Genomic DNA, 48,567 nt, shown 5'->3' on the forward strand with positions numbered 1-48,567 from the left:
ACTACCTCTATCGCAAGATCGATCGCTATCGCCGGACCTACCAGTCCGTCACGAGCCATATCGATGGCGACTCGCGGCCGGAACTGACCGAGTTCGAGCCGCCCCAGCGCTGACCGCGACTCGGTGGCGACATCCCTGGAAAGGCCGATTTCAGGACTCAGCAGACGGCTGCGAGCCCCTCACGGACGCGCTGGCGGGTCGGGCAGCAAGAACTGCTCGAGGAGTGCCAGCGACGACTGGATATTGCGGACGAATAGACGGCCCAGTTACTCGAAGCGGGCCTCGAGCAGCCGTTCGACGTACTTCGCGAGCACGTCGACCTCGAGGTGGACCGGGTCGCCGGGTGCTTTCTCCGAGAGCGTTGTCAGTTCGTAGGTCGTCGGGATGATCGCGACCGTTACCCGGCCGTTCTCGGTATCGAGGTCGGCGACGGTCAGACTGATTCCATCGAGCGTGATCGACCCCTTCTCGACGACGTAGCGGTCGTACCCCTCGGGGAGGTCGAACTCGAAAAACCAGTCCTCGTCGATGGATTCGATGGTCGAAACCGTCGCGACCGCGTCGACGTGGCCCTGGACGACGTGGCCGTCGAACCGGCCGTCGGCCGGCATCGCCCGCTCGAGGTTGACCGCGTCGCCCTCGTCTAACTCGCCCAGATAGGTCCGCTCGACGGTCTCGGTCGCCAGGAAGACCTCGAACCACTCGCCCTCGACGTCGTCCTCGACCGTGAGACACGCGCCGCTGACGCTGATGCTCTGGCCGTGCTCGAGGCCCGTCGCGACCTCGTCGGCCCCGATCCGGAGCCGGAGGCCGTCGTCCGTTCGCTCTCGAGCGACGATTTCGCCGGTCTCCTCGACGATCCCCGTGAACATACGCGCAACTGGCGGGCGACGGGAGAAAGCCGTTCCGGGTCGGGCCGGCATCCTACGTCGACTCGAACGAATCGTCGTACGGGACGGTGCGAACCCCGGAAAACTCGAACCGCGCACCGCCGAACTCGCTCTCGGTCACGTCGACCGACCAGCCGTGAGCCTGCGCGATCTCGCGGACGATGTTCAGCCCCAGTCCCGTACCGTCCTCGCCCGTCGTCCACCCCGGTTCGAGCACCCGGTCGCGCTTGCCCGGCGGGATGCCGGGGCCGTCGTCGGCGACCGAAAACCCGTCGGCCGAGAGCGCGAGCGAGACGGTGACGTCCGCGCCGCCGTGTTCGACCGCGTTCCGAAAGAGGTTCTCGAACAGGTTGCGGATCCGACTCGAGTCGGCGTAAAAGAGCCCGGCGGACTCGACGCGAATCGTCGCATCCGCGGTCGCTACGTGCTCCCAGCAGTCGTCGGCGATCGAGCCGAACTGGATCGACTCGACGTCGTCGACCTCGTACCCGCTGCGGACCATCGTTAACACGTCGTCGATGATCCCGGCCATCCGATCGAGGACGGCCTCGATCTCGTCGGCGTGGCAGTCGCCGTCGTCCGCTCGGTCGACCTCGAGTAGTGCCTGGGCGACGTTGAGGGGGTTCCGGAGGTCGTGAGCCACGACGCTCGCAAACTCGTCCAACCGTTCGTTCTGTCGCTCGAGGGTCCGCTCGTAGGCCAGTCGATTGAGCGCGATTTCGGCGTTGACCGACAACACCGACGCGAGTTCCTCGTCCGACCGATCGAACGCCCCGACCGCGGGATCGACGATGCTGATCACACCGTGATCGCCCATCGGGTGGTACATCGCCGAGCACGCCTCCCCGCGGTCGTAGCCGTCCTCGAGGTCACGGACATCATCATACCGGAGCGAGGTGCCGTTATCGTAGGCGTGACTGACCGGCGACGGGCTCTCGGTCGGGTACGCCGGCCGTTCACCCATCTCCGTCTCGGCCCCATCAGTCACGGCGACCGGCCGCAGTCGATCGTCCTCGACGAGTCGGACGACGTTGTACTCGTATCCGAGGATCGTCCGCGCGGCGTCGGCGACGAGGGCGGCGATTTCCTCGCGACCGTCCGCGGCGACTAACTCCCGCGTCGCCGCGTGGAGCGCTCGGAGCTGTCGCTCGTACTCCTTTCGGTCGGTTACGTCGCGGAAAACGCCAGCGACCAATCGGCGGTCGTACAGGTCGAAGACGTGGGCGTTGATCTCGACCGGGATCCGCTCGCCGGCGCTGGTCTCGACGTGAATGTCCGACCCGTCCGGAAACTCGTGGAGAATCGGCTGGTCGGAACGGGGACTGGCGATGTACTCCTCGAAGAGGGCCCGATAGCGGTCGGCCTCCTCGGACGGATGGAGGGCGGTCTGTGGCCGGCCCACGAATTCGGCCGGGTCGTCGCCCAGCAGCTCCGCGACCCGTTCGTTCGCCTCGACAATCTCACCCGTCGCCGCGTCCGCGACGACGACCGCGTCCGGGACCGCCTGGAGAATCGTCTGGTACTTCGCACGGAGCGTCTCTCGGTCGCGGACGTCTCGAACGACGACCATGTATTCGCGTCGACCGTCGCTCTCGATCGGGCTCAGACTGATATCGATCGGGATCTTGGATCCGTCCTTCCGTCGGCCCGAGAGATCGAGACCCGCGCCCATCGGTCGGGTTTCGGGGTCGGCGATGTACGCGTCGCGCTTGGCAACGTGTTCCTCCCGGACGGACTCCGGAACGAGGATCTCGATCGGTTCGCCGACGAGTTCGGACGGCTCGTAGCCGAATAAGTCGGTGACGCGCGCGTTCGCGTAGGTGATCCGCCCGCCGTGATCGACGAGGATGATCGCGTCGGGCGAGGCTTCACAGATCGCTTCGTATCGCTGTCGCGGGTGCTGTTGCATGGAGTCTGTCCGTCGGTATCGAGCCGATATGGATACCTGAATCCCGATCGATTTCAATGTTTTAGTAAATAACCTGTAACGTTCACTGCAAACGAAATCGCCGACCGAGGTGGCGACCGCAACGGTCGGTAACGGGCCGACATCGTCGCTGCGTTTTTGACGGTCGGCGCGCTACCCCACTCCAATGGCCGGTATCATCGATACGATCAAACTCGCGGGCACGCTCGTCTTCGCCATTCCCGCCGCGCTCGCCGGGCTCGACTTCCTGCTCATTCGCGACGACACGGGAATCGGCCTGACCCTCATCGGCCTCGCGATCGGGCTCGTAGTCATCCAGCACTGGCTGACGATGCCCACCGACATTCCCGAACTCGTGGCCAACCGGGTCGTCGGCACGGTCGCGAAAGAGCCCGAATCCGATTCGAACGACGACCGGTGACTGGGGTTGGCGATCGTCACTCCTCACCGACCGCTCGAGCAGAACGCCGCAACTGCTCGACCGAACTGGAACGGGGCTACTCGAGACGACACGGGCACAATCCATTCCCGGCTCGAGCCGAAATAGAACGATATGGGTACCGAGTGCACGTACTGCAACAGCGATATCGAACGACACGATCCCGTATACGTGAACGAAGGCGAGAACGAGAGCACCAACCAGACCGGGCAGTTCTGTAACTACGCCTGTCTGGACAGGCACATCGAGGAGGAGAGCCTGATGTCCGGTGACGCCTGTGAATGGTCACCGGAATCCTGAGCCGAGGTCCCTACCGGTACTCGAACACTAGTCTGAGAACCATCGCCGTGTGACTCACTCGAGCAACGCGGTCGGCTCGAGCGACTGCGACGGGGCCGCGAGCCAATCAGGTCGCTTGCCCTCGGCATTCACGGCCAGCACGTCGGCGATCCGAAGCCAGTTGTCGTCGTCGACGCGTGCGGCCACGTCGAGTCGCGCGACGGTCCCGGCATCCAGCGAGTCGCCCCCGTCGATCGGCCGCTCGCGAGCCTCCAGCCCGACGCCCGAAACCCGCGTCTCGATCGCGTCGCCGTCGCCGAACCCGAACGAGCGCACCTCCGCCTCGAGGTCGGCTTCGACGGCGGTGACGGACTCCGGACCGGCGGTCAGCATCGACCGCGCCGAGCGAAACGATTGAGTGACGCCGACGTGAGCCCGCCGCTCTCGGCCGCCGTCGCCGTCGACGACCAGCGTCCGAACTAGCCCGCCGTAGTAGCCGGCCGGCCCGCGCGGTGCGGTCTCGAGGACGATCGGCTCGCCGGGCCGGAGCGACTCCGCGTCGGTTCCAGCGCTCGAGTCTGGATTGACCGCGGTGGTCCCAACCGGAAACGCGCCCGCACCGACGATGGCCTCGTCGATGGCAATCCGCAATCGAGCGGGCGTCAAACACTCGGGCTCGGACCCTGCATCGGCGTTCGCAGCGGTCGCGAGTCGACCGTCGACCACCGTCGCGTCGGCCAGCACCGACGCCGCTCGTCGAATCCCGGCGCTCGCCGCCCGCTGGGCGCGCGAAATCCGTTCGCGCTCGCCGTCCGTTTTCGTTGTTCGCGCCCGCTCGAGCGCGTCGGCCGACGCCAGTTCGAACCCCTCTCCCTCGAGGTAGAGCGCGGCGTCGTGTGGAACTCGCGGCGGCGCGAGAACCGCGCCCTCGAGCCCGCGCTCGGCGAGCGTCGCGGCGAGGCGATTCGCGGGATGACCGCCGGCCCCGTCGGCCGCCGAGTGGACGAGCCACTCGCGCTCGACGCCGTCATATGCGACTGCGGTGACGCCGCCCGCTGGCGTCGGACAGATGTACTGAATCCCCGGATCGCGGTCGGCCCCGACGTGAACGAACGCGGTCGCGTCGCGCTGCTCGAGCGTGTCGGAGAGAACGGTTGTCGCGTGGTCACGTCGCTCACGGGCGAGGTCGATGGTCGCGCTCGAGGCGGCGGGGTCGGATGGTCGGTCGCGCTCGAGGCTGCGTTCGTTCCCACCGGTCACGGCGCTTCGGCTTCGGCCTCGAGTTCGTCGGCGTCCGGTTCGTCCATCGGCTCCTGGGCCAGTTCGATCAGTTCCTCGAGGGTCGAATCGGTCAGCCGGTTCTTGAGCAGGACGTCGATCGGCAGCGTGGGCGCGCCGTCGACGAGGTTCTCAAGGAGGACGAGCCGCTCGCGGGCTCGAGACATGCCGACGTAGAAGACGCGGCGTTCGTTGTCGGTCAGAACGGGAACGGGCGAGGAGGTCTTGGTGAACTCCTCGCAGCCGGGGATATCGGTGGGATCGTCGACCGTGGCGACCATCTGTTCGACGACCTTCTCGGTGAGGTCGGTGCCGACGAAGACGTGGTCGGCTTCGCGACCCTTCGCGGAGTGGATCGTGCCGACGCGGACGCGGTCGGTGTCCATCCCCTGGTACTCGCCGATCGCGAAGTAGGATCGGACGCTCTTCTTCTGGAAGTTCGTGACCTTTCGGAGCATGTCCGAGGCGGAGGCCGGGTCGGGCATGAAGGGTGCGTGGTCTTCGATGACCCCGGCGGGGATCATGAGTTCCTCCAGGTCCTCGATGCCGGCTTCTTCCTGACGCTCATCGATTTCGTCGAAGAGGGCGTCGCGTTCGTTGGTACCGAAGGCCGAATCCTGCAGCATGTCCGCGAGTCGACGGGCCTGCAGGCCGGTGACGTCCTCGCCAGCGTCGAGCGCCTCGACCGCGTAGACGTACTCCGTGAGTCGGTCGGTCCACATCCGTTGGTCGGTCAGCGACGTGAAGGGGACGCCCTCGGTGATGAACTCGTCGATGAACTGGAACATCTGGTAGCGCGCCCGGAACAGCACCATGATGGTGCCGTCGCCCTCGACGAGCGCCCGGCGGACCATCCGGACCACGTCGAGCATCGACGCATTCGTTTTCGCCTCGACGGCGCCTCCTTCCGTCCGCGGCTTGAGGTCCTTGTCCTGACGCTGATCGATGTGGCGGATCTCCTTGTTGACTGCGTTGAGGACGTTCGACGGCAGTCGGTAGGAGTTCGGCAGGATGACGTCCTCGTCGACCTCCTCCTCGAGGAGGAGTGCGGGGTCTGCTCCCTGCCAGGAGTAGACGACCTGGTCGTCGTCGCCGGCGATCAGGACCTGCTTCATGTGGGGTTTCCACTCCTGATAGACGTCGTACTGCAGCGTGGTGATGTCCTGGAACTCGTCGATCACCAGGTAGTCGACGCTAGGCAGCAGCGAGCGTTGCTCGACTCGCTCGAGCATGTCCGCGAAGCCGATTTTCCCTTCGTCGCCCTTGTAGCTGCGCCAGGCGCGGATCGCTTCGGGAATGTCGATCCGGTCGTCGTCGCTGGGCCAGGTCGGGGTGTACTTGTTGCCCTCCTGGGCGTTGTCGTCGATCTCGGGCGGGAGTCGAACCTCCTCGTCGTCCCACTGAAAGGGGACGTCGTACCAGTCCGAGACCTCGCGGCTGGTCCGCTGGAGCCACTGGCTCGTCGCGATGATCTTGTTCCCGATCGTCGTCGACCGGGCGGTCCGGCGGCCGGCGCCCGAGTACTCGTCTTCGTAATCGATACCGTACTGGTCGCAGAAGTCCTCTTTGTCGGATTCGCCGATGACGTCGGCTCGAGAGAGATCGAGCAGTTCGTAGGCCTTTGCGTGCATCGTACAGACGTTGCCCTGCAGGGCGCGCGGGCTCTCGTCGAGGCGGTCGGCGAGGCGTTCTCGAATCTCTTGGGCCGCCGCTCGCGTATATGAGACGACGAGAATGTCCCGGAAGGTGACGCCATCCTGCTCGAGGATATCTTCGACGCGGTCGAGGAGGGCGGTCGTCTTCCCGCTTCCCGGACCACCGAACAGGCGGGTAACCGTCGTGTCCGTCGGAGTCATTGTAGCCAAACAAGAGCGCGACACCTATAAGTGACGTGGGTTTTCTTCGACAGAAACGAGCGGTTATGGATCGCGCGGCGAGCGGGCGTCTCGGACGTTGGCACCGTCGCGGATCTTGTCCTGACAGTCCGGACAGACGCGCGGATCGTCGACGCCTCGCGGGGTGAACACCCGGGCGTATCGTTCGGTGACGAACGCACCGCAGTTCTGGCATTCCGGCATAGTTCTTCTCACTACGGTTTAGCTATCAACAGGTTATAATTGTGTCGGAAGTAGTATTATAAAAACATTCGAATGGCGTGGTCAAAGATCGTCGCGGTTCGTTCGACGCGTCACCGACCGAGACGAGTTGCGACGATACCGTACGCGGTCCCGTCGGGACGCGATGAATCGAAGACCATGTACGACGGTGGTGATCCCCGACAGCGCCGGCCCTTACGTCGCAGGTTCCCACCCGCAGACGGTACAGGAACTGGCGGACGTATCGTGGAGACCGCCACACTCCGGACACTGCTTTTTGTTATAATCGTGGTCCCACCCTACTTGTTCGACCGAGTGACCGCGATCGGACAGGAATTGATCGATGACGTCGTCACCGGCATCACTGGGTGAGGTTGCCATAGGTGTGTGAATGTGCACCACACTATTAAATCGTTGGGTCGGTGAAGATCCTGCCACCTCCGCGATACCACGGGTCGTCGCAGCGACGACGGAAATAGGAGCCACCAGACGACGGGGTTAGCCGCCCCAAACGACGGAGTGAGCCACCCGCCAGCGCCGGCGAATGAGACGGTCTACCGTACCGATGTCCCGGCAGAATCGTAGGGCGATCGCGGTTGCTCTGAAACTGACTGACAACAGTCCGTCCGGGAGCATTCGACCCGCGTCCTTTTCTCGCTCTCGGCCGAACGGTACCGTATGAGCGACCTGCGCCTCGACGCGACCCAGCTCGATCGCTACTCGAGACACGTTATCATGGACGAGATCGGTCCCGAGGGCCAACAGCGGCTGCTCGAGGGGAGCGTCCTGATCGTCGGTGCCGGCGGACTTGGCTCGCCGGCTATCCAGTATCTCGCAGCGGCCGGCGTCGGTCGGCTGGGAATCGTCGATGACGACGTCGTCGAGCGCTCGAACCTGCAACGACAGATCGTCCACGGCGACGCCGATGTCGGTCGGCCGAAGGTCGAGAGCGCCGCCGACTATGTCGACCAACTGAACCCCGATATCGACGTCGAGACTCACGAAACCCGCGTTACCGCGGCAACCGTCGGATCCCTGGTCGCCGAGTACGACATCGTCCTCGACGCCAGCGACAACTTCGCGACCCGCTACCTGCTCAACGACCACTGCGTCCTCACCGAGACGCCGCTGTTTCACGGCGCGATCTACCGGTTCGAAGGGCAGATAACGTCGTTCACTAACGACCGCAGCGGTGACGGCCGCGGCGATGCGGACGGAGACGAGACATCGCCGCCGTGTTACCGCTGTATCTTCCCCGAAGCGCCCGAACCCGGGACCGTTCCGGACTGCGCCACCACGGGCGTCCTCGGCGTCCTCCCCGGCACCGTCGGCTGCATCCAGGCGACCGAGGTCGTCAAATACCTGCTCGAGAAGGGCGACCTACTCGAGGGCCGCCTCCTGCTGTACGACGCGATGGACATGACTTTCGAGGAGGTCCCGGTTCAGCCGAACCCGGCGTGTCCGGTCTGTGGGGACGACCCCGAAATCGAATCGGTCTCGGACGTGGCCTACGAGGGCACCTGCGAGATTTCGGCCGACTGATACGGACTGCTGTCAGTCAGTTCCGCCGCGACCACAGGACGGTTCGCGGTCGCGCCGGGACATCGGTACAGCAGACCGTATGAGCGGAGCGAGACCGGATTGGAGTGAGGGGATCGAAAGCAAGCGGTGACCGAAGGGAACCGTGAGCAGAGCGACGACGACCGGTTCACCCGCCCGAACGCCGCCGCGGTGACGACAGTGACGGCGTGCCGACGTGCCGGCGTCTGCCGTTCAAATAGACGACTGCCGAGAGCCAGAGCGCGACGACGAAGGTATCCCGAATCCGAGCGGCCACCGGACTCGAGCGTGACCGCAGACCACGTTCAACGACTCGCAGCGAAGCGACCGACGCTCGAGCGGGCGACGGCCGTCAGCTCCAGCGCGCCGGCGAGTGCGAGACAGGAGATGAACGCGGTTGTCCCCAGTTTGCCGCCCGCGCCGGCGAGGGCCGGTGCGACCGCGAGGTAGACGAGTCCACAGACGACGCCCGCACCCGCGACCTGTCCCGTGGTTTCCAACCGTTCGGCGCTCGACATTCCGACGAACGAGGCACAGAAGGCGACTGCGGCCAGCGTCGGCCCCAGTTCCGGAAGGATCCGTGGGAACCCGACGCCGGCGACGACCCCGACCGCAGCGGAAGCGACCACCGAACTCATCCCGCCGCGAGTGCGCAGCGAGACGGTCGCGACCGCAGCGACGACGGCGACGGCACCGATCGCGGGGGCGAGTCCCCACTCGAGCGAGCTCCCAGCGGCGTAGTCGACGTCCGTCAAGAACACCGCCGAGAGACAGCCGAAGAGCGCGAGCGTGCCGTATTTGCCGCCGAAGCCGCCGAACGATTCGGCCGTCGCGACGAACGCGAGTCCGGCGAGGAGACCCGCCAGCGCGACACCCTCGAGCGAGGGAAACACCGCCGGCGAGGCCATCCCGACGAACGACCCGCAGTAGGCCGCGCCGTCGATCCGCGGGAGCCCGAGGCCGACGATCAGCCCGACGAGCGCGGACGCGAGAACCGGACCGAGATCGGCGTGGACGCTCAGTCCGTAGGTGAGCACCGCCGCGGCCGGGACCGCGAGCGCGTCGAAGATGTCCGTGTGATCGAATCCGGTCGCATCGAACTCCCAGCCAGCCGTATCGAGCGTCCAGAGACGGTGGCGCTCCATCGCGGCGACGACGGTTCCCGCGAGAACGACCCCGAACTGGACGCTCAGCAGTCCGGTCGGCGGGTCGGTCGGCGCACGAACGGCACCGAAGAGCAACGCGGCGGGGGTTACGACTAGCGCGAGATATCCAGCGATCTGAGCCGGCCTGTACACACTCCGACTCGGCCGAGGGGAACCGAGAATATTTCGATTCGAAACCAGACGGCGTGTCAAGCTGCAGTGGTGACCACCTCAGCTCCGCAACAGGCCGCCGTCGATCGGGATCTCGGTCCCGTTGACGAAGCTCGCGTGCGGACTCGAGAGGAAGGCCACGACGTCCCCGAGCTCTCTGGGCTCACCGAGGCGGTCCATCGGAATGTCGCTCGCCAGTTCGGTCAGCCCCGCCTCGTAGTCGTCGTAGGTGCCGCGCTCGATGCCGGACTCGACGAGTTCCTCGATCCGGGCCGTCTCGATCGTCCCCGGCAGGACCGCGTTGGCTCGAATTTCGGGCGCGAACTCCCGTGAAATCGTCTTGACGAGGCCGATCACGCCCCGTCGGACCGAGTTCGAGAGCAGGAGGCCGTCCGCGACCTCTCGAACTGTTCGCGAGGTGATGCACGTGATCGTCCCGTACTCGGACTCGAGCAGGTGCTCGTGGCTCTCCTCGATCGTCCAGACGACGCTCATCACCAGCAGGTCGTAGGCCTGATACCAGTCCTGTTCGTCGGTCTCGAGGAAGGTCGTACTCGGCGGGCCCCCCGAAGAGGTAACGAGGTGATCGAGCCCCCCGAACGCGTCCACCGTCTCGCGGACGAGTCGGGAGACATCGTCGGGATCCGTGAGGTCGGCCCGGACGGCGAGCACGTCGCCCGTCCCCGTCGCGTCGAGTTCCTCGCGGGCGTCCTCAAGTCGGTCCGCATCCCGGCCACAGATCGCGACGTTCGCGCCCTCCTCGGCGAGCGCCTGTGCGCTCGCGAAGCCGAGGCCGCTCGAGGCGGCGGTTACCAGCGCCGAATTGCCGTCGAGTTCGAAGTCCATACCCATGGCGACGACCGGGGCGTACAAATCTCTCGGGGAGCCGGCAGGCGACCGATGCGCCGCCGTCGGTGTCGATAGCCGGCCGATCGATACCTACGAGAGGTGGGCGGTGACGTCGGTCGAGGAGACCATCCCGACGTAGTCGTCGTCGACGACCGGGAGGTGCTTGATACCGTACGTGGTCATCATCGCGGCGATTTCCTCCATGTAGAGGTCCGGGGCGGCAGTCTCAACATCGGTCGTCATCACGTCGGCGACCTGCAACTCCGTGATATTCCGGCCGTCAGCGACGGCATCGAGAACGTCTGTACTGCTGATAATCGCTCGCGGCGAGTTCCCCACGACCAGTGCGCTGATGTCCTTCTCGCGCATCCGTTGTGCCGCTTCCATTACCGTTGCGTCCTTCGAGATCGTCTCCAGGGGCGTTGACATCACGTCTTCGACGGTGACTCTGTCGTCAGCACTCATATCCGTACGCACGGACACGGGAGGTATGACGTTTTCCGTCGAGTCAACAAATCGCGACTCGACGAACAGTATCCGACCCGGTGAAGGGTTCCGAGGGACCGAGGAGGTGAACAGGAGATAGAAGACGGTGGAGCCCCTCGAGGACGACACAGTTGAAGCGATATCCATCCATCCCGCGCGTCGAGAATGCGCCCCGCGAACTCTTCGATGACGGGCATCTCTGGCTCCTCGAGAAAGTCGACGGGGCGTTTTTTCGGTTTCAGTTACAGCGGTCGGGGCTCGTCCGCTTCGGCGATCGAGATCGGTGGTATTCGGCTCCGGACGCGATTCCGGACCCGTATCACCACGCCGTCCGCCACGTTCGGGAGCGTCTCGACCGGGACGCGCTTCGACGCGCCGTCGACGACATCGAGTCGATCGTCTTCTTCGGCGAGGCGATGCACCGGCATGCGATCGAGTACGAGTGGGACCGCACCCCGTCGGTCCTCGGGTTCGATATCTGGTCGGACGAGAACGGCGCGTTTTACCCGCCCGATACGACCGAACGGATCTTCGAGCGGGTCGGACTCCGGCCCGTAAACGCCTTCGAGCGTGAGCGGCACACGCGAGATTTCGATCCCGAATCGTACACCGTCCCGCAGTCGAACTGGTACGACGGACCCGCTGAAGGCGTTATCATTCGGAACAAACGGGGACAGCGAGCGAACCTACTCCATCCCGCGCACCGAGACGGCGAGGAAACGACTCCAGTCGACGCGTCCGCTCCGGAGCTGGCCGCGACGTACGCGACGCGACAACGGATGGAGAAAATCGCGAGGCGACTCGAGGACCGCCAACAACCCGTGACCGTCGAGGCCGTCCACGAGCGCGTCCTCGAGGACATCGTTCGCGAAGCGCACAACCGGCTCTATCGCGGGAGCGGAACCGTCGAGATGGACCAGTTTCGATCGGAGGTCGGACGGGTAGTCCGACAGTTTCTCGAAAAGCGCTACGAGTAGTCGCGCAGTTTGTACCGACGAGAGACGGTTCATACGGTCTGTTGTACCGATGTACCGGCGCAACCGCAGGACGGGTCGCGGTTGTTCTGGAAATGACTGACAGCAGTCCGTATCACTCGTGATGGCGAACGCGGACCATTCCCTCCGAGGTTACCCCAACGATCAGCGGCGTCGATATCTGCCGGCCGGAGACGGCCGACCCCGCGGCGTCGCCGACGACTTTCATCAGATCCGGCGCGGTGTGGTCGACCTTGACGCCGGCCTCGTCGCAGGCGTCGTACACCATCTGGGGCACGTCGTAGAGGTCGGTGCCGGCGGGGACGCGAACGCGAACCGGCGCGCGAAGCGCCTCCGCGAAGGCGACGGTTTCGCGGGCCTTCGAAACGTTTTCCCGGGCGCTGGACTCGATCGAGGAGACGTTCGCCCGCGAGGTCCCCAGCGCCTCGGCGATGTCGGCCTGCGAGACGCCGCGTTCGCGCAACGCGAGCACCTGTGCCTGCCGGTAGGTCAGGACGCTGGTCTCGGGATCGAACCCGATCTCCTCGAGGAGTTCCCCGACGTCGTCGATCACGGCGACTTCCCTCCCCTGAATCCGCAGGCTCGCGTGTGCATAGTACTATACTCTAGCTTTCGGCGGGATCAAAGCTTCCCCGGTCTCGACACTGGGCTGGCACGGTTTCGACACTGGGCTGGCACGGTTTCGGTGCTGGACCGCCACCGTCTCCGTCTGCGGTCGAGAACGATCTGTGCTCGAGAGATGACGGAGCGAACCGCGACGCCGGTCGTTAGTCGGCCGATTGGCCGGGTGCGGTGTACTCGTTTTCGGTCCCCGTCTCGGGCCCGGAGCGACGCGCCTGCCGGAACAGCGAGCGGACGAATCGACCGACGTTCGCGGGGCCGTCGTGCGGTCCCGACGAGCGGTAGGAAACGATCAGCGACCACATCGCTGCGACGCCGAGCGAACCGAGCGCAGAGAAGCGCATTCCCATCGTCGCGTACGTGACGGCGTAGACCGCCCCGATCGTCATCGACGGCACGCTCGAGGCGAGCGGGATGTTCGCGGTCACGTCCCGCACCGTCGGTGCGAGGAAGACGATCGAGAGGACGCTGCCGGCCAGGAAGATCAGGTCTTGCCACATCATACACATTCCTAACTCGGTTATGAGTAAATACTTCCCGGTATTGGATCGAGCTCGTCGTGTCGGCCGAACCGTATATATTGGTCGGGAGACAGACGGCGAGCATGAACGTTTCCGCGGCCGCCGAGACGTGTCAGGACGTCCTTTCGGAGATCCAGACCGCAGTCATCGGCGACCAGCAGCGCTTCGAGACGATTCTCACAGCTATCGTCGGCGGGGGTCACGTCCTCCTCGAGGACGTGCCCGGGACCGGGAAGACCCTAACGGCGCGGACCCTCGCGACGGCGCTCGACCTCGAGTTCAAGCGGATTCAATTCACGCCCGATCTGCTGCCGGCCGACATCACCGGCACCCACGTCTACGACGAGCAAGCCGGCGAGTTCGAGTTCGAGGAGGGACCGATCTTCGCGAACGTGGTGCTGGCCGACGAGATCAACCGCGCGCCGCCCAAGACCCAGGCCGCCCTGCTGGAAGCGATGGGCGAGAAACAGGTCTCGATCGGCGGTGAGACGCGCGAGCTTCCGGACCCGTTCTTCGTCATCGCGACGCAAAATCCCGTCGAGCAGGAGGGGACCTTCCCGCTGCCGGAGGCACAGGTCGACCGCTTCATGGTCAAGACGACGATCGGGTACCCCGACCGCGACGGCGAACTCGAACTCCTCGAGCGACGGGCGAACCGGGAGACCCGGACGCCCGACGTCGGCAGCGTCGTCGACCGCGATGCGGTACTCGATCTGCAGACCGTTCCCGAATCGATCGGCGTCGACCCCGAGATTCGAGAGTACCTCGTCGACGTCTGTCGGGCGACCCGCGAGGACGAGCGCGTCGAGGTCGGTATCTCACCGCGCGGCCTCCAGCGACTGTTCGAGGCGAGTCGCGCTCGAGCGACGATCGCAAGCCGCGATTACGTCGCTCCGGAGGATGTCCACGCGGTCGTCCACCCCGTACTGGACCACCGCATCGTCCTGACGACGGAGGCGGACGTCCGCGATGTCGATCCCCGCTCGATCGTCGAGGGCGCGCTGAACAGCGTTCCGGTTCCCTCGATGGGTGACTGAGCGGCACCGGCGACACTCTTCGCGACCGCCGCATCTACTGCTCGTGGCCCTCGAGTGTTCGATACGAGGGGGCTACGTCTCACTCCAGACCAGCCTACCACATGCGGTGGCGCGCGCTGGGCCGCGGTGAATGTCAATGAACCGCGGCACGAAATCGTGCGAGGTCTTCGCGAGCTTTGTGAGTGGCGGCTTGGAAGACGCTCGCGTCTTCCAGTGGATGAGCGAGAGAACGAAGTGACCGAGCGAATCGGTTGGGGAGGGCGTGGCGATTCCCTGTTGCCACGATAGCAGGACACTTCGTCACACAAACTCCCATCAGAACCTAACGTCCCATTCATAGATCGAGCTAATGCTTACACGGAACGAATCGACCGAAAACGGCGACGGCTCAGTACTCGAGGGGCCAGCGCTCCGCCTCGAGTTCCGCGAGCTCGTCGGAAACGCCGTCTGCGAGCCGGTACTCGCGCTCCTCGCGGACGACGGTTCCCTCGCGCTCTAAGTGCTCGAGGTGGGCGTAGGACTCGCCGGGGCCGTGGAGGATGTGGATGCTGTCGAGTTCGCCGAATAGCTCCGCGCTGACGGTCCACGTGTCGCACGGTCCCGTTCGATCCAGCGCGTCGAGCACCCGCCAGGAGCGCTCCTCGTGGTGGTCGATGATGTACTGCGCCCGCCCGGTGGGGTCGGCGATCGGATCGCGGTGGCCCGGCCACGCGCGGTCGTAGTCCGCGTCGACCATTCCCCGCAGCGCGCGGAGGTACTTCTCGAGCGGCCGGTCGACGCGGACGTCCGCACCGCCGACGTTCGGCGTATATACCGGCAGGAGCGTATCGCCGGAGAAGACCACCCGCTGGCCGTCGATCTCCGCCTCGAACATGCTGAGGCCGGCCGCGTGGCCGGGAGTGTGAACGACCTCGAGTTCGGTCCCGTCGACGGCGAACGTCTCGCCGTCCTCGAAGGGGATGACTGTCGGTGTCTCGACGGTCGCCTCGTCGTGGACCATCCGCTCGAGGAGGACCTCCTGCTTGGCCTCGGGCATCCCCCACTCCTCGAAGTAGCGCTTCTGGCGGTCGTACATCGCGTCCCAGGCGTCGTCGTCGCCCTCGATGAGCGCCGCGTCGGCGGCGTGTGCGTACACTTCGGCACCGCTTTCGGCCTGAATCTCGCCGGCCAGTCCGCAGTGGTCGTGGTGCCAGTGCGTGAGAAAGATCCGGTCGACATCGGCGAGTTCGAGTCCCCGATCGGCGAACGCCGCCTCGAGTTGCTCCCGAGTCGTCGGCATCCAGTCGCCGGTATCGATCAGCACTGTTTCGGCTCCGTTCGCGAAGAGATAGGCGTTGTTGTCACCCTCGAACGCCGAGTTCGACAGCGAGATGCGTTCCATGCACCCACATCTCACGCGGACCGAGAAAACGTTGTCTGAAGCGGAACGGTATGAGTCGATGATCGGTCACCGGGACTGGTAAGGCACAGTCCCTAGCCGCGAAGCGCCCACGTCACGAGGACGACCGCAAACAGCCCCGTCCCGACGGCGACGGCCGCGAGGGCCGGATCGGTGATCGACACGTCGGTCACGCCCCACCGAGAGAGGGCAACGGTCCCGCCGGCGACGACGCCGCCCGACAGCACCGTCCCGCCGACGTGGACGAGTTCCGCCCGCATCGTCGCCGCGTCGCGGCCGAGTTCCGTCCGGATTGCGTCAGCGTACTCGCCGATGTCCCAGAGGACGAACGCCGCCGCAGCCGTCCAGATCGCCGGCTCGAGCCGGCCGACGGCCGCGAGGCCGATCGCCAGCGCGAACACCGAACCCGCGGCGAGCGCGGCGGCGATCCCCCGCCGGGGAAGCACGCGGACCACTCGCAACATCGTCACGGTCCACAGCAGCGAGGAGAGCGAGCCCAGCGCGAGGATCAACACGATCGCCACCAGCACGAAGGCGGGAACCGAGGTGAGGAATTCGAGCACCGACGGCGGTGCCACCCCGCCGAGGCCCGTCGTCAGCGTCGTCCGAATCTCGGCCTCGAGCGCCGAGCCGGCAAGTGCCCGTGCGAGCACGAGCGCGACGAGCGCGCCGCCGACGATCGGCGCAAGCAGTCGGGCGATCACGACGGCGGGGCCGCGACCGGCCGCGCGGCGGGCCCGCTCAAGGACGAGGAGCGCGACCGCGATTCCCGCAAGAGCGAGCAGCCCCGCTCGGAGGTCGCCGGTCGTGACGAGCGTCGCGACGGCGTCGCCGACCGGTGCCGGTAACTCCGTCCGCAGGTCGGCCGGCGTCACCGTCGGTCCCTCGAGTCGATCGACGGCGAGCGGTGCGCCGACAGCGGCGATCACCAGCGCGATCGCCCCCCGAATCGAGAGCGAACAGCTCCGACGAACGGCGTCGACGGCCGTTGCGAGCGCGTCGCGGCGATCCGGCGGGACGAACCGCTCGAGCGGTATCGCAGCGAGCGCACGACTCGAGAGGAACGCGGCGACGAGCACCAGACCGGCGAACGACACCACCGTCCATGGCTCCGGCGAGGTGACGAGAGCGGCCCAGAGCTGGCCGACCGTGTCCGTCACGGCCGCCGCGGCGCGAGCGCGGAGGTCGGCCCGCGGAACGATCGGCACGGCGGCGACGGCGGCGACCCCGATCGCGGCGAGGGTCGTTCCCGTCGAACCACGCCGAACGCCGCCGCGTCCGAACCGCTGCCACGAGACCAGCCCCGCGGCGAACGCGGCGACGACGAGCGACCAGACCGCCGCGCCGGCGATCAGTCCCACGCTCGACGAGGTCAGCGCGAGCGCACCGGCGAGAAGGGCCGGCGACGAGACCAGGACAGCGGTCGGAACCGCGAGGATCCCGCCGATTCCGCGGACGAGCGGTCGCCGGCTCGCCAGCAGTGCGGTCGTCACCGCCGCCGCCAGTCCGGCACCGACCGCGAGCGCCGCCAGCTCGAGACCGACCAGCGTCGCCCCGACCGCGATGCAGATGATCAACGTACAACAGAGCATCGCCACGTCGCTCGCCGTCGGTCGGCGCAGTGCCCGTCGAAGCCCGCGGATTCCCGACTCGAGGCTCTCTCTCCCGGTCTCGAGAGCAATCGCGCGCCTCGATTGCGGTCCCGTCGCCGTTCCCGCTGATCCCACCGCGTTCGAGTCGCGCGCGTCCGGACCGCCCCGACCGTCCCGACCGGCCGAGCCGATGATCGCGTCGCCAGTCACGGCGATCTCCCTCCGGTTCGGCCGGAGCCGGCACGAAACGCCCGCGCCAGATCGACCGACAGCGGGTCCTCGAGCTGCCAGTCGACGACGGTCGCCCCGAGCCCGCGGAGCGCGTCGACCCGGTTGGCCCGCTGCAGGCCGGCGACCTGCATGCCGGTCGTCACCGTCGACGTCACGCCGGTCGTCACGTCGGGCGAGACGACCGTCACCGCCCGCCCGCGAGTCCGCAGCGTCTCGACGAGATCGACCGCCCCCTTCTCTGACAGCGGCGTACAGAAGACGACCTGCGCGCGCTTGGGCAGCCGCCGCTCGAGATCGACCGCGAGCGAACTCTCGTCGGATCGGGAGTCCGCCACTCCCTCACCACCATCGGAACGCTGTTCCCACGAGGATCGGGAGTCTTCCACTCCCTCACCGCCGTCTGCGATCGGCTGATCGGTCACCGATCCCGGGGGCGAGGCCGCCCCCGATGGCGACTGGGTCGCCGCGTCCTCAAGCACGTCTTCGACGCGGCTTCGGGTGTCGGAACCACCGCCGGGCTCGATCCACGTGTCGCCGGAGAGGGTCACCAGACCGGTTCGGTTGCCGTCCTCGAGCGAGGCGACGACGCCCCGGGAGGCGGCGTAGAGCGTCAGGTCGTACGAATCCGGCCCGCCACCGGGAGCGTCGCGGTGCACCGACGCGCGGTCGTCGATCACGAATACGATCGTCACCGCCCGCTCCTCGCGGTATTCGACGGTCGCGAGATCCCCCGTCCGGGCGAAGCGGTGCCAGTCGATCCGGTTCATCGGATCGCCGCGGCGGTACTCCCGGGTCGAGAAGAACTCGACGCCGCTCCCGCCGTCGTCGGTCGGCGTCTGGCCGACGTACTGGATCGTCCGATCCTGGAACGGGAACGAGTCGAGTAGCGTCTCGCAGGTGAACCCGGTCTCGCCGGCGGGTTCGAACTCGTCGGTCGTCACCGCCGTCGCCGACAGCGACCGACAGCGGATCGTCGCCGTCCCGAACTCGTACTCCCCGCGCGGCGGTGTGAGTTCGTACTCGTGGGTGACGGTCTCACCGGGCCGAACGGCCGTCGCAAACGCGGGCGAGCCGGTCGTTACCGGCACGTCCACGGGCGGGTGATCGACGACGCGAACGTCCGACGCGACCCGGTCGCTCTCGTTGGTCACCGACAGCGTCACCGTCACCGACCGACCCGGTCGCACGCGGGCGTCCTCAAGCGCCCGCTCGAGGCGCAGGCCAGTATCAGAACCGCCACCAACCTCGGTGTCCGCTTGGGCATCGCCAGTAGCGTCGGCGTCGGCATCCGTTTCGATATCGTCGGTCGCGTCAGTAGCCGTGGTCGCTTCAGTAGCGGCGGTTGCGTCAGTATCGCCATTCACTTCGCCCTCGCCACCGTCGAGATCCGGGACCGAACTCACCTCCCCGACGAGGGCGAACCCGAGCGCTACGACGCCGAGGAAGAGCAGGGACGGGAGCCCGAGCACGACCGCGAGCAGGGCAGCTACCAGCGTGACGACGAGCGCGCCGTGCCAGCGAGCCTGGCGGATCGCGTCGGTCACGCTGTGCCCTCCGTGTCGGTCATCTCCGTCCGCTCGGTCGCCGACGTCGCTGCCGGTGGCGCGACCGACGGCGTCGACTGCACCCGATCGATCTCATCGATCGCGTGCTCGAGGCTCCGGACGACCGGATCGGCCGCGCTCACGAGATCGAACAGCCACAACCACAGCGGCGTCGACGGACCGTCTGGGCCCCCAAGGAAGGCGGCCGCGCGGGGGTCGTCGGTCCACGAACCGGCCTCGATCGCGGCCATCGCGTCGTCCTCGGTCAACCCCGCCCGATTCGCGTAGGCGGTCGCAGCGATGGGGCGCAGCGACTCGACGAGCCGTCGACGCGCATCCTCCCGCGTCGACCGCGACTCGTCGTCGTAGGCCGTGGCCAACTCGAGCCATCGATCGAACGATTCGCCGACGATCCGCTGTCGCGTAGCCCGATCGTCGAACCGAGACGGATCGAGACCCGACCCGGCCGTCGGTTCGACCAGCGGCGACGTCGCCGATGACCGGAGTCGGCCGGCGATCCCCAGCGTCGGTGCGAACACCACGAGCACGAGCGCCATCGCCAGCACGACGAGCGCGGGATCGAGCGCCGAGAGCACCGCCTCGAGTTCGGGCACCCGCTCGAGCAACAGCGCCGGTTGAACGATCACCGTGGCACCGACGGCGAGCAACGCCGCCGCGAGACCCGTAACGATCGCGAGCCCGGTCGTCGACGGCGATCTACTCATCGGGATCACCCGACGAGTCACTCCCACCACCATCGGTTTCGTCGGCTGATTCGAGCGCGTCGCGGAGCCGATCGTGTGCGGTCGCGGTCCGCTCGAGGTAGGCGTTCGGATCGCGGTCGCCGTACTCCACGTCGCGGAACGAGTCGGTGATCGTCTCGACCGGTTTATCGGGTGCCCCGGCGTCGGTCGCGCTCCGGGCGACGTCTCCGGGGGTCGCGGTTGCGACGCGGGTTCGATACATCGGCGACGCGTCGATCACGCTCTCGAACGCCCGCCGGATGCGTTCGCGAGCGCCGATCTGTGCGTCGACGGTCGCGTCGGTATCGGTCGCCTCTTTAGCACCGCCGAACAGCGACGTCGACACCGACGAGCCGACCTCCCGGGCGCGCGTCCGCGCCGAGCGGATCGCGTCCGCAATCGTCGCGAGAACGAGCCCCGGCAGATCCGCGATCGAGCGCAGGCCACGCAATGCGGCCAGCGCCCGCTCGAGGGCCTGTGAACAGGCGACGACGCCCGCCAGCGCGAGCGAAACGAGTCGCCCCGGGATCGAGAGCAGCGTGCCGATCGGATCCTCGCGCGTGTAGAACACGTAGCCGACGATCAGCGCGGCGATCGCCACGACGCCGGCCGTCACTGCGCGGTCGGAGACGGAGTCCGTCAGCGACGAGTCGTCGCCATCGGCTTCACCGCTGTCCGAGTCGTCGGAACCACTCCCGTCGTCCGCTTCGCTCTCGTCAGCACCGGCGTCGGACCCGTCCTCGCCTTGCGCGGCGGACGCCTGTCCGTCGGCCCCGCCCGCTTCTTGCTCGCTGGTCGATTGATCGCCGTCCGTCTCCCCGCTGCTCGAGCCCGTTTCACCGCCTCCGTCGGTCGAATCCGTCCCGCTCGAGTCGTCAGTCGAGTCGGTTCCATCGGAGCCGTCAGTCGAGCCAGTCCCATCGGAGCCGTCAGTCGATCCAGCCCCGTCGGTCCCATCCGTCGAGCCGGCCCCATCGGAGCCGTCATTCGATCCCGTCTCGGCGGAGCCATCGGTCGAACCGGTTCCATCAGAACCGTCAGTTGAGCCGCCCCCATCAGAGCCGTCAGTCGCTCCCGTCTCACCGGAACTATCAGTCGAGCCGGTTTCACCCGAACCGTCCGTCGACCCCGTCTCGCCAGAGCCATCGGTCGAACCGGTTTCACCCGAACCGTCCGTCGAATCCGTCTCGCCGGATGTTCCGTCCGACTGCATCCCGGCGTCATCGCTCCCCTCGAGCTCGTCCATCGAGGCGCCGTCGGCATCGGGACGAGGCTGGGTCCCCGCGGAGCCATCCAGCAGATTGCTGAGTACACCGCCGAGGAGCGGACTGTCCGCGAGACTGGTCATGAAACCGGAATCCAGTCCCGACGTTCCGCTCGAGCCGGACGCAGCGCTGCCGGCAGCGGCCACCGATGAAGCGGTCGTTTCACCGGACGCCTGCCCATCGGTCGCACCATCGAAAATGCCACTCGCCGGCGAGTCCGACGCGAGGGTGGGCAACGCCCCTGCTGCGAGAACCAGTCCCCCGATCGCACAGACGAGCGCGATGACCGAGAGTAACTGACGGCCACTGCGAGATCCACTCCCCATCGATTACCGTACAGTAAACAGAATCGATATTTACATCTTGTTGCCATCGGACCGAGAATCACCCGAACGGGCGTCCGGACTCCGTGAGAATCCACCGCGTCGACTGTCCACTCGAGGCGGGTGTTAGGAGCCCCAGAAGTTATCGCGGCTGCCGAGTCGCTCGCGCTGCGGGCCGCCATCATCGTCGTTCACACCGGTTTCGTCGTCGATGGCTGCATCATCTTCCGTCTCCGCGCTCTCGTCTCCGTCCGCGTCCGCGTCCGCCGCTTCGGCTTCGTCGTCGTCGGGATCCATCGGCAGGATCTCTAGCTCCTCCGCTCGTGCATGATTGCTGTGTACCCGCGTAATCTCGACTCGAGCGCGGGCTTCCGGTAAGATACCGTCGACCATGACGATGAATCCGTCCTCGGTTCGGCCGACACCGGCGCCGCTTTCGTGCATGTCGACGACGTCGATGACGACTTCCTCGCCCGACTTGACCGGCTGGGTCTTGAGATCGTCGATCGGCTGATTGTATTGGTTGCACCACTCCTTGCCACCCCGGTCACCGTAGTGTTGACATCCCATTCCCGAGATCCGTTCGGAGAATTCTGGGCAGTCATCGGCGAGTGGACAGTCTGCCATGAGCGGCACTACCAGCGGTGGCGTTAAACCGTTTCCGTCTTCCGGATCGCGAACGAGAGCGGGCGAAACACTGGTAGCCATCCGTTGGAGAATCGACTGCAGACATAACGAATAATGAATGAAAATTGAAGGATGGTAACTGAACGCCTTCTGGGTGACGGGCGGTTTCGAAAAGGTTTACGGTATGGACGTTGCAGTGATGGATGATGAAAATTCTCGTTACGGTCAAAGAGGTAGCGACCGTCGAAGACGAGTTCGAAATCGAGGGAACGGAAATCGCCGACCAGTACCTCGGTGCCGATCTCAATGAGTGGGACGACTACGCGATCGAAGAGGCCGTCCAGCTCCAGGAAGACGGTATCGCCGACGAAGTCGTCACCGTCACCATCGGTCCGGAAGAGTGCGAACAGACCATCCGACAGGCGCTCGCAAAGGGTGCCGACCGCGCTGTCCGCGTCTGGGACGACTCCCTCGAGGGCGTCGACCTGCTCGACGTCAACGCCAAGACGGAGATCCTCAGCGCCGTCATCGAAGCGGAAGATCCCGACCTCGTCCTCTCGGGCGTCCAGGCCGGCGACGACAGCTTCGCCGCGACCGGCGTTTCCGTCGCCGAGAACCTCGGCTTCCAGTGGGGCGCCGTCGTCAACCACCTCGAACACGACCTCGACGACGGCGTCGCCTCCGTGCGACGCGAACTCGAGGGCGGCGTCGAGGAACTCACCGAACTCGAGCTCCCGGCCGTGTTGACGATCCAGACGGGGATCAACGAGCCTCGCTACGCCAGTCTTCGCGGTATTCGGCAGGCACAGCGGAAAGAACTCGACGTCAAGGCCCTCGCCGACATCGGCGTCGACGAGGCGACCGTCGAATCCGAACTCGACTTGACGGCCATGTACGAGCCCGAAAGCGAGAGCGACGCGACGTTCTGGGAGGGCAGCGCCGACGAAACGGCGTCTGAGCTGGGAGAACTCCTCCGCGACAAGGGGGTGGCACAATGACGGATGTCCTCGCGGTCACGGACCACCGCCGCGGCGACCTGCGCGACGTCAGCTACGAGATCATCACCGCCGGGCGCGAACTCGCCAACGAAACCGGTGGCGACCTTCACCTCGCGGTCATCAGCGGCACCGTCGACGACTTCGCCGACAAGTGCAATCGCGACGGCGTCGACGCCATCCACACCGTTTCCCACGGCGAGGAGTTCAACCACGACGTCTACACGCAGGCGATCACGCAGCTCTACGACGACCTCGCCCCGCAGTACGTCCTGACGCCCAACAGCGTCAACGGACTCGACTACGCCCCCGCCGTCGCGAACCAGCTCGATCTCCCCGTCGTCACCGACACGATCAACCTCGAGACGGACGGCGAGACGCTCGTCGCGACCCGCGAGATGTACGGTGGGAAGGTCGAGACGACCAACGAACTCGAGGGCGAGGCGGTCGTCACGATCCGAAGTGCCGAATGGCCCCAGGCCGAAGGCACCGGCGACGCCTCGATCGAGGCCTTCGACGCCGACATCGACGAGGACGCCATCGGCTCGACGGTCAGCGGCTTCGAAGAGGTCGGCGGCGGCGACGTCGACATCAGCGAGGCCGAACTCCTCGTCTCGATCGGCCGCGGGATCGAAGAAGAGGAGAACCTCGACCTGATCCGCGATCTGGCGGACGCACTCGGTGCGACGCTGTCCTCCTCGCGTCCGATCGTCGACAACGGCTGGCTGCCCAAGAACCGACAGGTCGGCCAGTCCGGCAAGGTCGTCACGCCCGACGTCTACATCGCCATCGGTATCTCCGGCGCAGTCCAGCACGTCGCCGGCATGAAGGGCTCCGATACGATCGTCGCGATCAACACGGACCCCAACGCGCCGATCATGGACATCGCCGACTACGCGATCGTCGACGACCTCTTCGACGTCGTCCCCGAACTCATCGACGAGTTCGAAGGCTGAGCAGGCGTCGACTCTCGTTTCGCCGATTTTTTGGTAGTCGCGAGCCCGGAAACGACTCGAGCGGAAACGAGGAGTTGCGTTGTCTCGAGCTTACCGAGAAAGCGATAGTACCGCGAGCGAACCCGAAGGGTGAGCGAGCGGTCTTCCTCGTGAACGAAGTGAACGAGGGCTCGGAAGAACTCCGTTCTTCCGGTGTTTTTGGTCGAGATTTTTTGTGTGAGGGTGAGCGAAGCGAACCCGAACGGAAAAAAGGTCGGTGCAGAAGGATCGTTCTGGATCCGTTAGCTACTTTTCCACCGCATCCTAAGCCCGGGTGATGGAACTGCTGGAGCGCCGACGGGCGCTGATCGAGACGCGTCTCGTCGAGGTGGTCGAGGGGGTCGAACCCGAGACGCTCTCCGAGGAAGTTCGCCACGTCGCGCTCTCCGGGGGAAAGCGCGTCCGACCGATGGTGACACTGCTGGCCTGCGAAACCGTCGGCGGACGGGCCGAAGACGCCGTGGAGTTCGGCGTCGGGATCGAACTCGTCCACACGGCGTCGCTGGTCATCGACGACATCATCGATCGCTCCGAACTGCGACGTGGGACGACCAGCGCCTGGGCCGAGTTCGGCCACGGGCCGGCGATTATCACGAGCGACGGACTGCTGGGCGAAGCCTTCGCGCTCTTTTCCGCCGATCCGGACGCGACCCGGGTCGTCGCCGACGCCATGGTCGAACTCGGCGTCGGCGAGGCGACCGAACTGTCGGCCGAACCCGCGAACGAGGACGAGTACATGACCCTCGCTCGGCGCAAGACCGGCGCGCTATTTCGAGCCGCGGCGGAACTCGGCGCGATCGCCGCCGACTCCGACCCCGTTACTGTCGACGCACTCGGCGAGTACGCCGAACGGGTCGGTGTCGCCTTCCAGATCAGGGACGACGTGTTAGACGCCGTCGCCGATCCAGAAGCGCTGGGCAAACCGACCGGCCACGACGCCGCCCTCGAGCGGCCGTCGGTCGTCCAGGTGACCAAGCTCACGCCCGAGGAGGCGAACGATCGCGCCCGCAACGAAGTTGACCGGGCGATCGAGGCCCTAGATCGGGTCGAGGTCGCCGATCCCGACGCGCGAAAGTACCTGCTCGAGCTGGCGGAGTTCGTCGTCGAGCGCGAGCGGTGACTCGCTCAGACGCGCTCGGCGCCGCGGGTCCCGTCATCTCGATCCGCGTCGGAGAGCCGCGACTCCGCGACGGCGAAGGTGAGCGTGCTCACGATGCCGAGCAGCGTCCCCGCCGTCAGCGCTGCCGCGAGATAGGCTATTTCGACGTCGCCGAGGAAGAACGCGCTCACCGCGTGGAGAACGACCGCGATCGAGAGCACGTAAAACGGCGCGTTGAGGTATCGCCACTCGAGCGAGCCCGCGATGTACTCGTCGGTGATCTGGCCGAGGCTGGTGGTCAGCCCCGCGGCGGCGAACCAGTGGATCGAACCGTAGACGAGCGCGGCGAGCATAACGGGGACCCCGAGGTCGCCGGATGTCGATCGACGGACTGACTCGAGTGTGTCCATGCCGCTGACGCCGCCGAGAACGAACAGGGCAGCAGCAACGATGTACGCCAACAGAGTCGTCCGCCCGGCGTACAGCGAGCGGCGGGCGCGTTCGACGGTCGCATCCAGTCGGTCACCGAGACCGAGCCCGCGCGAGATGAGATAGAGTCCGAGCAGCGCCGACGTCGTCCCCAGCACGAACCCCGGCAGGTTCAGGAAGGTTCCGATCAGCGCGAGCGGATAGATCAACAGCAGGATTCCCAGCGGAATGAGCACCGTTCCGCGCGTTTCGGGGTCGTTCAGCACTTGCTTAATCGTGTAGTACATCGACTCTAAGTTCTGCGCCTGTCGAACGACGACCCGACGAACGCCGTCAATGGGAACCCGCGAGCGGATGATTGGGATAACGGACTCGTCCTGGGCCCCGTCGGTGACCACGAGTGCGGTGACGTCCTCGCCGGTCGAGAGGCTCGCGAGGACGGTGTCGACCTCGTCGCCGACCTCGCGGTTGGCGCTGACGTCGCCCTGGTCGTTACCGGTGACGACGGCGACCTCGACGCTCTCGTCGCGCTCGGTGAGGTCATCGTAGACGTGCAACCCCTGAAAGATGACGTTGACGTCCGAGTCCTCCGGGTCGGCGGTCGCGAGGGCGACGGCCGCTTCCTCGACGGGCTCGCGACCGATGACCGGCGTCGAAAAGCCGGTCTTCCGGCCGAGGTCGTCGTCGAGATCGACACAGAGGACCAGCAGCATCGGTCGAACGTTCGAGCGCGGGGTATTTCCATCTTCTGGGGCGAGAAGAACGCCGCGAGTAGCCTCGAGAAGCCGGCAGTCGGAGCCGTTCGGAAACGGCCGCTCACTGCCGGAGCGTCCAACCGAACGCGGCGGGACGGTGGGAGACGCCGATCACTCGGCCGGTTGCGTCTCCTGAACGATGTTGACGCCGCGGATTTCGAAGCGCGCGCCGCCATCCCGTCCGTCGCAGGCGCTGACCTGCCAGCCGTGTGCGTCCGCGATTTCGGTGACGATGCCGAGTCCGAGCCCGGTTCCGTCGTCGGTCGTCGTGCGCCCGAACTCGAAGATGTCGTCGGTGTCGGGAAGCCCCGATCCGTTGTCCTCGACGAAGAATCCGACCGTATCGGTGTCAGAATCCAGCTTGCCCATGGTAACCGTCACGTCTTCGCCGCCGTGATCGATGGCGTTCCGGAAGAGGTTCTCGAGGAGTTCGCGGACGCGCCCCTCGTGGGCGGTGATCGTACCCTCGAGATTCGCCACCAGAGTCGCGTCGGCGGTATCGACTCCGGCCCAGGCCACCTCGGCGAGGTCGGCGAGCTCGATCCGCTCGCGGTCGGCGACCGTCCGGCCATACCGGGCGAGTGCGAGCAGATCGTCGATGAGTTCCTCCATGCGGTCGATCGCCCACCGCGTCTCGTCGACCGCGTCGCTCTCGCAGTCCGTTTCGAGCAAGTCGAGGTGGCCCTGGGCGACGTTGAGCGGATTGCGGAGGTCGTGACTGACGAGACTGGCGAACTTTTCGAGCCGGTCGTTCTGACGCTCGAGTTCTTCCTGGTATTGGACGCGTTCGGTCACGTTTCGGAACGCGTGGACGGTGCCGGCGAATTCGCCGTCCTCGAGCGGGAGCAGTCCCATGCTGAACTCGGTAACGCCGCGGTCGCTGTTCGCGTCCACCCACTCCTCCTCATAGGTGATCTGGTCGTCGTCGTTTTCCGAGGAAAGGAGCCGGCGAACGCGTTCGAGGTGGTTCTCGAGGACCGCCTCGGGGACGAATCCCTCGTCGACCAACTCCGCGAAGTGTGTGCCCAGGATCTCCCGTTCGATGCCGAGATCAGTCGTGAACGCCTCGTTGTGCCAGCGGAGGGAGCCGTCCTCGTCGACCACAAATAGCCCGACCGGGGCGGTCTCGACGATCGCCTCGTACTGGCCGAGTTCCCGGATGCGTTCCTTGCGCTCCGTGACATCTCGAAGGACGCCGACGGAGCCAGCGTACTCATCCGTATCGGTTGTGATGACCGTGACGTGCGCTTCGCTGATTCGAGTCTCCCCGTCAGCTCCTCGAATCGTTACTTCGAACGCGTCTCGGCTGCCGTTGTGTTGCTCGTAGAGACGTTCGATCGTCGTCGTCGCAGTCTCGTATGCGGATTCGTCGATGAACTCGCCGACCCCTCGACCTTCGATCTGCTCCCGGCCGTAGCCGGTGTACTCGAGGAGCGCATCGTTGACGACGGCACAGCGTTCCTGCTCGTCGAGGATGTACATCGGATCGGCGACCCGATCGAGGAACGACCGGTATCGGTCTAGTTCGCTCGGAGCGTCGAGGTCGGGTTCGTCAGCCGTGTCCCGTCGAGGCCCGTTCTCGTCGCTATCGGTTTGATTGGCGGTCGAACGGCTCGGGTCGGAACCGCGTTCCGTCGCGGATCCGTCCCGATCGACCGCGAGCTCGATGCGCTTCGCCAGTAGGTCGCTCCCCTCGGCTCCGCTCGAGCGCACGTGGAGGTCGGTCGCGCCGGCTGCGATCGCCTCACTAGCCCCGTCACCGGATTCGTCGATGCAGACGATAAGCGGAAGCGACAGCGCGCGCTCGCGGACAGTCCGGTAAAACTCGCTGCCGTCCAGCTCGGCCGCGGCGGTCGGGTCGAGTCCAGCGACGACGCAATCCACTTCGTGGCGTTCGAGATGAGAGATCGCGTCGGCCGGCGTGGGACGGGACGTCACGTCGAACGCGTCGGATCGACGTTCGAGCGCCTCCACGGTCGATCCCTGACTGTCACCGACCCAGAGGACACGAAAAGTGTCTACCATCGATACGAGAGACATGTGGGAAGCGAATCAATTAAGTCTATAGGCCAATCCGAGCCGGCGACCGGCGACGAGGATGGCGATTCTCCGGCCGGAGAAGGGCGTCTACGTCGATTTCGTGGATCGGGCACCGTCCGCCGGGACGGTCACCCCTCGGACCTCGAAGCGGGTCCCGGTTTCGTCGCTCTCTGCGGTGACGGTCCAGCCGTGAGCCTCGGCGATCCCCTCGACGATCGCGAGGCCGAACCCGGTGCCGTCCGCCGTCGTCGTCCGTCCGAACTCGAATATCTCGTCGGCGTCCGTCTCGAGCCCCGGACCGTCGTCGGCGACGTAAAAGCCCATCTTCGAGGGGCGGCCCGCGGCCTCGTCCTCGAGTCGGCCCACGGTGACGGTCACGTCGGGACCGCCGTGCTCGATCGCGTTCCGGAAGAGGTTCTCGAACAACGCCCGCGCACGTCCTTCGTCGGCGCTGACGACCGCGTCGACCGAACACTCGAGGGGCGCGTCTGCGGTGTCGACGACCTCCCAGGCGTCGCGGACGAGCGACGAGAGTTCGACCGGCTCGGGGTCGTCGACGGACTGCCCGTGGCGCGCGAGCGAAAGGAGGTTGTCGATCAGTTCGTCCATTCGATCGAGCGCCCGGCGGATCGCTCCGACGGACGGCCCGTACCCGTCCTCGAGATCGTCAGCATCGCTGTCGGCTGCCCGACCGTCGTCGACGCTGTCGGGCAGTAGCTCGTGGAGGTGTGGCTCGAGCCGTTCGAGGTGTCCCTGTGCGACGTTCAACGGATTGCGCAGATCGTGTGAGACGACGGTGGCGAACTCCTCGAGGCGCTCGTTCTGGCGCTCGAGTTCGCGCCGGTAGTGACGCCGACGGGTGATGTCGCGGATGGCGTGGATCGTCCCGGCGAACTCTCCGTCCTCGAGCGGGAGCAACTTGGTGTGGACATCGTGAACGAGCACCGTGTCGTCGGCCGAGTAAAACTGAATCTGATACTTCGCTCGGTCGCGGTCGCTCGTCGAGGAGAGGAGTGTCCGTACCTCCTCGGCGTACTTGGTCATCACCTGCTCGTCGTAGTAGCCGCGGTCGACGAGTTCCGAGAACGGCATTCCGAGTAGCGCCGCCTTGTCCTCGGCGAACGCGTCGGCGAACTCGTCGTTGCACCAGCCGATCGACCCGTCCGCGTCGAGGATGAAGAGGGCAGTCGGTGCGAGTTCGATAATTCGTTCGTACTGCGCGAGTTCGCGTTCGCGTTGCTTCCTCGACGTAACGTCGCGGATGACCGCCGTCGAGCCGGCAAACTCGCCGGTATCGTCGGTGATGACGGACACGTTGGCCTCGTAGATGAACTGCTCGTCGGTAGAGGTCTCGAGGGTGCATTCGAAGCAGTCCGACTCTCTACCGCTGGAACGCAGTTGGTGAACCGTCTTGACACCGCGCTCGAACGAGGCTCTGCTGATGAACGTCGAAATGTGGCCGCCCACGACGCGGTCGTGGTCGACATCGAGAAGATCGCAAAACGCGTCGTTTGCGATAGTCACGCGCCCCGCGTCGTCGAGGACGTACATCGCATCGGAGGCCGTCTCGACGAGCACGCGGTACTGCTCGAGTTCGCGTTCGCTCTCGCGTCGTGCCCGGTCGGCACGGCGTTTCTCGACGGCATTTTCGATTCGGTTCGCCAGCACGGTGTACTGATCGCTGGTCCCCTTCTGGAGATAGTCGGTGACGCCCGCCGAGATCGCTTCGCTCGCGATCGTTTCGGACCCCTTTCCGGTAAACAGAATGAACGGCATCGTCGGATCGCGCTCTCGGACCGCCGCGAGCAACTCGAGACCGTCCATGTCGGGCATGTCGTAGTCACTGACGACGCAGTCGACATCGCGATCGGGCTCTGCGTCCGCGGTACCCTCGTCGAAGACGGCCAGCCCGTCACGACCGCTTCGCGCGGTCCTCACGTCGATGTCGTCGTTGCGACGCTCGAGAACGGTGGCGGTTAGCTCGCGGAAGTCTGCGTCGTCGTCAACACAAAGAACGTGGATCCCGCCAGTCATCAGATACCCATCATTAGGGACGATATGTATAATAGTATATGGCCGATCGCATCGGCGATACCCCACCGCACCCACGAGATGAACCAACGGGGCACAACGACGCTGGGGATTCGCACTGCTTTTGAGGCTCGGGCGGGTACGTTCCCTCGAATGATCTCGAAGGGCTGTGAGCAGTGCGCGAAAGGTGGCAAGATGGTGCTGTTCGTCTACGGTTACTGCGACCAGCGCGACTGCTTTTACTGCCCGCTCGGCGAGAACCGCAAGAACGTCACCGACGTCTACGCCAACGAGCGACTCGTCGAGAGCGACGAAGACGTCCTCACCGAAGCCCACCGGATGGACGCGCTGGGCACGTCGATCACCGGCGGCGAGCCCCAGGAAGCCCTCGACCGGACCTGTCACTACCTCGAGCTACTCAAAGACGAGTTCGGCGAGGACCACCACACGCACCTCTACACCGGCATCACCGGCGGGCGCGAGAACATGCGCCGCCTCTCGGAAGCCGGTCTCGACGAGATTCGCTTCCATCCACCGTACGAACAGTGGGGCGACCTCCACGGCACCGAGTGGGAGGACATCCTCTACATCGCCCGCGAAGAGGGGCTAACGCCGGCCTTCGAAATCCCCGGCATCCGTGCCGAAGCGGAGTTCCTCGAACTGATCGACGAGGGAGCCGCCGAGTTCTGTAACATCAACGAGTTCGAGATGAGCGACGGCAACTACCGCCGGATGCAAGAGCAGGGCTTCGAGCTCAAAGAGGATCACATGAGCGCCGTCGACGGCTCCCGCGAGGAGATCCTCGAGGCCATGGGCGACCACGAGAAGGTCTACTTCTGTACCTCCGTCTTCAAGGACGCGGCCCAGCACCGCCGCCGCCTCAAACGCATGGCCCGCAACGTCCGCCGCGAGTTCGACGACGTCACCGACGACGGGACGCTCGTCTACGGCAAGGCCTACACCGACCCCGAGCGCCTCGAAGCCCTCGGCGTCCCCGAGGAGTTCTACACCGTCAAAACGAACCACGTCGAGGTCGCCTGGTGGCTCTTAGAAGAGATGATCGAGGAGGGAGACCTCGAGGATGGTGAAATCGTCGAGCAGTATCCGACATACGATGGGCAGGTCGTCGAGCGGACGCCGCTGGCGTGAGTACCGCGAGTGAGCGAAGCGAGCGAGCGGTCTTCCTCGTGAACGAAGTGAACGAGGGCTCGGAAGAACGGAGTTCTTCCGGTGTTTTTGGTCGAGATTTTTTGGAGGAGGGTGAACGGAGTGAACCCGACGAGAAAAAAGGTCGCGTCTGAGTAGTATCCGACGTACGACGGGCAGGTCGTCGAGCGGACGCCGCTCGCGTAGGTATCACAATCGAAGCGAGTTTTTGTGCGAGGGAGAGTCTCGCGGGACCGAGGTCCTCCTGCGGACCGGTCGCGCGACAAGTCGGTCGATGACGGTGCGATGCGTCACGCGAACCGAGCCGTTCGTGAGCGAGGGTGCAGCGGGATTCTACTCGGCGGATATTTTCGTCGAGAGCGGTCACGAGCGAACAGGCTCACGGCATTTGTGCACAGCTTAAGGATCGTCCCGAAGCGTGCAACGCGCGAAAACGGCCGTTACATATCAGTTTCTGTCCCGTCTACCGTCGAATTGGTCGCTGTCGCTTATCGGGGTTGTAATAATGGCAACCGTCCGGGTACGACGGGGTACGATGCAATTCCGAACCGTCGCTGTTATCGCAGTCGCACTGCTCGTTGCGCTCTCCGGGTGTAGCGGCCTCGGGGGATCACAAGCGGATGAGCCGTCGAGCGAAGATGATACGGAATCATTGAACGAGAGCGAAACGGGAACGAACGGATCCGACGACTCCGCCGATTCGGACGGATCCGAGGGAGACACAAACGACGGAGACGACGGCGGGGACGACACTGCGAACGCGGAGTGGCACCCACCGGAGGAACCGAACCGACCGATGGAAGACAAACGCGGGGATCGGATCAAATCAATGACGTTCGTCGACAAAGAGCCCGCAGCGAGCGGTGACGGCTACTCGAACTTCAACCTCGAGGTCGTCGCCAACACGAGCATGGAGAACGTCGATCCGCCGGAACACGGTGACGTAGAGGGTGAGCCGTACTTCTTCGTCAAAATCAATGAAGACAAGCAGAAACTGATCGAACGCACGAGCGAAGTCCGCATGGAAGAAAACGGCACGTTCCACATCGATGTTCGTCCCGCTGGGATCGAAGAGTTCGGGGACGGGCCACTGACCGTCGAGGTCTACCTGATGGACGAGGACAAGGACTGGGACGACATCTACGCCTCCGTGGGCAAGAACATCGAGTACAATCCAGAGACGGAGACCGACGACTCGACTACTCCCAACGAGTCCGACAATTCTACTGATTCGGAAACGAGCGACAACTGACCGGTAAACCGACACCACAGCGGTTCGAGCCGCTCAGTTAGTTTCGGTCGGATCGACACCGGGCAGCGTGATGAGGTTCTCCCGGCCGATACGGAGCTTCTCGATGTCGTCGTCGTCGTCCATCTTCGAGAGCAACTGCGACACCTTGGCGTTCGACCAGCCAGTCTCCGAGACGATGGTTGCCTGCTTCATCCGGCCGCCGTTTCGCTCGAGCAGGCGGAGGACGCGTTCCTCGTCGCTCAACAGCTCCGGATCGATGTCCTCGGTGATCTGCTCTTCGAACTCGAGGCGAGTGCCGGAGCCGGTATCGCTATCGTCGATACTGGTCCGGCCAGGCGCGGGCGCTTGGCTCGTGGAACTTGCCGCACCGGCCGCGGGACCGGGACCGTCGGACGCGTCACCCGACGAGGTCCGCTCGCTAGCGCTCCGGCCACCGATACTGATCGACTCGAGCACCGGGAACCGCTCGGTCGGAATCGGCAGGTCGCTCAGCCCGTCACGTCGGAACAGGAGATACCCACCGATCCCAGCGGTGACGACAATTCCACCGATAACGAGAAGCCACCACCACGACAGGTTCAGGGGGCCCCCGTTCCCACCTCCGCTCCCGGTCTGGACGAACACGATCTCGAGTTCGTCGCTCGTGAACTCGTACGGACCGTCCCACGTGAGCGGAGTCGGGGTTTCGAGCGCGTAATTTGACTGCGTCTCGACGACGAGTCGTTGGCCCCCGTATAACCCCATCCACGTACCGCTCTCGGTCCGGAATGCGTCACCGAAATAGATCCGGTCGCCCTCGACGGTGGCGAAGTTCGTCCACGTAACCGAGTACGAGATGACGCCGATCCGGACGTCCTCGCCGTCGGCTCCGCTCGGCGAATCGACGATCCGCGGCTCGTCCCAACCGGCGTCTTCGATCGACATGTCACGGCCAGTCGTCCGCTCGGCGGTCTGTTGAGCCTCATCGAATCGGTCGAGATCGAACGTGGCATCGTGCCGACCGGCCTCGAACTGCTCGGCATAGTCTTCGAATAACGCTTTGTCTTCCGCGCTCGTTATGCGAAAGCGGCTCTCGAACGTCCATCGGACGTCACCGTTATCCTGAACGGAGAGCCGAATGATCTGACTCGGTACGGGCCGCTCGAGCGGCGGATCCGATTGCGCGGTAGCCACGGACGGAAACGCTGACTTGACCGGGAGGGATCGGGGCGAAGTGACGAAGTGGGAGGGCTGTGCGACACCTGACAGCGAATGGGACCGATCGCCGACCGTAGCCGCCCGATCGTGTTCGGACGGCGTCTCGGCTGCAGCCGGCGCGACGGCCACCGCCCCGAAAAGGGACATCGTGAGGAGGGCTGTGAGGGCGAGTGTGACGGCGGTGGTTACCCGCATGCGTACCAACGGTGGTTTCCCGGGGGAAAAAACACTTTCCATCGGAAAATAAAACGTTACTAACGGCCGTGAAGGGTTTCCGCGGCGGAGAGAGGGTTTCCAGTGAGCGGTAAGCAGTTGATATACCGGTCTTTCAATCGGGGCACTCGCAGTTACTGGGAGTGCGACCGGTTTTTATATCAGGAGAGCATAGAGTCGGCCGATGAACCGCGCGATTCCGCCACTCCTCGCAGTACTTCTCGGTTTCTCGCTGCTCGTCGCCCCCATCGTTGCGGCTCCCGGAAACAGCCTGTCGGCGACCTCCGATTCTTCCCTTCAGCAGCTGTCGACCGCAGATGGATCCGACTCCGATCTACAGGTGTTAGAGAACACGACGAACCGCCTCTGGCTCAAGAACGCAGCCAGAAGCGAGCACGCCAGACCCAGCTACGGTGTCGGTACGATGCTCGCAAGTATGGACGACGAGATCCAGGCCGATCACGCGCAATACGCCATCATCGACCGGGGGTTCGACGATGCGACGGCCGAGGAAAAACGAGTGATGCTCCGGGACGCGTTCGATCGGATTAAAGAGCGATCCGACGCGATCGAGTCACGCGAACGGCGAGCCGTGAGAGCGCACGCGAACGGGGCCCTGTCGAGCTCGCGGTTACTGGAGACGCTGCTTCGAAACTACGAGGAAGCCGCAGTCCTCTCCAAGTCACTCGAGAAGCTCGATGACCGGTCGAGCGGAGTCTCGAACAGCTCGCTGCCGATCGAGGACGAACAGGGAAGACTCGAGATGCATCGGACCGAGGCCCGATCGCAGCTGGCGGCGGCGACGCGCGGACAGGAGAGGACCGACAGCGAGACCACTGTCACCGTCGAAACCTCCGAGAACGGCTACGTTATCTCGATGCTCAACGAGAACTACGTTCGTGAGGCCGTCCGATTCGACAACCGAAACGTCTCAGAACCGTCCCAATTTAGCGGTCTCACTGACGCGTACCAGTATACACTCGAGATGTATCCGTGGGCGAACGAGACGAGGTCGTCACCGTCGTTTAACATGCACACGACGGTACAGCTGTACAAGCTCGACATTAGCCACGATCACGGCCACCTCCAGACGTACCTTGACGGAGGAACCAGTGACATTTACCGGGAAGCGCAGTTCCTGAATCATGATTCGTTACCGGTGGCGTCGCAGCAACCCGTAACGAAGGGAGGACTGGATCTGATGGTCAACAAAACGGTGGGTGACGGGCCGAGCGAACTCATCGTCTCGGATTCGGAGACCGGTGAGTTGCGATCGGCGACGATCAGTATCAATGGGGCAGAAGTCGGCAAAACAGGCGCCGACGGGACGATGTGGTTCGTACCACCCGGAGGCGGATACGAGCTGACCGTGGAGACGACAACCGGGAAGCGTATCAGCACGAGCATCAGCGGATAGATCGAGAGTAGTCGACGGCGGCTCCCCTCGACGAGTTCGAACGACTCTTTATATCGGATCGGGCGGCCACGGGACGTGTGACAACTGGCCTGCTGACCACGGGATCCGCGTCCGCGAGCGCACCCGAATCGAACCGCGGTATCAGTCCGGTCATCGGCGTCCTCGTATTAGTCGCACTCACCGTCTGCCTCGCGGCCGTCGTCGTGGTCGGCGTCGGCGCGTGGTCGCTCGAGTCGCCCGGGCCGACCGCGAGCTTCGAACTCGAGGCCGACGGAAACGACTCATCGATCACGATCGAGCACGTCGCGGGTGACGCAATCGACGTCGAGGCGCTATCGGTAACGATCGCAGTCGATGGCACAGAATTGGACGCACAGCCGCCGATTCCGTTCGTGGGTGCGAAGGGATTCGACGGCGCGCCCGACGGCCCGTTCAACGCGAAAAGTGATTCGGCGTGGACGGCAGGGGAGCGGGCCGGCGTGTCGATCGCCAACAACAGCCCGACGCTCGCGGCGGGCGATTCGGTCACGGTCACGCTCACCGTCGATGGGCGACGGGTGGTTACCCTCGAGACGACGGCGACGTGACGAGGGCTGCGATACCCGCTTGATTACTCCGGTGCGCGACCGATCGTCGTAATCGCGACGTCGGGATCGTACGACGGCCCCATGAACGCGTGTTTCACGTCCTCGAAGCCGGCGGTTTTGAACATGCGATCGGCCTCGTACTCGTCGTAGAAGAGCATGATCGAGTCGGCCACCAGCTGACTGACGACGTTGTCGGGGTAGTTCGGTCCGACGACGAGCACCTGTCCGCCGGGTTTGAGGACACGACGGAACTCCCGCAATGCGAGGATCGGGTTCGGCCAGTACTCGATCGAGCCGGAGGACCAGACGACGTCGAACGTATCGGTCGCGAACGGCAACCGCTCGGCGTCGCCGCGGTGGAAGTGCACCGGCGGCGCGCGGGTGCCAAACTTCTCGTACGCCTGTGCGAGTTGGTGTTCGCTCTGGTCGAGCGCGTAGACCTCGTCGACGTGTTCGAGCAGCCCCTCGGTCGCGAAGCCGGTACCGCAGCCGACGTCGAGGACGGTCATGTCGTCCTCGAGTTCGAGCAGCGAGAGGGCCTCGTTTCGCATCTCCGCGTTCCAGATGAAGGGGTTCACCCGATCGTAGACCCGTGAGAGGTACTTGTAAAACAGTCGGGCACGGGCCTTGTTCTCGAGAAGTCCCATTTGTGACGAGTTTCGGTCCGATCGCCATATGTCTGCTGTTCCCGGCGCTCCGAACGTGATGTAAGTAGATATTACCGCCCGTTTGGACCGGGTCGCGCTGAGTTAGTTTCGCAACTACCATATACGCGCTCTGGCAAACGTCCGACTGCTTAGAGTATGCCGAGGCCACAGGTTCTCGAACGAATTAAGTCGGCGGAAGCGGAGGCCGACGAGATCGTCGCACAGGCAGAAAACGACCGCGACGAGCGAATAGCCGAGGCCCGGGAACGAGCCGAGGAGATTCGCACGGAAGCGGAACAGGAGGCCCAAGAGTTGACGGAGCGCCGCCTGGAGGACGCTCGCGAGGAGATCGATGCGGAGTGCGAGCGGGTCCTCGAAGAAGGCGAACGCGAGCGCGAGGCGCTGGCCGAGCGCGCCCGGGATCGGGTCGACGAAGTGACCGACCACGTCGTCGAACTGTTCCAGGAGGACGTCCATGCTCAGACCTGAGCGGATGAGCAAGGTCTCGGTGACCGGGTCCAGAGGCGTCATGCCCACGGTTATCGAGACGGTTCACGAACTGAATCTCGTCCACCTCTCGGACTACGACGGCTCCTGGGAGGGGTTCGACAACGGCGACCCAATGGCGGGTGCCGAGCAGTCCTCCGAGAAGTTGGTGACCGTCCGCGCCCTTGAGAGCACCCTGGAACTATCGGCCGACGAGGCCGAACCGGGAACGCTCGAGACGGGCTGGGAACAGCGACTCGAGGAAGTCCGGACGCGAGTCAACGAACTCGACGATCGCCGCGGGGAGATCAACGAGGAACTCCGGCAGATCAACGAGAAGATCGACCGCGTCGCTCCGTTCGCGGAGCTCGGTATCGACCTCGACCTGCTGTCGGGGTACGAGACGGTCGCCGTCCTCGTCGGCGAAGGCCCCCTCGACGAGGTCGAGGCGGCCGTCGACGCGTCCGAGGATATTCGGGCGTTCGAGACGTTCACTGGTGGCGAGATCGTGGCCGTTGTGGCCGCACCCACCGCGGACGCCGACGAAGACCCGATCGACGATGCGCTGGTCGGTGTCGATTTCACCCGTTACGAGGTTCCCGACACCGAGCGGAGTCCGGACGACTACGTCGACGAACTCGAGACGCGCAAGCGTGAACTCGAGTCACGTATCGACGAGATCGACGCGGAGTTCGACGAGATCAAGCGTGAGGAAGCCGCATTCCTCCTGCGCGTCGAGGAGGAACTGACCGTCGAGGTCCAGCAATCCGAAGCGCCGCTGCAGTTCGCGACAACCGAACACGCGTTCGTCGCGGAGGGCTGGCTCCCGACGGACGAGTACGATCGACTCGTCACCACGCTGAACGACGCCGTCGGCGACAGCATCGAAGTCGAGGAACTCGTGCGAGCCGATTACAACGATGAAGGGTATCCGACGCACACGGAAGACGTCGACCACGGCGGACCCGGCGGCTCGGACGAGACGACTGACGAGGAGGAACGAGAGGCTGCGACTCGAGAGGTGGCCGCCGACGGTGGCACGACGGCGACCGGTAGCACCGGCGTCGTGACGATGGTGGACGAACCGCCCGTCGTGCAGGACAACACCGGTGCGGCGAAGCCATTCGAGTTCCTGCTCAGGATGATCGACCGACCGAAGTACAGCGAACTCGATCCGACGATATTCCTGCTGTTGACGTTCCCGGCGTTCTTCGGGTTCATGATTGGCGACCTCGGCTACGGGATCCTGTACACGGCGATCGGATTCTTGCTGTACAGTCGCTTCGACAGCGACGTGATTCGGAGCCTCGGTGCGATCGGGATGTGGGCCGGCGGCTTCACGATGCTGTTCGGTATCCTGTACGGGGAAATCTTCGGCATGCACGTCCTGGGAGATATCCTCTTCGGCGGCTCGCCGCCGATGCACAAGGGCCTCCAGCCGGTGTACTCGAAGTACAGCCAGACGTGGCTCATGCTGAGCGTCCTGCTCGGTCTGCTCCACCTCACCGTCGGCTACATCCTCGGCTTCATCAACGACATGAGCCACGGTGTCGCCGAATCCTACTTCGAACACGGTTCGTGGGCGCTGCTCATGCTCGGCTTCTGGGCCTGGATCTTCAGCCTTCACGGCGTCGGATCGGCGCCAGAGTACGACGGCCCGAAGCCGTCGTTCCTCTACACCTCGCTCGGTAACGGATCCGAGGCGGCGTACGAACTCGGCTTCACGGGCCTCCCAGCCGAGGTTGGTCTCTACATCGGCATTCCGGTCGCGGTGATCGGGCTGGTGACAATGATCTACGGCGAGGTCCGACACTACGGCGTGCTCGGGATCATCATCGGCGGCCTCGAGAGCTTCAGCGTCCTCGGTGACGTGCTCTCGTACCTGCGGATCGCAGCGGTCATTCTCGCGAAGGCAGGTATGGCGTTCGTCGTCAACATGCTGTTCTTCGGGGTGTACGTCGTCGAGACGGAGTCCGGTGCCGAGTGGCACTTCGGAACGAGCCACGCGCCCCAGTACATGCTCGAGCAGGGAACCTATCACGGCCACGAGGTAACGGAGGTCATGTTCAACGGCCTGCTCCACGGCGGGATCGGCACGGCCATCATCGGCGTGTTCATCCTCGTCCTCGGCCACATCGTCGTCCTCCTGCTCGGTGTCACGAGCGCCGGCCTGCAGGGGATCCGCCTCGAGTACGTCGAGTTCTTCAACAAATTCTACGAGGGCGGCGGCCGAGAGTTCAGCCCCTTCGGCCACGAGCGTTCGTCCGACGACGACTGAGACGACCGCTCACCGTTCTCTGCTGTATCTATCAACTGTCATAGGCTACTCGAGCGGCAGCTCGCAGTGTTCTTGGACCTGCTCGGAAGCGAGAACGAGTCACAATCGCTAACGGGTATTCGATGTCACTCGTTGATAGAGCGAAATAGAGCGCGATAGTAGCCACTGAAAGTCACTGCACACCTGATCGAACGACGGCGTTGCGATCAGTGTGGAAATCGTTTCAATGGCTACGATAACGACTCGTCGGCGAGAGCACCTCTCGATTGGCCCCGGTCTCGAGACGAGTGAACGAGCGACACAGCCGGTCGGAAATCGGAAAATGTAATATCCTCCGTGAAGGGAGCTCAGCGGCTACACGACGGGATTCGGCAATATGGTTTGGGAAGTTTTATGAAGACGGTGGGGAGTAGTAGAACCTGTCCGGTTTCACAACCACAAGAGAACACGTAATCATGATCGAACCTCTACCTGACATCGCGATCGCCATGAACAGTCTCGCCGAGAACGTCGTCCTGCAGCAAGACGGTGCCGCGGGCGGCGGCCCATCGATCGAGCAGGGAGCGGCAGCTGCACTCGGTATCGGTCTCGCAGCGATCGGCGCAGGGTATGCGGAGCGCGGTATCGGTGCCGCAGTCGTCGGCGCGCTCGCCGAAGACTCCATCTCGCCAGGTATCGGGATCCTCCTGACAGTCCTGCCCGAGACGCTCGTGATCTTCGCGCTGGTCGCGCTCTTCGTCTAAAGCGTTCTATCGAACTTTCTTACTATGAGTCTGGATACAGTCGTTGAGGACATTCGAGAAGAGGCTCACGCGCGTGCGGAGGACATCCGATCGGAGGGCGAAACGCGCGCCGAAGAGATCGAGTCGACCGCCCAAGCAGACGCAGACGAGATCGTCGCCGACGCCGAAGCCGACGTCGAACGCGAGATCGAGCAGTTGCGCGAACAGCGACTCTCCAGCGCGAAGCTGGAGGCGAAACAAAAGCGCCTGGAGGCACGCCGTGACGTCCTCGGCGAGGTCCGTGACGCGGTCGAATCGGAACTCGTCGCACTCGAGGCAGACACCCGCGAGGAACTCACACGCGACCTGCTCGACGCAGCGAGCGCCGAGTTCGACGAGGGCGACGACGTCAACGTCTACGGTCGCGACGAGGACGCCGAACTGATCGAGTCGATCATCGACGACTACGACGGCTACGAGTACGCCGGCGAGTACGACTGTCTTGGCGGCGTCGTCGTCGAGAGCGACCAGTCCCGCGTCCGAATCAACAACACGTTCGACTCGGTGCTCGAGGACGTGTGGGAAGACAACCTCCAGGAGATCAGCAACCGACTCTTCGAACAATGAGCGCAGGTGCCTCAAATCCGGAATACGTGAACGCTCGCGTTCGGTCACGCCGAGCCACGCTGTTCGCGGACGAAGACTACCGCAAGCTGATCCGGATGGGGCCGAGCGAGATCGCGCGGTTCATGGAAGAAACGGAGTACGAGCGCGAAATCAACGAGCTCGGAACGCGGTTTTCGGGCGTCGACTTGATCGAGTACGCGCTGAACCGCAACCTCGCGAAGCACTTCGACGATCTTCTGGAGTGGTCGAACGGACGACTCTACGACCTCATCGCCCGGTACCTCCGGAAGTTCGACGTCTGGAACATCAAGGTGATTATCCGCGGGATCTACACCGACAGCGATCCCGAGGAGATCCGGACGGACCTCATCCGCGCCGGCGAACTCGACGAGCGGACGATCGATCGGCTGGTCGAGGTCGACGAGATCGATGACGTGATCGAGCTACTCGACGGATCGATATTCGGCGAGCCGCTGGCGTCCGCCACCGAAGCGTTCGAGGAGACCGGTGCGCTCATTCCGCTCGAAAACGCGCTGGACCGAGCGTTCTACGAGAACCTGCTCGCAGACCTCGGCCGGCCCTACGAGGGGCCAGAGGCGAACTACGTCGAGTTTCTCGAGGCCGAAATCGACTTTCGAAACGCTCGGAACGCGTTGCGTCTCGCACGGAGCGGGGCCGACCTCGATCCGGCGAGCTACTACATCGAGGGCGGCGTCCTGTTCAGCGAGTCGGAGCTAAGCCGACTCATCGGCGACTACGACGCGCTCGTCGATCACATCGCCGAAAACGGCCGCTACGGCGACCGGCTCTCGGACGCGCTCTCGCGGCTGCGAGAAGCTGATAGCCTTATCCAGTTCGAGCACGCACTAGACGCTGCGTTGCTCGAGTACGCGGACACGCTCTCGAGCATCTATCCGACCTCCGTGTCGGCCGTGCTGTCGTACATCCTCGCGAAGGAGCGCGAGGTCGAAAACATTCGCGCGATCGCACGGGGTCGCGAAGTCGGCCTTTCCGAGGACGAAATCGAAGAGGAGCTGGTGACTCTATGAGCCAGGAAATCGCAGTCGTCGGCAGCCCGGAGTTCACGACCGGCTTTCGCCTCGCGGGCGTCCGCCGATTCGAGAACGTTCCGGACGACGAGAAGGATGAACGGTTAGACGACGCGGCGATGACTGCCCTCGAGGACGAGGGCGTCGGCATCGTCATCATGCACGACGAGGACCTCGACTATCTGTCGCGGAACGTTCGACAGGACGTCGAAACGAGCGTCGAGCCGGTCGTCGTCACCATCGGCAGCGGCACCGGTGGCGGCGGCCTGCGCGACCAGATCAAACGCGCGATCGGGATCGACCTGATGGACGAGGACGAAGACAGCTAAACTATGAGCCAGGCAGAAGACATCGAATCCGTCGACGAAGACGGTGTAATCGAAAGCGTGAGTGGTCCCGTCGTGACCGCCACGGACCTCGACGCCCGGATGAACGACGTCGTCTACGTCGGCGACGAAGGACTGATGGGCGAGGTCATCGAAATCGAAGGGAACCTGACCACAATTCAGGTGTACGAGGAAACCTCCGGCGTCGGCCCGGGCGAACCCGTCCAGAACACGGGCGAGCCCCTGAGCGTCGACCTCGGACCCGGCATGCTGGACTCCATCTACGACGGCGTCCAGCGGCCACTCGACGTCCTCGAGGAGAAGATGGGGACCGCGTTCCTCGACCGCGGGGTCGACGCCCCGGGGATCGACCTCGAGAAGAAGTGGGAGTTCACCCCCGAAGTTGAAACGGGCGATACCGTCGAACCCGGCGACGTCGTCGGGGTCGTCGAAGAGACCGTCACGATCGACCACAAAGTCATGGTGCCCCCGGACTACGAGGGCGGCGAAGTGACCACCGTCGGTGACGGCGAATTCAACGTCGAGGAGACCGTCGTCGAACTCGACAACGGCGAGGAGATCCAGATGCACCAGGAGTGGCCGGTCCGCGAAGCCCGGCCCGCCGGTGACAAGGAGACGCCAACCGAACCGCTGGTGACGGGCCAGCGCGTGCAGGACGGCCTCTTCCCGCTCGCAAAGGGCGGGACGGCGGCGATTCCCGGCCCCTTTGGCTCCGGGAAGACCGTCACCCAGCAGCAACTCGCCAAGTGGTCCGACGCGGACATTGTCGTCTACATCGGCTGTGGCGAGCGCGGCAACGAGATGACTGAAGTCATCGAGGACTTCCCGGAACTGCCGGACCCACAGACCGGGAACCCGCTGATGGCCCGGACCTGCCTCATCGCAAACACGTCGAACATGCCCGTTGCAGCACGTGAGTCCTGTATCTACACGGGAATCACGATCGCGGAGTACTACCGCGACATGGGCTACGACGTTGCACTGATGGCCGACTCCACCTCGCGGTGGGCCGAGGCCATGCGGGAGATCTCGAGTCGACTCGAGGAGATGCCCGGCGAAGAGGGCTACCCCGCGTATCTGGCCGCTGCGCTCTCGGAGTTCTACGAGCGCGCCGGCAAGTTCCAGCTAATCAACGGCGGCGAAGGGTCGATTTCGGTCGTCGGCGCGGTCTCGCCGCCGGGCGGCGACTTCTCCGAGCCGGTCACCCAGAACACGCTACGTATCGTCAAGACGTTCTGGGCGCTGGACGCCGACCTCGCGGAACGTCGGCACTTCCCCTCGATCAACTGGAACGAGTCCTATTCGCTGTACAAGGACCAACTCGACCCGTGGTGGGAGAGCAACGTCGCCGGCGACTGGTCGGAGACCCGCCAGTGGGCGGTCGACGTGTTAGACGAGGAGGACGAGCTTCAGGAGATCGTCCAGCTCGTCGGCAAGGACGCGCTGCCAGAGGACCAGCAGCTCACGATGGAGGTCGCACGCTACATCCGTGAGGCCTGGCTCCAGCAGAACGCGCTCCACGACGTCGACACCTACTGCGAACCCGAGAAGACCTACCGGATGCTCGAGGCCATCAAGACGTTCAACGACGAGGCCTTTGAAGCGCTCGAAGCGGGCGTCCCGGTCGAGGAGATTCAGGACGTCGACGCTGCGCCGCAGCTCAACCGGATGGGCACGGCCGAGGAGTGGAACGAGTTCATCGACGACATCGAGAGCGACCTCGCAGATCAACTGCGCGCACTGTATTAAACAATGAAAGAGTACCAGACTATCACGGAAATCAGCGGTCCGCTGGTGTTCGCCGAGGTCGACGAACCGGTCGGCTACGACGAGATCGTCGAGATCGAGACCGAGGACGGGCGAACGCTGCGCGGCCAGGTGCTGGAATCGAGCGAAGGGATCGTTTCGATTCAGGTGTTCGAAGGGACGGGCGGGATCGACCGCAACGCCTCCGTTCGCTTCCTGGGCGAGACGATGAAAATGCCTGTCACCGAGGATCTGCTCGGACGGGTGCTCGACGGCTCCGGGAACCCGATCGACGGCGGTCCGGAGATCGTTCCCGACGAACGACAGGATATCGTCGGCAAAGCGATCAACCCCTACTCGCGGGAGTACCCCGAAGAGTTCATCCAAACCGGCGTCTCCGCCATCGACGGCATGAACACGCTGGTTCGAGGCCAGAAGCTCCCGATCTTCTCCGGTTCGGGGCTGCCCCACAACGAACTCGCGCTCCAGATCGCCCGACAGGCGACGGTTCCGGAGGAAGACGAATCGGGCGAGGGCTCGGAGTTCGCAGTCATTTTCGGCGCGATGGGAATCACGGCCGAAGAGGCCAACGAGTTCATGGACGACTTCGAACGCACGGGCGCACTCGAGCGCTCGGTCGTCTTCATGAACCTCGCGGACGACCCCGCAGTCGAGCGGCAGGTCACGCCGCGACTCGCGCTCACCACGGCCGAGTATCTGGCCTTCGAGAAGGACTACCACGTGCTCGTCATCCTGACGGACATGACCAACTACTGTGAGGCACTGCGGGAGATCGGTGCCGCACGCGAGGAGGTCCCGGGCCGGCGTGGCTACCCCGGATACATGTACACCGACCTGGCGCAGCTCTACGAGCGCGCGGGTCGAATCGAGGGCAAGGAGGGATCGGTCACGCAGATTCCGATCCTGACGATGCCCGGCGACGACGACACGCACCCGATTCCGGACCTGACTGGCTACATCACCGAGGGCCAGATCATGATGGATCGGGACCTCAACAGTCAGGGGATCGAGCCGCCGGTCAACGTCCTGCCCAGCCTGTCGCGGCTGATGGACGACGGGATCGGCGAGGGCCTGACCCGTGAGGACCACGGCGACGTCTCCGACCAGATGTACGCCGCCTACGCGGAGGGTGAGGACCTGCGCGACCTCGTGAACATCGTCGGTCGCGAAGCCCTCTCCGAGCGGGACAACAAGTTCCTCGACTTCGCCGACCGCTTCGAGACGGAGTTCGTCCAGCAGGGGTACGACACCAACCGCTCGATCGACGAGACGCTCGATATCGGCTGGGATCTGCTGTCGACCCTGCCGAAAGAGGCGCTCAACCGGATCGACGAGGAGCTCATCGCGGAGCACTACCGCGAAGACGAGACGGCCGAAGCCGTGCAGGCCGACTAATCGTCGCGGATCGCCCGCGTCCAGTTTTTGCCGTTTCGATCGTCCGTTTGTGACTCAGCGACGCCTCGAGCGCCAGCCGACGCGGACCAGTGAACAGAGAAGTAACCTGGAAAGAAGGGGTGCTGGAGAGATTCGGATCCTGTTGGGATAGAAAAATAAATGCAGTGGAGACGCGGTATCTATTAGTGATGGCTGATTCAGTAGTCGCCCTTTGTATCGGTGTCATCTTTGGGTTTGCATTACTCATCTATGAGTCCGTTTTGACAGTATATATCGAAAATCGAATCGATGAACGTGGGATAACCGTTCTACAGATATTGGGTACAGGTGGCGGATCGGGAGTACTGATCTGGCTCACGGACACCTATCTCTCGTCGTTCGTGTACGGGCTCGCCGGACTCGTACTCGTGGTTGTTGCGGTTGCTATCGGTAGCCGATGGGGAACAGGTTGGCTGGCTTCGGAGTGAAGGCGCTCGACTCGAGGAACTATCAGAAAATACGACAGATCGAAACAACCGTATGCCCCGCCGATGAATCGTGGTATGTATGCACAAGCCACTGCTCGTCCCGGAGTTCCTCGACCGGGCGCGGACGCACTACGGCGACGACGAGGCGGTCGTCGCCACCACGGGCGAACGGTTCACGTACGACGAACTCGGCGAGCGCGCCGATCGGTTTTCAGCGGCGCTTCAGGAGCGCGGGATCGAAAAGGGCGACCGCGTCGCCGTCCTCGATCCGAACACGCACTACCACCTCGAGGCGGCCTACGGAATCATGCAAACGGGGGCGGTCCACACCCCGCTGAACTACCGGCTCACACCCGACGACTTCGAGTATATCCTCTCGGACGCGGGCGTGGACGCGATCTACGCCGACTACGACTTCGCCGAGCGCATCGAGGCGGTTCGCGATGAGGTGCCGACGGAGACCTTCATCACGAACGATCCCACCGAAGTGGACGGTGACTGGGAGAGTTTCGACGGCGTGCTCGAGGACGCGGGCACCGAGTACGACCGCCCCGAAATGAGCGAGGACGAGATCATCACGATCAACTATACCTCGGGGACGACGGGCGATCCGAAGGGGGTCTGCCGGACCCATCGCTGCGAAACGATTCACGCCTACCTGCTGGTGGCCCACCAGGAGATCACCGACGACGACACCTACCTGTGGACGCTGCCGATGTTCCACGCGAACGGCTGGGGCCACATCTTCGCCGTGACCGGGATCGGTGCGAAACACGTCTGTACGCGCGGGGTCGACGCCGCGGACATCTTCGAGACCGTGCGGTCGGAAGATGTCTCGTACATGTGCGGTGCCCCGACGGTGTTGAACATGCTCGTTGAGTACTATGAAGCAAACGAGCCAGAGACGGCCGGCGACGCGGACGTCCGACTCGCGACCGCCGGCAGCGCGCCGCCGGAAGCAACCATCCGAACCGTCGAGGACGAGTTCGGCTGGTACCTGAAGCACGTCTACGGCGCGACCGAGACCGGGCCGCTGATCACCACCTCCGACGCCCGCCGGCGCTTCGATGACGACAGCGACGATCGGTTCCGGATCAAGAAGCGGCAGGGACTGGCCTATCTCGGGACCGAAATCCGGGTGGTCGACGAGGACGGAAACGACGTCCCGCGCGACGACGAGACGCTCGGCGAGGTCGTCGTCCGGGGCAACCAGATCATGGAGAAGTACTGGGAGAAGCCCGAGGCGACCGAGGAGGCCTTTACCGACCGCGTCGAGGGTTACTATCACACCGGCGACCTCGCGACGATCGACGAGAACGGCCTGATCGCAATTCAGGACCGGAAGAAGGACATCATCATCTCCGGCGGCGAGAACATCTCGAGCATCGAACTCGAGGACGCGCTGTTCGATCACGACGCGGTCGCGGACGCGGCCGTGATTCCAGCGCCCAGCGACGAGTGGGGCGAGACGCCCAAGGCATTCGTCGTGCCGGCGAGTGGCGATCCCGACGATCCGGGCGTAACGGAGGGCGATCTCGAGGCTTTTACTCGCGAGAACCTCGCGGGCTACAAAGTAGTCCACAGGGTCGAGTTCGTCGAGGAACTGCCGACGACCGCGACGGGAAAGGTCCAGAAGTACGAACTCCGCCAGGAGGAGTGGGAGGACGAAGAGCGGATGGTCGGACAGGGGTGACGCTCGAAGCCGGCGCCCAGCTAGGGATCGGACCCGACCGGTCCGTGTCGCTACGGCGTTCTATATAGGTCAGTAGTCCGAACATAGCAACTGATTAGTAGGTTTTGGCGGATTCTCGAGTATGTCCGACCCGACAGGGACGACGCGACGAAAAGTGCTTTCGAGTGGGGTTGCCGCCGGGACCGTCGCGGTCGCGGGCTGTCTGAGCGATCTCACCGGCGGGGGGAGCGGCGAGACCTACACCGTCGGCCACGGCGAGTACGAGACCGAGATCGACTCCTCGTCGTTCCCCGACGAACTACAGATCTACTGCGTCCAGACCGGCTGGTCGAACTGGGGAGCCGTCATGGAAGCCTTCGAAGCGGAGTACGACCTCCCGCTGTACGACGCGCAGGGCTCCTCCGGTGAGGCCCTCGAGGACATGCGGGCCAACGCCCGAAACCCGACCCACTCGGCGTACAACGGCGGCTACTCGTTCGGCCTTGAGGCGATGAACGACGACCTGACGACCGACTACAAGCCGGCCAACTGGGACGTCGTTCCCGGCGATCTGAAGACCGACAACGGCCACGTGACCGCGACCCGCCAGATGACGACCGCGGTGACTTACCGGGCCGACGTCTACGAGGAACGGGGACTGGACGCGCCCGAAACGTGGGAGGACCTGAAACATCCCGACATCGCACAGGATCTGGCGTTCACACCGCCCCACACCGCCAACGGGCAGGCCTCCGCGCTGTCGGTCAACCGGGCCTACGGCGGCGATCTGGATACCCTCGGTCCGGTCATCGAGTACCACGAGGCGATCGCCGACCACGGCGCTGACTTCCGGCGCAACGTGGAGGGGCCGATGACCGCCGGCGAGATCTCGACCGTCGTCGAGTACGATTACAC

General features: G+C 64.6%; 46 protein-coding genes (1 of these 46 running past the window's edge). 24 read left to right on the forward strand and 22 right to left on the reverse strand.

Annotated elements, in window-relative coordinates; translation table 11 throughout:
* Positions 1 to 113, forward strand: the final stretch of a protein-coding gene (locus tag ACEWFR_RS18965; RefSeq protein ID WP_374062525.1) for a PrsW family intramembrane metalloprotease. It extends 901 nt beyond the left edge of the window; the window shows 113 of its 1,014 coding nt (coding positions 902-1,014); the start codon falls outside the window, past its left edge; the stop codon is at positions 111 to 113.
* Positions 114 to 266: 153 nt separating this feature from the next.
* Here ACEWFR_RS18965 and ACEWFR_RS18970 read toward each other — a convergent pair whose 3' ends face one another.
* Together ACEWFR_RS18970 and ACEWFR_RS18975 are read right to left on the reverse strand one after the other, a co-directional pair.
* Positions 267 to 872 (reverse strand): riboflavin synthase, encoded by a 606-nt coding sequence (locus ACEWFR_RS18970; protein WP_374062526.1) that lies wholly within the window; start codon positions 870 to 872, stop codon positions 267 to 269.
* Between the two features lie 52 nt (positions 873 to 924).
* Positions 925 to 2,799 (reverse strand): PAS domain S-box protein, encoded by a 1,875-nt coding sequence (locus tag ACEWFR_RS18975; protein WP_374062527.1) that lies wholly within the window; start codon positions 2,797 to 2,799, stop codon positions 925 to 927.
* Positions 2,800 to 2,983: 184 nt separating this feature from the next.
* On the opposite strand from ACEWFR_RS18975, the gene ACEWFR_RS18980 reads away from it, so the two are divergent.
* Both ACEWFR_RS18980 and ACEWFR_RS18985 read left to right on the forward strand, forming a co-directional pair.
* Positions 2,984 to 3,238 (forward strand): hypothetical protein, encoded by a 255-nt coding sequence (locus ACEWFR_RS18980; protein ID WP_098725410.1) that lies wholly within the window; start codon positions 2,984 to 2,986, stop codon positions 3,236 to 3,238.
* 132 nt (positions 3,239 to 3,370) lie between these two features.
* Positions 3,371 to 3,556 carry a hypothetical protein gene (locus ACEWFR_RS18985; RefSeq protein WP_098725409.1) on the forward strand — a complete coding sequence of 62 codons (186 nt, stop codon included), beginning with the start codon at positions 3,371 to 3,373 and terminating at the stop codon, positions 3,554 to 3,556.
* 54 nt (positions 3,557 to 3,610) lie between these two features.
* Here the strand turns inward: ACEWFR_RS18985 and ACEWFR_RS18990 are convergent, their stop codons facing one another.
* The 4 genes from ACEWFR_RS18990 to ACEWFR_RS19005 form a co-directional block, all read right to left on the reverse strand.
* On the reverse strand, positions 3,611 to 4,795 hold the full coding sequence (locus ACEWFR_RS18990) for a peptidase M24 (protein WP_374062528.1): 1,185 nt from the start codon (positions 4,793 to 4,795) through the stop codon (positions 3,611 to 3,613).
* Positions 4,792 to 6,669 carry a UvrD-helicase domain-containing protein gene (locus tag ACEWFR_RS18995; protein WP_374062529.1) on the reverse strand — a complete coding sequence of 626 codons (1,878 nt, stop codon included), beginning with the start codon at positions 6,667 to 6,669 and terminating at the stop codon, positions 4,792 to 4,794. Before ACEWFR_RS18995 ends, ACEWFR_RS18990 begins: the two co-directional genes overlap by 4 nt.
* 63 nt (positions 6,670 to 6,732) lie before the next feature.
* On the reverse strand, positions 6,733 to 6,891 hold the full coding sequence (locus tag ACEWFR_RS19000; protein WP_176548162.1) for a hypothetical protein: 159 nt from the start codon (positions 6,889 to 6,891) through the stop codon (positions 6,733 to 6,735).
* Between the two features lie 213 nt (positions 6,892 to 7,104).
* Entirely contained in the window at positions 7,105 to 7,290 is a 186-nt protein-coding gene (locus ACEWFR_RS19005; RefSeq protein WP_374062530.1) for an HVO_0416 family zinc finger protein, read from the reverse strand.
* 297 nt (positions 7,291 to 7,587) lie between these two features.
* Between ACEWFR_RS19005 and ACEWFR_RS19010 the strand changes: the two genes are divergently transcribed.
* Positions 7,588 to 8,451: a ThiF family adenylyltransferase gene (locus ACEWFR_RS19010; protein WP_374062531.1), complete on the forward strand. Its 864-nt coding sequence runs from the start codon at positions 7,588 to 7,590 to the stop codon at positions 8,449 to 8,451.
* A 323-nt stretch (positions 8,452 to 8,774) separates the two neighbouring features.
* Here the strand turns inward: ACEWFR_RS19010 and ACEWFR_RS19015 are convergent, their stop codons facing one another.
* From ACEWFR_RS19015 to ACEWFR_RS19025, 3 genes are all read right to left on the reverse strand, one after another.
* Positions 8,775 to 9,767 (reverse strand): hypothetical protein, encoded by a 993-nt coding sequence (locus ACEWFR_RS19015; protein ID WP_374062532.1) that lies wholly within the window; start codon positions 9,765 to 9,767, stop codon positions 8,775 to 8,777.
* 78 nt (positions 9,768 to 9,845) lie between these two features.
* Complete coding sequence (locus ACEWFR_RS19020; protein ID WP_374062533.1) at positions 9,846 to 10,631, reverse strand: SDR family oxidoreductase; 786 nt, start codon at positions 10,629 to 10,631, stop codon at positions 9,846 to 9,848.
* Between the two features lie 93 nt (positions 10,632 to 10,724).
* Positions 10,725 to 11,099, reverse strand: a complete 375-nt coding sequence (locus ACEWFR_RS19025) for a cyclic nucleotide-binding/CBS domain-containing protein (RefSeq protein WP_176548161.1) — start codon at positions 11,097 to 11,099, stop codon at positions 10,725 to 10,727.
* A gap of 152 nt (positions 11,100 to 11,251) precedes the next feature.
* On the opposite strand from ACEWFR_RS19025, the gene ACEWFR_RS19030 reads away from it, so the two are divergent.
* Complete coding sequence (locus ACEWFR_RS19030) at positions 11,252 to 12,097, forward strand: RNA ligase family protein (RefSeq protein ID WP_374062534.1); 846 nt, start codon at positions 11,252 to 11,254, stop codon at positions 12,095 to 12,097.
* Between the two features lie 112 nt (positions 12,098 to 12,209).
* Here the strand turns inward: ACEWFR_RS19030 and ACEWFR_RS19035 are convergent, their stop codons facing one another.
* Entirely contained in the window at positions 12,210 to 12,668 is a 459-nt protein-coding gene (locus ACEWFR_RS19035) for a Tfx family DNA-binding protein (protein WP_374062535.1), read from the reverse strand.
* Between the two features lie 214 nt (positions 12,669 to 12,882).
* Entirely contained in the window at positions 12,883 to 13,236 is a 354-nt protein-coding gene (locus ACEWFR_RS19040; RefSeq protein WP_374062562.1) for a hypothetical protein, read from the reverse strand.
* A gap of 104 nt (positions 13,237 to 13,340) precedes the next feature.
* Between ACEWFR_RS19040 and ACEWFR_RS19045 the strand changes: the two genes are divergently transcribed.
* Positions 13,341 to 14,294, forward strand: a complete 954-nt coding sequence (locus ACEWFR_RS19045; RefSeq protein WP_374062536.1) for an AAA family ATPase — start codon at positions 13,341 to 13,343, stop codon at positions 14,292 to 14,294.
* A gap of 388 nt (positions 14,295 to 14,682) precedes the next feature.
* Here the strand turns inward: ACEWFR_RS19045 and ACEWFR_RS19050 are convergent, their stop codons facing one another.
* The 6 genes from ACEWFR_RS19050 to ACEWFR_RS19075 all read right to left on the reverse strand — a co-directional run bounded on the left by ACEWFR_RS19050 (position 14,683) and on the right by ACEWFR_RS19075 (position 22,018).
* Positions 14,683 to 15,675, reverse strand: a complete 993-nt coding sequence (locus ACEWFR_RS19050; protein WP_374062537.1) for an MBL fold metallo-hydrolase — start codon at positions 15,673 to 15,675, stop codon at positions 14,683 to 14,685.
* Positions 15,676 to 15,767: 92 nt separating this feature from the next.
* A complete protein-coding gene (locus ACEWFR_RS19055) occupies positions 15,768 to 17,495 on the reverse strand; it encodes a hypothetical protein (protein ID WP_374062538.1) in 1,728 nt (575 codons plus the stop codon).
* Positions 17,492 to 19,060, reverse strand: coding sequence for a DUF58 domain-containing protein (locus ACEWFR_RS19060; protein ID WP_374062539.1), 1,569 nt, complete (start codon positions 19,058 to 19,060; stop codon positions 17,492 to 17,494). The genes ACEWFR_RS19055 and ACEWFR_RS19060 overlap by 4 nt, the downstream gene beginning before the upstream one ends.
* Positions 19,057 to 19,785, reverse strand: a complete 729-nt coding sequence (locus ACEWFR_RS19065; protein WP_374062540.1) for a hypothetical protein — start codon at positions 19,783 to 19,785, stop codon at positions 19,057 to 19,059. Before ACEWFR_RS19065 ends, ACEWFR_RS19060 begins: the two co-directional genes overlap by 4 nt.
* A complete protein-coding gene (locus tag ACEWFR_RS19070) occupies positions 19,778 to 21,394 on the reverse strand; it encodes a hypothetical protein (RefSeq protein ID WP_374062541.1) in 1,617 nt (538 codons plus the stop codon). Before ACEWFR_RS19070 ends, ACEWFR_RS19065 begins: the two co-directional genes overlap by 8 nt.
* A 123-nt stretch (positions 21,395 to 21,517) precedes the next feature.
* On the reverse strand, positions 21,518 to 22,018 hold the full coding sequence (locus tag ACEWFR_RS19075; RefSeq protein WP_374062542.1) for a TRAM domain-containing protein: 501 nt from the start codon (positions 22,016 to 22,018) through the stop codon (positions 21,518 to 21,520).
* 206 nt (positions 22,019 to 22,224) lie between these two features.
* Between ACEWFR_RS19075 and ACEWFR_RS19080 the strand changes: the two genes are divergently transcribed.
* From ACEWFR_RS19080 to ACEWFR_RS19090, 3 genes are all read left to right on the forward strand, one after another.
* Positions 22,225 to 23,016, forward strand: coding sequence for an electron transfer flavoprotein subunit beta/FixA family protein (locus ACEWFR_RS19080; protein ID WP_374062543.1), 792 nt, complete (start codon positions 22,225 to 22,227; stop codon positions 23,014 to 23,016).
* Positions 23,013 to 23,969, forward strand: a complete 957-nt coding sequence (locus tag ACEWFR_RS19085; protein WP_374062544.1) for an electron transfer flavoprotein subunit alpha/FixB family protein — start codon at positions 23,013 to 23,015, stop codon at positions 23,967 to 23,969. The genes ACEWFR_RS19080 and ACEWFR_RS19085 overlap by 4 nt, the downstream gene beginning before the upstream one ends.
* A 316-nt stretch (positions 23,970 to 24,285) precedes the next feature.
* Positions 24,286 to 25,128, forward strand: a complete 843-nt coding sequence (locus ACEWFR_RS19090; RefSeq protein WP_374062545.1) for a polyprenyl synthetase family protein — start codon at positions 24,286 to 24,288, stop codon at positions 25,126 to 25,128.
* A 5-nt stretch (positions 25,129 to 25,133) separates the two neighbouring features.
* Here ACEWFR_RS19090 and ACEWFR_RS19095 read toward each other — a convergent pair whose 3' ends face one another.
* The 3 genes from ACEWFR_RS19095 to ACEWFR_RS19105 all read right to left on the reverse strand — a co-directional run bounded on the left by ACEWFR_RS19095 (position 25,134) and on the right by ACEWFR_RS19105 (position 30,365).
* Positions 25,134 to 26,249 carry a DUF373 family protein gene (locus ACEWFR_RS19095; protein WP_374062546.1) on the reverse strand — a complete coding sequence of 372 codons (1,116 nt, stop codon included), beginning with the start codon at positions 26,247 to 26,249 and terminating at the stop codon, positions 25,134 to 25,136.
* 153 nt (positions 26,250 to 26,402) lie between these two features.
* A complete protein-coding gene (locus ACEWFR_RS19100; protein ID WP_374062547.1) occupies positions 26,403 to 28,316 on the reverse strand; it encodes a PAS domain S-box protein in 1,914 nt (637 codons plus the stop codon).
* A 102-nt stretch (positions 28,317 to 28,418) separates the two neighbouring features.
* Positions 28,419 to 30,365 carry a PAS domain S-box protein gene (locus ACEWFR_RS19105; protein WP_374062548.1) on the reverse strand — a complete coding sequence of 649 codons (1,947 nt, stop codon included), beginning with the start codon at positions 30,363 to 30,365 and terminating at the stop codon, positions 28,419 to 28,421.
* Positions 30,366 to 30,515: 150 nt separating this feature from the next.
* On the opposite strand from ACEWFR_RS19105, the gene ACEWFR_RS19110 reads away from it, so the two are divergent.
* Together ACEWFR_RS19110 and ACEWFR_RS19115 are read left to right on the forward strand one after the other, a co-directional pair.
* Entirely contained in the window at positions 30,516 to 31,511 is a 996-nt protein-coding gene (locus ACEWFR_RS19110) for a radical SAM protein (protein ID WP_374062549.1), read from the forward strand.
* A 553-nt stretch (positions 31,512 to 32,064) separates the two neighbouring features.
* A complete protein-coding gene (locus ACEWFR_RS19115) occupies positions 32,065 to 32,781 on the forward strand; it encodes a hypothetical protein (RefSeq protein ID WP_374062550.1) in 717 nt (238 codons plus the stop codon).
* A gap of 33 nt (positions 32,782 to 32,814) precedes the next feature.
* Here ACEWFR_RS19115 and ACEWFR_RS19120 read toward each other — a convergent pair whose 3' ends face one another.
* Positions 32,815 to 34,173 (reverse strand): helix-turn-helix transcriptional regulator, encoded by a 1,359-nt coding sequence (locus ACEWFR_RS19120; RefSeq protein WP_374062551.1) that lies wholly within the window; start codon positions 34,171 to 34,173, stop codon positions 32,815 to 32,817.
* Positions 34,174 to 34,375: 202 nt separating this feature from the next.
* On the opposite strand from ACEWFR_RS19120, the gene ACEWFR_RS19125 reads away from it, so the two are divergent.
* Positions 34,376 to 35,608 carry a hypothetical protein gene (locus tag ACEWFR_RS19125; RefSeq protein ID WP_374062552.1) on the forward strand — a complete coding sequence of 411 codons (1,233 nt, stop codon included), beginning with the start codon at positions 34,376 to 34,378 and terminating at the stop codon, positions 35,606 to 35,608.
* 140 nt (positions 35,609 to 35,748) lie between these two features.
* Positions 35,749 to 36,195, forward strand: a complete 447-nt coding sequence (locus tag ACEWFR_RS19130) for a type IV pilin (protein ID WP_374062563.1) — start codon at positions 35,749 to 35,751, stop codon at positions 36,193 to 36,195.
* A gap of 23 nt (positions 36,196 to 36,218) precedes the next feature.
* On the opposite strand, the gene ACEWFR_RS19135 is transcribed toward ACEWFR_RS19130, so the two are convergent.
* Positions 36,219 to 36,842, reverse strand: coding sequence for a methyltransferase domain-containing protein (locus tag ACEWFR_RS19135; RefSeq protein WP_374062553.1), 624 nt, complete (start codon positions 36,840 to 36,842; stop codon positions 36,219 to 36,221).
* 156 nt (positions 36,843 to 36,998) lie between these two features.
* Between ACEWFR_RS19135 and ahaH the strand changes: the two genes are divergently transcribed.
* The 11 genes from ahaH to ACEWFR_RS19190 all read left to right on the forward strand — a co-directional run.
* Complete coding sequence (ahaH, locus tag ACEWFR_RS19140) at positions 36,999 to 37,331, forward strand: ATP synthase archaeal subunit H (protein WP_098725390.1); 333 nt, start codon at positions 36,999 to 37,001, stop codon at positions 37,329 to 37,331.
* A complete protein-coding gene (locus ACEWFR_RS19145) occupies positions 37,318 to 39,606 on the forward strand; it encodes a V-type ATP synthase subunit I (RefSeq protein ID WP_374062554.1) in 2,289 nt (762 codons plus the stop codon). Before ahaH ends, ACEWFR_RS19145 begins: the two co-directional genes overlap by 14 nt.
* A 455-nt stretch (positions 39,607 to 40,061) precedes the next feature.
* On the forward strand, positions 40,062 to 40,349 hold the full coding sequence (locus ACEWFR_RS19150; protein ID WP_374062555.1) for a hypothetical protein: 288 nt from the start codon (positions 40,062 to 40,064) through the stop codon (positions 40,347 to 40,349).
* Positions 40,350 to 40,373: 24 nt separating this feature from the next.
* Positions 40,374 to 40,955, forward strand: a complete 582-nt coding sequence (locus ACEWFR_RS19155; RefSeq protein ID WP_374062556.1) for a V-type ATP synthase subunit E — start codon at positions 40,374 to 40,376, stop codon at positions 40,953 to 40,955.
* Entirely contained in the window at positions 40,952 to 42,004 is a 1,053-nt protein-coding gene (locus ACEWFR_RS19160; protein WP_374062557.1) for a V-type ATP synthase subunit C, read from the forward strand. The genes ACEWFR_RS19155 and ACEWFR_RS19160 overlap by 4 nt, the downstream gene beginning before the upstream one ends.
* Positions 42,001 to 42,333 (forward strand): V-type ATP synthase subunit F, encoded by a 333-nt coding sequence (locus tag ACEWFR_RS19165; protein ID WP_098725386.1) that lies wholly within the window; start codon positions 42,001 to 42,003, stop codon positions 42,331 to 42,333. Before ACEWFR_RS19160 ends, ACEWFR_RS19165 begins: the two co-directional genes overlap by 4 nt.
* A 3-nt stretch (positions 42,334 to 42,336) precedes the next feature.
* A complete protein-coding gene (locus ACEWFR_RS19170) occupies positions 42,337 to 44,100 on the forward strand; it encodes an ATP synthase subunit A (RefSeq protein ID WP_098725385.1) in 1,764 nt (587 codons plus the stop codon).
* A 3-nt stretch (positions 44,101 to 44,103) separates the two neighbouring features.
* Positions 44,104 to 45,513, forward strand: a complete 1,410-nt coding sequence (locus ACEWFR_RS19175; RefSeq protein WP_098725384.1) for an ATP synthase subunit B — start codon at positions 44,104 to 44,106, stop codon at positions 45,511 to 45,513.
* Between the two features lie 89 nt (positions 45,514 to 45,602).
* Positions 45,603 to 45,980 (forward strand): hypothetical protein, encoded by a 378-nt coding sequence (locus ACEWFR_RS19180; RefSeq protein WP_374062558.1) that lies wholly within the window; start codon positions 45,603 to 45,605, stop codon positions 45,978 to 45,980.
* A gap of 79 nt (positions 45,981 to 46,059) precedes the next feature.
* Positions 46,060 to 47,673 carry a long-chain-fatty-acid--CoA ligase gene (locus tag ACEWFR_RS19185; RefSeq protein WP_374062559.1) on the forward strand — a complete coding sequence of 538 codons (1,614 nt, stop codon included), beginning with the start codon at positions 46,060 to 46,062 and terminating at the stop codon, positions 47,671 to 47,673.
* A gap of 121 nt (positions 47,674 to 47,794) precedes the next feature.
* On the forward strand, positions 47,795 to 48,567 hold a 773-nt coding region (locus ACEWFR_RS19190), incomplete at its 3' end, for a sulfate ABC transporter substrate-binding protein (protein ID WP_374062560.1).

The sequence above is a fragment of the Natrinema sp. H-ect4 genome, from assembly GCF_041894845.1.
Classification (GTDB): Archaea; Halobacteriota; Halobacteria; order Halobacteriales; family Natrialbaceae; genus Natrinema.

What these genes read in the sequence shown, in the direction of transcription:
- ACEWFR_RS19170 (WP_098725385.1), top strand. Translation starts at nt 42,337, where the DNA reads ATGAGCCAGGCAGAAGACATCGAATCCGTCGACGAAGACGGTGTAATC.
- ACEWFR_RS19070 (WP_374062541.1), bottom strand. Translation starts at nt 21,394, where the DNA reads ATGGGGAGTGGATCTCGCAGTGGCCGTCAGTTACTCTCGGTCATCGCG.
- ACEWFR_RS19000 (WP_176548162.1), bottom strand. Translation starts at nt 6,891, where the DNA reads ATGCCGGAATGCCAGAACTGCGGTGCGTTCGTCACCGAACGATACGCC.
- ACEWFR_RS19065 (WP_374062540.1), bottom strand. Translation starts at nt 19,785, where the DNA reads ATGAGTAGATCGCCGTCGACGACCGGGCTCGCGATCGTTACGGGTCTC.
- ACEWFR_RS19090 (WP_374062545.1), top strand. Translation starts at nt 24,286, where the DNA reads ATGGAACTGCTGGAGCGCCGACGGGCGCTGATCGAGACGCGTCTCGTC.
- ACEWFR_RS18980 (WP_098725410.1), top strand. Translation starts at nt 2,984, where the DNA reads ATGGCCGGTATCATCGATACGATCAAACTCGCGGGCACGCTCGTCTTC.
- ACEWFR_RS19085 (WP_374062544.1), top strand. Translation starts at nt 23,013, where the DNA reads ATGACGGATGTCCTCGCGGTCACGGACCACCGCCGCGGCGACCTGCGC.
- ACEWFR_RS19005 (WP_374062530.1), bottom strand. Translation starts at nt 7,290, where the DNA reads ATGGCAACCTCACCCAGTGATGCCGGTGACGACGTCATCGATCAATTC.
- ACEWFR_RS18975 (WP_374062527.1), bottom strand. Translation starts at nt 2,799, where the DNA reads ATGCAACAGCACCCGCGACAGCGATACGAAGCGATCTGTGAAGCCTCG.
- ACEWFR_RS19135 (WP_374062553.1), bottom strand. Translation starts at nt 36,842, where the DNA reads ATGGGACTTCTCGAGAACAAGGCCCGTGCCCGACTGTTTTACAAGTAC.
- ACEWFR_RS19150 (WP_374062555.1), top strand. Translation starts at nt 40,062, where the DNA reads ATGATCGAACCTCTACCTGACATCGCGATCGCCATGAACAGTCTCGCC.
- ACEWFR_RS19040 (WP_374062562.1), bottom strand. Translation starts at nt 13,236, where the DNA reads ATGTGGCAAGACCTGATCTTCCTGGCCGGCAGCGTCCTCTCGATCGTC.
- ACEWFR_RS18970 (WP_374062526.1), bottom strand. Translation starts at nt 872, where the DNA reads ATGTTCACGGGGATCGTCGAGGAGACCGGCGAAATCGTCGCTCGAGAG.
- ACEWFR_RS19075 (WP_374062542.1), bottom strand. Translation starts at nt 22,018, where the DNA reads ATGGCAGACTGTCCACTCGCCGATGACTGCCCAGAATTCTCCGAACGG.
- ACEWFR_RS19175 (WP_098725384.1), top strand. Translation starts at nt 44,104, where the DNA reads ATGAAAGAGTACCAGACTATCACGGAAATCAGCGGTCCGCTGGTGTTC.
- ACEWFR_RS19120 (WP_374062551.1), bottom strand. Translation starts at nt 34,173, where the DNA reads ATGCGGGTAACCACCGCCGTCACACTCGCCCTCACAGCCCTCCTCACG.
- ACEWFR_RS19160 (WP_374062557.1), top strand. Translation starts at nt 40,952, where the DNA reads ATGAGCGCAGGTGCCTCAAATCCGGAATACGTGAACGCTCGCGTTCGG.
- ACEWFR_RS18985 (WP_098725409.1), top strand. Translation starts at nt 3,371, where the DNA reads ATGGGTACCGAGTGCACGTACTGCAACAGCGATATCGAACGACACGAT.
- ACEWFR_RS19050 (WP_374062537.1), bottom strand. Translation starts at nt 15,675, where the DNA reads ATGGAACGCATCTCGCTGTCGAACTCGGCGTTCGAGGGTGACAACAAC.
- ACEWFR_RS19100 (WP_374062547.1), bottom strand. Translation starts at nt 28,316, where the DNA reads ATGGTAGACACTTTTCGTGTCCTCTGGGTCGGTGACAGTCAGGGATCG.
- ACEWFR_RS19155 (WP_374062556.1), top strand. Translation starts at nt 40,374, where the DNA reads ATGAGTCTGGATACAGTCGTTGAGGACATTCGAGAAGAGGCTCACGCG.
- ACEWFR_RS19165 (WP_098725386.1), top strand. Translation starts at nt 42,001, where the DNA reads ATGAGCCAGGAAATCGCAGTCGTCGGCAGCCCGGAGTTCACGACCGGC.
- ACEWFR_RS19125 (WP_374062552.1), top strand. Translation starts at nt 34,376, where the DNA reads ATGAACCGCGCGATTCCGCCACTCCTCGCAGTACTTCTCGGTTTCTCG.
- ACEWFR_RS19010 (WP_374062531.1), top strand. Translation starts at nt 7,588, where the DNA reads ATGAGCGACCTGCGCCTCGACGCGACCCAGCTCGATCGCTACTCGAGA.
- ACEWFR_RS19095 (WP_374062546.1), bottom strand. Translation starts at nt 26,249, where the DNA reads ATGCTGCTGGTCCTCTGTGTCGATCTCGACGACGACCTCGGCCGGAAG.
- ACEWFR_RS19025 (WP_176548161.1), bottom strand. Translation starts at nt 11,099, where the DNA reads ATGAGTGCTGACGACAGAGTCACCGTCGAAGACGTGATGTCAACGCCC.
- ACEWFR_RS19045 (WP_374062536.1), top strand. Translation starts at nt 13,341, where the DNA reads ATGAACGTTTCCGCGGCCGCCGAGACGTGTCAGGACGTCCTTTCGGAG.
- ACEWFR_RS18995 (WP_374062529.1), bottom strand. Translation starts at nt 6,669, where the DNA reads ATGACTCCGACGGACACGACGGTTACCCGCCTGTTCGGTGGTCCGGGA.
- ACEWFR_RS19145 (WP_374062554.1), top strand. Translation starts at nt 37,318, where the DNA reads ATGCTCAGACCTGAGCGGATGAGCAAGGTCTCGGTGACCGGGTCCAGA.
- ACEWFR_RS19110 (WP_374062549.1), top strand. Translation starts at nt 30,516, where the DNA reads ATGATCTCGAAGGGCTGTGAGCAGTGCGCGAAAGGTGGCAAGATGGTG.
- ACEWFR_RS19020 (WP_374062533.1), bottom strand. Translation starts at nt 10,631, where the DNA reads ATGGACTTCGAACTCGACGGCAATTCGGCGCTGGTAACCGCCGCCTCG.
- ACEWFR_RS19115 (WP_374062550.1), top strand. Translation starts at nt 32,065, where the DNA reads ATGCAATTCCGAACCGTCGCTGTTATCGCAGTCGCACTGCTCGTTGCG.
- ACEWFR_RS19105 (WP_374062548.1), bottom strand. Translation starts at nt 30,365, where the DNA reads ATGACTGGCGGGATCCACGTTCTTTGTGTTGACGACGACGCAGACTTC.
- ahaH (WP_098725390.1), top strand. Translation starts at nt 36,999, where the DNA reads ATGCCGAGGCCACAGGTTCTCGAACGAATTAAGTCGGCGGAAGCGGAG.
- ACEWFR_RS19185 (WP_374062559.1), top strand. Translation starts at nt 46,060, where the DNA reads ATGCACAAGCCACTGCTCGTCCCGGAGTTCCTCGACCGGGCGCGGACG.
- ACEWFR_RS19080 (WP_374062543.1), top strand. Translation starts at nt 22,225, where the DNA reads ATGAAAATTCTCGTTACGGTCAAAGAGGTAGCGACCGTCGAAGACGAG.